The sequence below is a fragment of the Bacteroides sp. ET71 genome, from assembly GCF_023336905.1.
GTDB lineage: Bacteria > Bacteroidota > Bacteroidia > Bacteroidales > Bacteroidaceae > Bacteroides.
The window spans coordinates 57,672-115,342 of sequence record NZ_JAMBLS010000006.1; the positions used below are offsets into that span (position 1 = coordinate 57,672).

Below are 57,671 nucleotides of genomic sequence, written 5' to 3' on the forward strand. Positions count from 1 at the left end.
GACAAAGACTCAACACATTACTACCATGAACTAAGAAGGACACAAACTTATCGGCCATCAGAAATATCAATAAAAGAAACTCTGCATTTGTTGGAAGGAATCTCCGATGATATTGCTCTATTTCGACTGACAGCCAACGGCAAGCCATTGCCCAGTGAATTACTGCAAAAACATGACAATAATTGCCGAGACATTTTCCTGGAGACATGGACCAACAGTCGATGGTCGAAAGAAGAAGAAAACGAAGCAAACTTGTGGCTGGAATCCATATCGCTGCCAAGCATTGATTTATGCATAATGACCAGCGCAGTAACTTTAAGTTTACTAGAATGCTTCGATGAAGCAAAATTGCTATGGCTGCTTCAAGCCACGAGGCACAACGAAACAGCACCTGCACAACGAGCATTGGTAGGACTTGCTTTGGCATTGCTAACTTACGGGAAACGGCTGGAATTGTATCCCAAGATAACACAAGCTTTAACCCTGCATAATGAAGAATACGGATTGGGAATCCAACTAAACCGCATCATCATCCAGTTACTCCGAGCACAGGACACGGAAAAAATCAACCGCAAAATGCAGCAAGAGATTCTGCCGGAAATGATGAAAAATGCCGACTTGTTACGCCAAATGAGGCTCGGAACAGAAGAGACAGAAGAGGAGGACGCCAATCCGGACTGGGCAGAAACTTTCGACCGGATGGGGCTAACAGAAAAGATACAAGAGATGAACGAACTGCAAATGGAAGGTTCGGACATTTACATGAGCAGTTTTGCGATGTTGAAGAATTATCCTTTCTTCCATGACTTAGTAAACTGGTTTGTTCCTTTCTATCAGGAACATTCCAGCATAGCCCCTTTGCTGACAGGCACCAACCCGCTAAGCCGCCCTTTGTTGTTTTTGTTAGAATCTGGCTTCTTCTGTAACAGCGACAAATATTCGTTGGCGTTCATGCTGCAATACTTGCCGCAGGCGCAACGTGACCAGATGGTGACACAACTGACCAACGCGGACATTGACAGGTTGGAAGAAGAGAACCATGTAAGCCAACTACAAAAGCATGCAGCCCGACCGGAAGTCATCAGCAACCAATATGTGCATGACTTATATAGATTCTTCAAATTAAACCGAAGGCGCACAGAGTTCCGAGATCCCTTTGCAGAAACCATCCATCCGTATGAATGCGAAATACTACGTACATTGCTGGGAGAGGACAAACAAATGAGGCAAGTGGCAGACTTCCTGTTTCAAAAAGAGCGGAGAACTGAGGCGTTGCCCATTTACCAAGAACTAACCACACGGATACCGGACGATGCAGAATTGTTTCAGAAAGTAGGATTCTGCCTGCAGAAAGAAAAAAGATACGATGAGGCCATAAATGCCTACCGCATGGCTGATGTCCTGAAGCCGGACCATGTATGGACCATCCGGCACCTGGCCACTTGCTATCGGCTTTCACACCAATACGACAAAGCGCTAGAATATTACCTGCACATCGAACAGATTCAGCCCGGCAATGCCACCGTCCTCTACTATGCCGGAGCCTGCCTGGCTGCGTTAAGCCGATACGAGGAAGCTTTACAGTATTTCTTTCGCCTCGACCTGCAAGAAGAGAACTGCATACGGGCATGGAGATCGATTGCCTGGTGTTCTTTGCTCTCCGGCCGCTGGCCGCAAGCAGCCAAATACTACGGGCGCATCCCCGAAGAAGAACGCAATGCAGACGATGACCTCAATGCCGGACACACTTCATGGGTATCGGGTGACCTGCCTGCCGCTGTTAAACATTACCGCAAGGCAGCCGCACGATATGGTTCACACGTGCTGTTCCGCCAAGCATTCGACCGCGACCGCATTGTGCTCGTCGGGCTTGGAATAGATGCAGAAGACATTCCGCTGATGGAAGACCAGGTGTTTTGACAGGGTCACATCAGTTTCAGTTCTTGGTAAAGCCGCTGCATCGGCAGCCCCATGACATTGTAATAACTGCCTTCGATGTATTCGACGCCCACATAACCTATCCACTCCTGCACGCCATAGGCACCTGCCTTGTCCAAGGGGTGGAAATGCGAAACGTAATACTGTATTTCCTCATCGCTGAGTTGGGCGAAACGCACTCGCGTGCCTACGGTAAAACTGCGCTGACGGGCAGAGGTTGTCAGACAAACACCGGTATAGACTTCGTGCGTACGTCCGGACATGTCGCGCAGCATCTGCACAGCTTCCGCCTCATCGCGAGGCTTGCCCAGCACACGGCGGTCCAACCAAACGATAGTATCGGCCGTAATCATCAGTTCGTCCTTATGCAAGTAGGTGCGATAGGCTTCTGCCTTCTTACGGGCAATATACAAGGGGATATGGCTGCCTTCCAGCGAATCCGGGTACGACTCGTCGATGCCCGGCAGCGTTCGAACTTCGAAATCAAGCCCCAAACCGGCCAGGAGTTCCCGGCGACGGGGAGAATTAGAGGCCAAAATAATGTGGTATTCTTTCAGATTGTCAAGCATATTGTTCAAAATAACTCATCAGATTCGATTTATTGAAATGTAAGGTAAGCCACAGATAACACAGATTGTAAGGCAACCCCGACAATACTTTTCCAGCTTTCACGAGAGACAGCCATCGCAAGATTCCAGACATTTGGGCAAGGGGTGGCGTTTACCAGCCAAAAGCCTTATCGTCTGCCAGCCACAAACCTTTTGCCTTCATCACCTGCTCTATCAAATCGCGTCCGCAACCATGCCCGCCATCAGCATGAGATATGTACGTGCAGGCCGACCTAACTTCGGGGGCGGCATCACGAGGGCAGGCGGACAAGCCGCAGGCATGCAACACCTGCAAGTCGGGAACGTCGTCGCCCATATATGCAATCTCCTCGTCCGCCAACCCGTAACGAGCGCGGAAGTCATCGTAATCCTTCAATTTGACGGCAGACCCCAGGTAAATATCTTTTGGCGCGACGCCCAACGAAAGGAAACGACGGCGGACAGCCTCTGCACGCCCCCCGGTGATGATGGCGACATGCAATCCTTGCCGGACAGCCAACTGCAAGGCATAGCCGTCTTTAATGTTGACCGTACGCAAAGGTTCTCCCTCACTGTTCATGGGAACAACCGTGGCGCTCAGCACACCGTCCACATCAAAGGCCAACGCGCGAATCTTCGACAAGTCGTAATTAATAGTACTCATACATATTAAAATTAAACATACAAAAATCAAGGCTGCTCAATCCTCCGGTTACCCCGCTTTCAGGCTTTCCGTTTTCGCGGCCTGGCGGCGGGAAATCCCCTCACTCATACGCCGGTACAAATCCTGCAAATTCGGGATGTCGGCCAACAGGCGTAAATGCTCCTCCATGACCATCGCATCGCCCCGTGCAGCAGGCCCAGTCTGAGCATCCTCCGGAGTCATCGCATGCACCTTACGCGCAGTTTCGTCAATAAGAGGCAGCAATGCACTGAAAGGCAAGCCGTGATTGGACAACAAATCGGAAGCCAACGTATAGAGATAATTACTGAAATTGCAGGCCAGCACGGCAGCCAAATGCAGATAACGTCGCTGCTCGGAAGAAGCTAGATAGACATCGTGGCTCAAAGCCGAGGCTACAGCCCGTAGAAAGTCGGCACATTCCGCATCGCATCCCTCTATGAAAACAGGCAAATGAGTAAAATCCACCTCACACTCCTTGCTAAAGGTCTGCATCGGATAAAACACGCCGTACTTGGACACATGACCTTCCCACACATCCATACCGACACTTCCCGCCGTATGCACCCACAAGCTGGATTCACGATTCTCTGTCAACAACGGAATCAAACGTGGAAACACATCGTCCGGCAAAGACACGACATACATCCCCGCCCGCGACTGCAAGGCAGCGAACGAAGTCACAGCCTCCGCCTCGACCTGCTGTGCCAATTCCAAAGCAGCTGCCTCCGTGCGGCTATATACTTGCATGATGCGGAAACCTTTACGATAAAAAGCCTTGGCCAGATTGGTGGCCAGCCGTCCTGCTCCCACCATGACGATGGAAGTATCCTCTATGCTGCGTTTCATACTCATCAACGTGTCGAAATAAAATAAATGATAATGCCAATCAACAGCAAAGCGACAGGAAGCAGATAAGCAGACATGGTCCCCAGCAAAGCCGTAATCAACCCGAAGTTCAGAACCACCCACAAGCCTATCAACACTAGTCCAACCGATTTGTCATGCTTCAGCAACAGGAAAATAAGCGCCGTGTAGAGCAAAAAATTATCCTTGTTCATCACCCAGGAAAGTCCCAAGCGGCCGAAACCCACCAAACGGTCTACCAAATAGAGTATGCCGAATACGATAAGCGTCACAGCCACAGCCTTATACGTATCACTATTATTATGAGCCTTAGCCATGCCGACCTCCTCTCTCTGCAAAAGCCACACAGACTTGCATCCGTGTACAACACAAACAAACCATATAAATCAATTCTGATAATACGGGCACAAAGATACAGAAAAATAACATATCCCGCGACAAGATTCCCGCTTCGGATACGAGAAGTTACAGGATTATTCATAAATTTGCAACCGATGCCTTTAGAATTAACCACATACCGCCATTCCAACGACCTGCCCCCACTACCGGGCACAGACACGTTCCATTCGGCCGAGCTCTTCCGTACCTACGAAGCCACGCCCGGCTACCGTCCCCTGCTCGTTGTAGCGTGGGAAGATGGGCATCCCCTGGGCAAAATGCTGGGAGTTATCCGGCGAAGTGTCCGCCTCACTCCTCCGGCTTTCATCCACCGATGCGAAATCTACGGCACAGGCGAATACTTCGTCCCCCCTTCCCGGCAACCGGCCCTATTCGCCGTCCTTCTCCAACAACTCACTCGCGAAGCACTCAAGCACAGCTTTCTCATCGAATTCCGCAACCTCGAAGACCCCAAGTTCGGATACCTTCCTTTCAAACAAAACGGCTACTTCCCTGTCAATTGGCTGCGCGTCCGCAACTCCCTTCACGAAGAACGCTCCATCGAATCACGCTTCAGCCCGTCACGCTTGAGACAGATACGCAAAGGCCTGCAAAACGGAGCCGAAGTACGCGAAGCCTGCTCTCCAGAAGAAACAGAATCTTTTGCCCGGATGCTCCACCATGTCTATTCTTTCAAAATCAGACGACATTTCCCCAGTCTACGTTTCTTCCGTGAATTAGAACGGCAATTCATGGAACGGCAACAAAGCCGTATCTTTGTCGTCACCTACCGGGGACGCATCATCGGCGGCAGCGCCTGCATATACTCGGGCACCACAGCCTATCTGTGGTTTTCAGGCGGGATGCGTAAGACCTATGCCCTCCAGTATCCCGGCATACTGGCCGTCTGGGCTGCCCTGCGCGATGCCAGGCAACGCGGTTATCGCCACCTGGAATACATGGATGTCGGACTTCCTTTCCGACGTCACGGATATCGGGATTTTGTACTTCGATTCGGAGGCAAGCAAATCAGTACACGACGCTGGTTCCGCTTCCGTTGGGAATGGCTCAACCGACTGCTCTCGAAGTTCTACGAATAAACAAGACCTGTTTTCCCCTCCTTTTTCCTCCTTTTCCCCGCGAAGGAAGGTACAGAATGTTGCACAGGAAAGCATAATTTGTCTTTTTTAATGAAAAAAATTTGCCTTCCGTTTGCAGTATGAGATTCTTCCACTACCTTTGCAGCCCAGCAAACAACACCTTCAACGGTTTAAGAAAATACATTCTCTATATGGTCACATACAAAGAAAAAACATCTATTGGTGCCTTCTTATCCCTACTGCTATTGGCACTTATACCGGCCTCTTCGCCGAAAGCACAAGAGATAGCCGTGAAGACCAACGCAGTGTATGACGCCACCGCCACCATCAATGCCGGTGTCGAAGTCGCCGTAGCACCCCGTTGGACGCTCGATGTCTCCGGCAACTTCAACGGTTGGAACCAGTCGCACCAACGCCGCTGGAAGCACTGGCTGGTGCAGCCGGAAGCGCGCTATTGGTTCTGCGACCCCTTCGCCGGGCATTTCGTCGGGATGCACCTCCACGGCGGACAGTACAACGTGGGCGGGCTGGACAACAACATTTCCTTCCTGGGGACGGACTTCTCCGGATTGAGCGACTACCGCTACCAAGGCTGGTTCATCGGCGCGGGCGTGGCCTATGGTTACAGCGTCATCCTGGGCCGGCACTGGAACCTGGAGTTCGAAATAGGCATCGGCTATGCCTACACCCGCTACGACCAATTCAACTGCGTGGGCTGCGGCCGCAAAATCAAGGAAAACCAGAACCACCACTACTTCGGCCCGACCAAAGCTGCGGTCAACCTGATTTACGTATTCTAAATCCAACAACCAAAGAGAGTCCCCATGAAACGAATATCCCTACCTATTATTATATTAACAACCGTCCTGACGACGGCAACCGGCACGTTGGCCGCACAGCAGGCCCCGTCGGCCGACATCCGCATAGACAGCCTGAACATGGAGCGCAACGGAGACTACGTGGCCATCCGCATGACCTTCGGCCTGCAAGACGTGAAGATAGATGCCAACCGCGCCCTGCTCATTACCCCTTGCATCTCCGGCGACGGCGACGAACGCCAACTGCCCGCCGTTGGCATTTACAGTCGCACACGCTACTACCACTACCTGCGCACCAACGGCAACGATATGTTGTCGGGGCCGGAAGAGACAACCCTACGGACCGGCGAACTTCCCGAAACACTGCCCTACGAGACATTGGTTTCCTACAAGCCCTGGATGGAGGGATCCCAACTGACATTGCTGCTACAAGAATATGGCTGTTGCAATGAAGTGTTAAACGAAGAGAGGCAAATCCTTCTGACCGATTTCCAAAGTCCCCGCAAAGAGATTGACTACCTGCCGCTCCTGGCTTACGTCAAACCCGAGGCAGACAGCATCAAGCTCCGCTCGTTGACAGGCAAGGCATACGTGGATTTCCCCGTCAACCAGACAGATATACGTCCGACGTATCGCAACAACGCCGCCGAATTGCGCCGCATCATCGCCACCATAGACTCGGTAAAAAACGATCCCGACATACGCATCACTGCTCTTAGCATCAAGGGCTATGCATCGCCCGAAGGAAGTCTAGAGAACAACGAACGCCTGGCACGCCTGCGCACCGAAGCCCTGAAGAAATACGTGAGCGGTTTGTATGATTTCCCCAATGACTTTATCAGCACCGACTACGAGGCCGAGGATTGGAAGGGCTTACGCCGCTACGTCGAGCAATCCGGCCTGTCACATCGGCAGGAGATACTGGACATTATCGACAGCGACCTGCGGCCCGACCCCAAGGAATGGCGGCTGAAATCACGCTATCCCGACGAATACGCCCGGCTGCTGCGCGACTGTTATCCGGCCCTGCGACATTCGGACTACCGGGTGGACTACGTGGTGCGCCACTATACCGACATAGACGAAATACGCCGCGTGTTGCGCAGCCGTCCCCAAAAGCTCAGTCTGGAAGAGTTCTATTTGGTCGCACAGGCAGAAGAGCCGGGCAGCGAGACGTTCAACGAAGTGTTCGAGACAGCCGTACGCATGTATCCCGATGACGAGACCGCCAACCTGAACGCTGCCAATTCGGCCTTGAGTCGCAAAGACGTGAAGCGTGCTGAACGCTATCTGACCAAAGCAGGCAACAGCACGGAGGCCATCCACGCCCGCGCCCTACTGGCTCTGATGCAAGGAGACACAGCCAAGGCACAGACGCTCTTGCAGGAAGCGGCAGCACAAGGACTGCCTCAAGCGCAAAAGGCACTGGAGCTATTGAAGAACAGCAAGTTTAATCAAAATTTGAAATAATCTATTTTACACAAAAAAAATCAAGAGAGTTATGAGACTAAGTAATTTTTTAGTAGGAATGTTGGCTTGCGCGGCGATTACGGCGTGCAGCAACGACACAGATTCTATCATTGACAACAACGAAAACGACGGTCAGCTTTCGTATGTAGCTATCAACATCGTAAATGCCAATGCTGACACACGCATCACGAATGAACAAGCCGAAGACGGAACCGCAGCAGAAAACGGCATCACCTCCGCTCGTTTCTACCTCTTCAATGCTGACGGCACTGCTTACACCGTGACCAACAGCGCAACAACTTCGGGAGGAAGCGGCACCAACTACGTAGATGTGACCATAGACGACGACAATAACCCATCTACGGACGCTCCCAACGTCGAAAAGATTAAAGAAGCCGTCCTCGTGTTCAGAGGAACCACCAACACACAGCCCGCTTCCATCGTAGCCGTATTGAATGTAAGCACTGAATCTTTAGGCAGCAATGCCAAGTCTTTAAATGATTTGACAGGTTCGTCCAGCATTGCCAACTACGGCATAACCACTGACAACAACTTTGTCATGTCGAACTCCGTCTATGCCAGTGGAAACACAAAAGTTGTTGCCACCAACATCAACGGAAAAATTGCCGCCTCAGAAACAGAAGCCAAAGAAAACCCGGTAGACATCTACGTGGAGCGCGCCGTGGCCAAAGTCAACGTAACGTTTGGCGGAACGAAAAAGAGCGGCACGGAAGATACATACAGAGTCAATGGAGACAACACTCCGGCTGTTTACGCCCAAGTAAAAGGTTGGGCTGTCACGACAGACAATCGCACTTCCAACCTGCTGAAAGACATTGACCCCACCAAATGGACGGACGACAATCTCGGCTTCACATGGAACGATGCACCGTTCTACCGCTCTTATTGGGCCAAGACTCCCGAATCTATTAATCCGGTCAATGACAAGAGCTATAATGATATTGATATTACCGCCAACGGTTCTACGCTTTCCGCTGCCCAATATTGCCAGGAGAATACCGGAGCTACCAAGACGAACCTCATCGTCGTGGCACAACTGCAAGGGGAAGATGGTACAAAACATCCCATCTACAAATATTTCGGAGTAAACTATGCCTCTGCAAACGATATATTCAACATAATATGCTCCAAGTATAACGGACAGTATTGGACGAAAACGGGCGATGAATATAACGAAATGGATGCCGAGGATCTGGAGTTCAAAGCAACAAGCAATGGCAACGGTGAAGATTACGAAGCAGTACCGCAAGTAAAGAGTGGCGTAACTATCTATACGCCCAATGCAGAAGGAACAGGATATGAAGAGGCCACAATTACCGAAGTCAACACCGAACTTGCCAAGAATCCCGCCCAAGTAGCCCCGGACGGTTATGTATATTATTTCACCCCCATTCGCCACTTGGCAATTACGACGGACAAAACAGGGGCTTACGGCGTAGTCCGCAACCATGTCTATAAGATAACCGTAGACGGCATCAACGGCTTCGGCACCCCCATCTTCGACCCGGATAAGGTCATCGTCCCCACCAAACCCGAAGACACGGAAACTTTCATCGCCGCCCGCATCAACGTGCTGTCGTGGAGAATCGTTTCTAACAATGTAACATTAGAATAAACAACAACGGAAGCCCCCCACGCTTCCCGAGGGTGTGTCCGCCAACAACCGACTTTTCCAGGGGCACACCCTCTTTCCACCCCCTCAAAAAAAAAACAAACCGATATGGCAACAAAAGAACCTACCCAGAAACCGCCGTTCAAGCTGAAAGCCCAAGAACTCAAGCTGACGGAACAAACCAATGACTACTACCTGCAACCCGAACTGGTGAAATGCCTCGGTGTGGACGACATCGCCGCCGAAGTGGCCGCCCTCAGCACCCGCCAGGAAGACCCGGAAGACATCGCGCGCATCCTGCGCCAGAGCATGCAGCGGATGATGTGGTACCTCTCGTCGGGATACAGCGTCAGCACACCCCTCGGCTACTTCCGCCCCACGGCGCAAGGCGTCTTCCTGGAAAGCGAACTGAACGAGGCCCTGGACCGCAGCCGCCTGGAACTGGGCGTGAAATACTCCATGGGCGAAGAGATGCGCCAGGCGCTTGAAGAGGCCGACATCGCCGTCACCGTCACCAAGGCCGCCAGCGGCCCGCAACTGTACAGCGTGGTCAGCGGACAGGACGCCGAAAACCCCGAAGCGGCCACACGCGGCGAAGGCACCCCCGTCAGCGCCGGGCAGACCTGCGTCATCAAGGGACGCAACATCAAGGTGGGCGGCACAGGCGAAGAAATAGGCGTCACACTGACCCGCGTCGACGGAGACACGCACACCACCGTCTTCTTCCCCCTCAACCGCCTCTACCCCAACACCCGCACCCGCGTGGGTTTCGTCATGCCCGCCGACGCGCCGCAAGGCAGCGTGTGGAGCGTGACCCTCTGCACGCAGCTGGCCAACGACGGACACTACCTGCTCAAGAAAACGCGCACCGTCACGATGGATACGAATTTCGTAGTCGGGGAAGTCAGCGAATCCATTCCGGACGGGGAAGACGACGACGACAGCGGACAAGGCACCTTCGGGTAACCTCTTGGCAAGCCGCCAAGTACAGACTTGGCAGACCGACAAGTCCGGACTTGGCAAACCGACAAGTACAGACTTGGCAAGCCGCCAAGAAAAAACGGCCCGGAACGAGTTCCCCACCCACTGATTGCATAAACCTATATATATTGTATAAAGACCCCATCACATGAAACATCTGTCCATCCTCCTCAGCCTCGCCGCCCTGCTGTCCGCGTGCGACGCCATCTACGACTACGAGGGCGACTGCGACGTCCACTACCGCGTGCGCTTCAGCTTCGAGCACAACCTGAGCTACGCCGACGCCTTCGCCCACGAAGTGGACGACATCAGCCTCTTCGTCTTCGACCACGAAGGACGCTACGTCACCCGCGTCGACAGCCGGGCCGCGCAACTGGACGACCAGACCGTCGCCCTGCCCGCGCTGGCCGCCGGACGCTACACCCTCGTGGCCTGGGGAGGCACGCAAGGCCCGCTGCAGACCTACGAAACGCCCACGCTCGTGCCCGGCTCGTCGACCCTCGCAGACCTGACCTGCCGCATCGACGACCGCACCCGCGACGACGAGGGACAGGCACACGTGGGCGAGATGGACAAACTCTTCCACGGCATACAGGCCTACGACCTCGACGCCGACGAAGGCACCCACACGCTGCCGATGCCCCTGGTGAAAGACACGAAGCACGTCCGCATCGTCCTCCAGCACCTCTCGGGCGACGAAGTAGACCCCGACGACTTCATCTTCACCCTGACCGACGACAACGGACACCTGGCCCACGACAATACCCCCCTGCCCGACGAAGTGCTGGCCTACGACGCCTGGCACGTCACGCAAGGCACCGCCAGCCTGCCCGACGACGAAGCCGACGCCGACGCGCAAAGCCGCGCCACCACCAGCATCAGCGTGGCCGTGGCCGAACTGACCACCAGCCGCCTCATGGCCGGGCAGGACGACAACCCCACCACGCTGACCATCAGCCGCAAAGAACCCGACGAAGACGGCACCCGCCACACCGTCCTCTCCATCCCCCTCGCCGACTATGCCCTGCTGGTGAAAGGCCACTACAACAGGCAACTCAGCGATCAGGAATACCTCGACCGCCAGGACGAATACAACCTCACCTTCTTCCTCGACGAAGACAACAACTGGGCCAGCTCCAGCATCATCATCAACTCCTGGCGCGTGGTGCTGAGCGACGTGGAACTCTAAGGATAATGAAGAATTAAGAATGAAGAACTGAGAATGAAAGACGAAACAATGAGACAGAATACATCATACATAGCATGGACGGTAGAAAAGCTTCGCACCCTCTGCAAAGCCCGGAAGGTGCTTTCCGCCTCCACCAGATTCTTCATTCTCAATTCTTCATTCTTCATTTTATTGTCCTGCTCCATCATGGACGACGGCCCCGATGCCCTCTCCCTGCAAGACGGCAGCACGGCGCAAGTGGCCTTCACCCTGAAACTGGACAAGGCACAGCCCGCCACGCGCACCACGCGGGGCGACAACTACCCAAACAAACCCGGCACCGACTATGAGAACCGCATAGACCAACTGCAAGTAGTGCTCTACAGCACCGACGGCAACAACGCCGCCTACCCCCTGTACAACCTGTGGCAGGAAACCTCGTCCACCCAAGAGGGCGGGCAAGACACCTATACCTTTGTGGGCAGCATTGACACCAACGATGCCGACAGCCCCCAGGCAGGCACGTACAAGATTATGGTATTTGCCAACTGTGGAGAAATGAGCGACTACGCATTCGATGGCATCGACGAATTGCTTTTCAACTATCGTTATGACGACGCAACCCATACACCTACTACCGCCATCCCCATGTGGGGCGTGACCACCGCCGAGTTGACCCTAAAGCCCGGCGAACGCCAGACGCTGGACAACGGCATCGACCTGCTGCGCGCCGTGGCGAAGATAGAAGTCGTGCTGGGCGACACCCCCGCGACGGAATACACCATCACCGACATCACCCTCAACCACCGCAACACCACGGGCTACTGCCTGCCCTACGGATGGAGCACTGTCGGCAAGACTACGGACCTGGAGCGCGAAGGCAACACGCCCGCCTCCTTCCACCCCTATGCCTCTTTGGCATCAAGCGCAGGAAATTTCGCCGTAGCAGATAACAAACTATCCGCCGCCTACTACCTCCCCGAATACGCAAAGTCCGACGCCAATCCCGCCCAACTGACCATCACCCTGGCCAAGGACGGCAACAAGACCAAAGACTACACCCTCGACCTGAAAGGCTACACCACCGACAACGGCGGCTACTACGACCTGGTGCGCAACCACATCTACCGCTACACCATCACCGGCGTGCAGGACGGGACACTGACGGTGCAATACCTCGTACTGCCTTGGGAACTGGTGAGCACCGAGACCGGCTGGCCGGGAGAAAACAATGTCGTTTTCTACCAACTGCTGCCCTCCGGCGGAGAAAGCGGTAACTATCAGAAAGGCGATGCCGATGCCGTGTACGGTGTCCTGTCATACCCCCGCTATGCTGATGGCGAAGAAAACACCGTGTTGCGTAGCGGCAAGCCCGGCGCACGCTTCCAGTTCACCTTGTCGAAGCCGGACGGCGTGGTTTGGACAGCGCATTTGTCGAACACGGAAGACTTCGAGTTCTCTTATTCCGAGGATAACGGACAGCACATGGTGAGCACCGGCATCTCGCGTGACGAGCCATACTACATCCAAATCAATCCCAAACACCCTTGGACTGTCTGGCCGGAAGATGCAGAAACATCAACCGACTTCGACGCCCGTCTGACTGAGTACGGACAAAGGTGGGAAACGGAACAGACCGTACCCTCCACCTACTTCTACATCACCGCCTCCCTGGACGGCGAGCATGAAGTAGAGCTGAATATCAACCCCACCTCAGATAACTCGACCTCGCTCTACAAAGAAGGCCGCCGCTTCCCCGGAACCGACACACGCATCTGGATTCGCCAGCTCCGGGCTGTCCAGGGATGGGGTTTCGTACAACTGGCACAGAACGTCGACCCCACCTCGCCCGACTTCAAGTGGTGGCGAGTAAATCCTTATTGGGGGAATTAAACAATGAAGAAGACAATCGCACATATCATCCTGTTCTTGTCGGCCCTGCCATGGCTTGCCGCCTGCACCGACCAAAGCCTGCCCGCCTCTCCCGCGCCGGAGTCGGGACGGGTCGTCATAGCCTACACCATCGCCGGAGCACAAACCCGTGCCACAGAAGAAGACGGTTGGAACGAAGGCTGGAACGAAAACCTGGTCAAGAGCCTCTACCTGCTCGTCATGCGGGGAACAGAAGTCAAAGTGCACGGCCCTTACAACGAGGATTACACCGACCCGCAAAACGGAATGTATGAGACATTGGAGACCGACCTCAGCGTGGCCGACATCGCCGGGTGCGATTCCGTCTACCTGGTGGCCAACTGCCCGTCTGTGGCCAATATCACCACCGTGCAGGAGTTGCAGCGGGCCATCATCCATCCCACGGCAGACAGCGGCGACCCCACCCTCACCTACAACGACAAGCAAAGGCTCTTCGCCATGGACGCTAAAGGCAGCATCGCCACCGACGCCGACAACAACATGACCCTGACCTTCGACCTGGTGCGCGCCGCAGCCAAGATACGCCTGACCATCTCGTCGCAGGAAGGTACAATTAACATCCCAGAGGACATCACCTACCGGGCCTGCAACTTCGCCACCTCCACACACCTACTGGCTGCCATGGAAACCTACGACAACCTCTCCTCATGGACGAACGACGAAACTTTCATACCGGTTAATAACGAGCAAATAAGCCTGAAAGATAACATCTACCAAGGCATCGTCTTCTACTCTTATCCCAACGACTGGTTCGACACAAGCAGAATAACGAAAGACGGCGACAACTATGTCATAGAAGACATGCACACCTCCCCGCCCATCTTATACGAGCGACAGACTTACATCCTGATATGTGCTCCCTACAAAGGCGTGGAAGGTTATTACAAAATCCCCGTCAACCACCAGTTGCCGGATGACAGTGACCAGACTTCCTTCACGGAAAACGAGTACAAGAACGAGATACGCCCGCTCTACCGCCTGGAACGCAACCATTTCTACGACATCAGCGTAACCATAGACCTGCCCGGCGGCCCGATAGAAGACCCCGTTATACCGTACTTCAGCATCTGCATTAAAGACTGGATAGAAGGCGGTGATTACACACTGTCTCCCGACGACTTCGTATAACTTAAACTGACACAATAATGAAAGCAACAACATACAACATAATCACCCTTTTCAGCCTGTTGACCCTCTTCTTGGTGTCGACAAGCTGCACAGACGAATTGGCCACCGCCACCGGGCGCACGACCGACAATCAGACACCCCGCTTCGTCATCCGCGCCAACAGTCCTCAGACCCGCGTCAGCTACGGCAGCATCACCCAATCCACTTTTGAAAAAGGTGACGTACTGGGTGCCTTCGTACTCGACCAAGACGACAACATAGTCATTAACTCCAGCGCCAACATCACCTACTCGAACATCCAATACCGAGTGACAGGCAGCGAAGACGGCGCCCAAACCTTGCAACCCGTCCTTGCCCAAGATACCCTGCCCTATGGGGTTGGCACCTATCGCTACATCTTCTACTACCCTTTCCGCGAAGGCACCACATATAACAACGTCACCCACACCGTGCAGACCGACCAGACCACCCCGCACCTCTATGAGCTGTCCGACTTACTGTGGGACGTAGCACATCCGTCATCCACCGCCGGCACCGACGCACAACCCGTGGTAAATGTGAAGATGGACCACGCCATGAGCAACATCGTGCTGGAAGTGCCCCAAGAGATGATGTCAGCCGAAGCCTCCCTTGCCTGGATGCTGAACATCAAAATCATGGTATCCGGCATCAGCCTCGCGGCTCAAAGTCTTTCTGATCTGGAAGGTACGTATGGAATTGCCGAAACCGTCAATGCCGAGACCATTGACATGTGGCGGTTCGGAACAAGGACGTTGGACAATCAAGAGATGGCTCAATTCCGCATTGCCATCCCGGCACAAGAGTTCCGCAATGGAACCGCGATGTTCCGCATACAAACAAAAGAGGGGGAGATGGCAACATACACCGCCAATTTTACAGGCAACGGTGTGTCCTTCGAGCCCGGTAAATACTACCTTTTCACCGTGACCGAAACCGGCTTGCGCTTCCGCGGGCTGATAAAAGACTTAAAAGATGGAGGAGACTACTATTATGAATACTAAATATCTGGCCACACGCATCGCCTCGTGCCTGCTCGGACTGCTCTGCCTGGCGGGCTGCACCGAGCAAGAACTGCCCGTCACACCGCCCGCCGGACAAGGACAAGGGTTGTGCTTCGCCGTGAAGCAGGCCGATACGAAAATGAACTACGACAATGTACGCTCCGACTTCGAAGCCGGCGACACCATCGGTTGCGTCATCACGGTAGGCGGCACGTATCAGGCCAACTCAGCCTGGCATTACAATGCCGACAATGGAATGTTGATACTCGACTATATCTGGGGAACTAAGCAGGATCAATGGGGTAATCCGGGAAACACACTGACACGCGTATCGCACAACGACAACACTAACAACACGCTCATTTCACGCGATAATGACGCAGAAGGAACCACTGGCTTCATCAGCCTGCTGCGGGGAGGAACATACAATTTCTATTTCTATTATCCGTACATAGCCAACGACTTGATAAGAGAAGACATCTACCAAGCCATTGACAAATACACAGAAGACAAAAGCACTGTTTTCTACAGAGAGTTGCAATACCCCAACGCCGCAACGAACAGTAACCTGCAATACACCACGAATCAATGGGGAGGAGAAGCCACATTAACCAAAAATAATTGGAACAGCTTCGCTACCGTAAACTATACAAGCGGGGAAGCCTATACCGAGAATAAGGCACCAAGATATAACTGGCAGGCTTTCCCCTGCTTCGCCAACCACACCCAAGCAAACAAGGCCCAAATCAACAACAGCGACTTCCTCTGGGTAAAGCGCACCGACATCACGTCTGCCTCCAACCAGACCGTCAACCTCGTTTTCCAAAAGATGATGGCCACGATAGAAGTGGTCAGCGACACGCCATTGGCCGATGTCTATTTTCAAGCCCAAGAGGACGAGAGCTTGCGAAGAGGGAAAAAAATCGACCTCAGCACGGGAGATATGACAGATCATGAAACCTCGGACGCATGGGATGCTACACCAGGGGAAAGGAAACCTTATTTCGCCGCCAGCGAACAAATCCAGCCTTACAACAACTCCGCCGATGGCACCGACTACCGCCTAGTGCTCCCTGCGCAGGACGCCTTCCTTTGCAACCTGCACTTCACACTGAACGGCAGGGTCCACACCATAGACCTCTCCGACAACATCAGCAACTTGTCGGAAGGCACGCTCTACATCATCCACATCAACCGCAGAGGTGAAACGACCCTCGAAATCGTGGACTGGGAAAACGAGCACTACGAGATTCTAGACCCCGACACCAATGCCGAAACCGTAAACCACTGAACCTAGAAAACAACGCTTATGAAACGAAACATCCTCATATCCCTCCTCACACTGGCCGCCCTGCTGACCGCTTGCACGGACGACCCGTTTGAAACGCCCAGCTCCGCCAACGGCGACCCCGTCGTCCCCGAAGGCTACTACTTCGTGCTGGACGGTGTCCTCCCCCAAGGCAGCGCGCAAACCCGCGTGGCCTACACGGACATTAACCACTCCTACTTCGAAGAGGGCGACCGCGTGGGCATTTACGCCATTGACGACGAAGGAAAACGCATCACCGACGCACCAGCCAACGCCCCATACCGCGTGACGAACGTCACCGACATAAGCACGGGCGTCACACGCCAAGTGCTGGAAAATGTAAACCCCGGCCAGGAAATGCCACGTGGACACCGCTACGTCATCTATTACCCCTACGACCGCAACATGACGTTCGAACGTTTACGAAACCTGACCCACCGTGTGCAGCAGAACCAACATACCGCTCCTACAGCAGCCGAAAATCTGACGGCCTACGAGCAATCCGACCTGCTTTGGGACGTAGCACAAGACCAGACAGCCACCGACGAAACCACCCACTACGTCAAGATCCGCATGGACCACGCCATGGCCAACATCATCCTGAACGTCAGCGAAGAATACCTGGCCGCAGGTTCGTATGAAAAAGGATACGAAGTATATGTAGTCAATACCCCCAACCGCGCCGATGGCATCAACCTGACCCTCAGCCTGGACTACCAAGATGCGGAAGGAAACCCTTGGAGGTATAACACCAGCAGGACATCTTCCACGTTCTCCGGCATCAAAATGTGGTACACAGGCCTCTCCACCTCGGGCGACCTGCAGTTCCGCGCAGCCATTCCTGCCTGCCAGACCATTCCCGCAGGAACCGCCTTCCTCCAAATACAAGACCCGGACGGAACCGACAAGCAATTCCAACTAAAGTCCAACTTGTCCCTGCGTCCCGGCAAGAACTACATCTTCACTATCCGCCAGACTACCCCCGAGGGTCCCGTCATCCCCGACATGACCGACGATGACTCCTGGGTGCTCGACGTCCTCGACCCCGAAACGGGCGAGCCGGTAGGGCTGCTGTGCAGGGAGTATTTGCGGTATCAACCGGGAAATAATACCTCTATTGATGAAAGGACAGGCAAAGTAGCAACAAACGGGAAACTATACATACATTCCCAAGCATGGGTATTCTATAATCTTAAACCTGGAACAACCATTCCGGACTTGAATCAAGGAACAGTATTGAGGTTTATTTATGATATACATTTATCTCATAATACCAGCTACCAGGCTGCACGTTCTATGTGGCCACTTCCACACCGTCAAAAAGACATAAGCTCTACACACCAAGGGTTATTTACTCCAGAACATGGATTTGAGTGGACAATGCTAAAAAATGAAGAAGGATATTATTATGGAATCAGCGCAAGTAAAATAACAGATAAAAGTACTTCGCCCGTATGGGACTTAACAGATGGAACAACTAAGGAAGAAATGGAAAAAGAACTGGCAGAAACCAATTACTACATGCACGGTGGACGCATCACGTGGGACGGTTCTAACAACCAAATATCTGATTTTACCCAACTACCTGAAAATGTTTATCGCCCAACCAATTCTGATGCCAAAACTTACGGACACATCGCCATTGACGGCCAAGGAAACGCATTTGTCAGCTATGCCCCTCTGCAAGGTACAGAAACACATAAAGATAAAGAAGGGAATAAAATAGGTTTTTTAAATCCTCATTATCTAATAGATAGAAGAATGAAATCGGATGGTACCATCGAAACTAACCAGTATCCCTTGGTTAAAATCGGATACAACCAATTCTGGATATCCAAATCCTTGCGCACAACCACATTAACAGATGGGACAGAACTCATTTGCTATAACAAAAAAGGTGATGAGAATAATCCTAAACCAGCCGAAGTGAACTTCACATACAATAGCGATGGTGAACTTCTTGATATGGGATATATCTATATGGTTGAAAAAGATGTAGATGCAGGTAACAATACTACAAGAAATTATGATCCATACAATGATCCAATTGAAATGCAAGGAGTAGGAAGAGCTTTTCGTCCAAGTCCATTATATAATACGGTAGCTATTTCTAATGAAAAGTTTATTCCACGCTCTGAAGATGCTAATACGTACTACATTATGCCTGATAAAGATGACATTGAAACGTTAGAAAAATACTATGGTCCATTCTTTACAGCCAAGTTATGGACCAGGCAGGTCGCAGAGATGTCAGACTTCAATGAATTTGCTTATGATAAATATACAGCACTGACCAAAGGAGAAATATACCACGACGGCATTGCTTTTTCAGCCAATGTCAGTGGTTTAAATTTACACGCGATAGGATATTCTTCCGTCGGAAATGGTCCTAACGATGCAGGAGGCTCATCATGTATAATTTTAAAATCCAATAATGACAACAATATATGCTATATGAAGATTGCCAGTTATCAACCTTGGGATTCTAGTAACCAAACAGCATTTCTTTTTACAGAAGAGTATAGCTGGGCTCCAGCACGCACGACCCAGTTTTTCGCCCAGGTTCGTCTATTCATGAAATACCGTAACCAGACAGACAATAGTTTTTCCATCACCACGTCCACCCGCTCCGTTTCGGGCAGTGCCCCGGCCGAGAGCCGCAATGTATATATCCCCATACAAGCCATAGACTGATAGCTTGTATATACCTTTCGTGAGAAAGGACGTTTGTTTGTTTTGTTTGCATCCCCTCCCCTTTGTCCAGTGGAACGAAGAGGGAGGGGACTTTTTTATGCGCGGCCACCGGAGTTCCACTGAGTCCGCTGCAGGAATAACAAAAAAGTATTAGCATCCAGACACTTGCCTTTTTCTGGAAAATCCATAACTTTGCAAAAGAAAAGCCGGGCATCGTGCACGACAACATTTTATTCCACCTATAAAAAGACTACTGATATGAAAGACAACCTGATAAGCTTCGATTGGGCCATGAAACGGCTGCTGCGGGACAAAAGCAACTACGTGGTACTGGAAGGCTTCCTCTCTACCTTGCTGGGAGAAGACCTGCGCATCAAACGCTTCCTGGAAAGCGAAGCCAACCAAACGGACGCCTCCGACAAATTCAACCGGGCCGATATGCTGGTGGAGGACAGCCGTGGCCGCCTGCTCATCGTCGAGGTGCAGAACAACCGCGAACTGGATTACTTCCACCGCATGCTCTACGGCGTATCCAAAACCATCTCCGAATACATCAACTTGGGCGATGATTACGACAAGGTGCGCAAGGTCTACTCCATCAACATCGTCTACTTCGACCTGGGGCAAGGAGAAGACTACGTTTATCACGGGAAAACAGAGTTCCGGGGACTACATAACCCACAAGACATCCTGAAACTGTCCGTCCGGCAGCGCGAGATGTTCGTGGGCAAGGAAGCAGGAGACATCTTCCCCGAATACTACGTGCTTCGCGTGAACGACTTCGACAAAGTAGCCAAGACCCCCCTGGACGAATGGGTGCAATTCCTCAAGACAGGAAAGATTGACAGTAGCGCCACTGCCAAAGGCCTGCCCGAAGCCCGGGAACGCCTGCGTGTAGACTCCCTGCCCGACACGGAAAAGCAAGCTTACTATCGCGACATGGAGGCTTTACGCTACCAGCGCAGCGTCATCAAAACCGGATGGTACGAAGGACGGGCTGACGGCTTGGCAGAAGGAAGAGCAGAAGGACGGAAAGAAGGCATTGAAAAAGGACGGAAAGAAGGCATTGAAAAAGGACGGAAAGAAGGTATTGAAGAAGGCAAGCAAGCCAATGCCCGGGAAACTGCCCAAAGGATGAAAGCCTTAGGACTGCCCGTCGAAACCATTGCCCAAGTGACCCAATTATCCCCCCAAGAAATAGAGAAAATGTAAAGTATGTTAAGCAAGTTCAAACTCAACCAGCTATATTTTAAAGACACTCAGTTTGCCGACCTGATGAAGCGCCGGATTTTCAATGTCCTGCTCATTGCCAATCCGTATGATGCTTTCATGCTGGAAGACGATGGCCGCATCGATGAAAAGATTTTCAATGAGTATGCCTCTCTTTCGTTGCGATATCCTCCCCGCTTTAGCCAGGCTACCACATGCGACGAGGCTTTGGCTCAATTGCAGTCCATGACGTATGACCTGGTCATCTGCATGCCCGGCACGGGGGAAACGGAAATATTCGACACTGCACGATGGATTAAACAAGACTATCCGCATATCCCTATTGTGATACTGACGCCCTTCAGCCACGGCGTAAGCGAACGCATGGCCAACGAAGACCTGAGCGCTTTTGAATACGTTTTCTGCTGGCTGGGAAACACCGATTTGCTGGTGTCCATCATCAAACTGATTGAGGACAAAATGAACTTGGAGCACGATGTCAACGAAGTAGGCGTGCAGGTCATCCTGCTGGTGGAGGACAGCATCCGTTTCTATTCGTCCGTACTGCCCAACCTATACAAGTTTGTCCTGCAGCAAAGCCAGGAATTCAGCACAGAAGCACTGAATGCCCACCAACGCACTTTGCGTATGAGAGGCCGTCCAAAGATTGTGCTGGCCCGAACTTACGACGAGGCTTATGGCATATACGAGAAATACAAGAACAACATACTGGGCGTCATCACCGATGTCCGTTTTCCCCGTATCGAGGGCGGACAGAAAGATGCCCTGAGCGGTATCAAGTTGTGTGCTGCCATACGGAAAGAAGATCCTTTCGTGCCACTTATCATTCAATCCAGCGAATCTGACAACGCTGCCTATGCCGCCAAATATGGCGCTGCTTTCATTGACAAGAACTCGAAGAAAATGGACGTGGACTTGCGGCGTATTGTATCGGACAATTTCGGCTTTGGTGATTTCATCTTCCGCAACCCGGAGACGGGCGAAGAAATAGCCCGTGTCAAAAACCTGAAAGAACTGCAAAATATTTTATTCGCCGTACCGGCTGAATCTTTCCTCTACCATATCAGCCACAACCATGTCAGCCGTTGGCTCTACTCGCGGGCAATGTTCCCCATCGCCGAATTTCTGAAGCCCATCACTTGGAACAGCTTGCAGGATGTCGATGCCCACCGCCGTCTTATCTTCGAAGCCATTGTGAAATACCGCAAGATGAAGAACCAGGGCGTGGTGGCCGTATTCAAACGTGACCGTTTTGACCTCTACTCCAACTTTGCGCGTATTGGTGACGGGTCATTGGGCGGTAAAGGGCGTGGCCTGGCTTTCATTGATAATCTGGTGAAACATCATCCGGAATTTGAAGAGTTTGAGAATGCCAAAGTAGCCATCCCGAAGACTGTTGTACTCTGCACAGACGTGTTCGACGAGTTTATGGAAACCAACAACTTATATCAGGTGGCCTTATCGGATACGGACGACGATGTGATTCTGCGCTATTTCCTTAAAGCCAAACTGCCCGACCGGCTGGTGGAAGACTTTTTCACTTTCTTCGATGTGGTGAAGTCCCCCATCGCCGTACGTTCGTCGTCGTTACTGGAAGATTCTCACTACCAACCCTTTGCCGGGATTTACAGCACATACATGATTCCTTACCTGGACGATAAGTATGAGATGCTGCGCATGCTATCCGACGCCATCAAGGGAGTATATGCCTCGGTATTCTTCCGTGATTCGAAAGCATACATGCAGGCCACCAGCAACGTCATTGACCAGGAAAAGATGGCAGTCATCCTGCAACAAGTGGTAGGTAATCAGTATGGCGACCGCTACTATCCGTCCATGTCCGGTGTAGCCCGCTCGCTCAATTACTACCCCATCGGCGACGAACGAGCCGAAGAAGGCATTGTCAACCTGGCTTTGGGCTTGGGCAAATACATTGTAGACGGAGGCATGACTTTGCGCTTCTCGCCTTACCATCCCAACCAAGTGCTGCAAACCAGCGAACTGGAGATGGCGCTGCGCGAGACACAAACCCGTTTCTATGCCCTCGACCTGAGCAACGCAGGCCATGATTTCTCCAACGACGATGGATTCAACCTGCTGAAACTACCGGTCAAGGAAGCAGAGAAAGACGGTTCATTAAACTATATCGCTTCCACTTACGACCCCTATGACCAGATTATACGCGACGGATTGTACCCCGGCGGACGTAAAGTCATTACCTTTGCCAATATCCTGCAACACGACGTCTTCCCCCTGGCACGCATCCTGCAATTGGCTCTGAAATACGGACAATCGGAAATGCGCCGTCCGGTGGAAATAGAGTTTGCGGCTACCTTGAGTCGTGAAAAAGACAAAACAGGCACCTTCTATTTGCTTCAGATACGTCCCATCGTAGACAGCAAGGAGATGCTGGATGAAGACCTGGCCCTCATCCCCGACGAAAAGTTACTGCTACGTTCCAACAACTCGCTGGGACACGGAATCATGGACGACATCTGCGACGTGGTCTACGTCAAGACAAACGATTACAGTGCCTCACGCAACCCCGAGATTGCCCGCGAGATAGAGAAACTCAACCGCCAGTTCCTCGACATGGGACGCCATTATATCCTCATCGGCCCGGGACGTTGGGGCAGCAGTGACCCCTGGCTGGGCATCCCCGTGAAATGGCCCCACATCTCGGCTGCCCGGGTCATCGTAGAAGCCGGGCTGACCAACTATCGCGTTGACCCCAGTCAGGGCACCCATTTCTTCCAAAACCTGACCTCATTCGGAGTAGGCTATTTCACCATCAATGCCTATATGAACGACGGACTATACAACCAAGATTTCCTCAACGCCCAGCCAGCCGTACAGGAAACACGGTACTTGCGTCACGTCCAGTTCGGGCAGCCAGTCGTTATCAAAATGGACGGAAAGAAAAAAGAAGGCGTAGTCCTGCTGCCCGGAGCCGAAAACTGACCTTTTGTCAATGTGACATTTTGCATTTCATAACTGCTGAGAATCGCGTATTTCCATCCCACAGACGAAGATACGCGATTTTTTCATACCATAACATTCACTGCACTGAAAGCCAATCAAATAAAGAAAATTCAACAAGTCAACGAGCAAGGAAAAAGCAGAATCAACCACTCCTTCTTACCTACATAGCATCACAAACAAGGCTTTCACGAACCTAAAGAGGGCTTTTAGCGTACTCAAAGCCCTCTTTAGACATAGCAGAAGCCTAATTTATCTTCGCCCGAAAGTGCATTTACATGCAAGAAAACGAATAGCCATGCAGAAAATCAAGCATAAATATTAAAAAACGAGTGCTAATCCACTCTACTTTCCAACTTTTCAAAAAACGAGGAGTCAGTCAAATGAAGAAAAATACATCCTTCTGAAACCTAACCAACGAACAAGAATAGCAAAAGGACAAAACAGGTTAAAGTTCCCCCTACGCCAGAGGTCTGTTCATCATCGCCCTCCCGTAATCACTGACGTGAGACAAAGCAAGCACCTTTTTAGAAAATAATAAACCACTACTCCAACCGCTATCGTTAAGGCCGGACAAAGAAGATATAAAAAAAGAAGCGACAACTCCGACTGCAGATATAGCAAACGACCAGACAACTTTCATCTCTTACAAAGTAAAGAAAAGACGTCTTTCCTCCGAAAATTCCATAAATAAAGAAATACTTTCAAGCCACATTTTGACAACAAATCAAAAGAATCAATGTTTATCCTTGCACAAAGAATATTTCACTTTATTCACTATAACTCATCGCATCTCTCAGCAATGCAATATTTATAAATCTACACAAGTAAGAGGCAAATCATGTGCAAATAGTCTGATTTTAACACACTAAAAAGAAAAATAATCCGAATATAACCTTGTTTTATAACAAAATGATTTCTACATTTGCCACGCAATCAACATAAATACTACAAACTTATGAAAAGAAAACTAAATCTATGCATCGCGTTCCTATTCCTCTTTACAGGGATAGTGTCCGCACAAATTACCACCATCAATGGGCGCGTAATTGCTGAAGAAGACGAAGAACCAATAGTAGGTGCGACAGTGCGTTTAGATGGAACAAAGCAAGGTACCATCACCGACGTAAATGGAAATTTCCGATTCGACAACGTACCGAAAAATGCCCACAAAATGATTATTTCCTTCATCGGAATGAAAACCGAAGAAGTAGACCTTGCCTCGAATGTCACTGTACGTTTGAAAAGTGACATCCAAGCTTTGGACGAAGTAGTTATTCAAGTTGCCTATGGAACGGCCAAAAAGACATCACTAACGGGTGCGATTTCGAATATTGACGCCACAGAAATAGCCAAACGTCCGACAACCAGTGTTGTATCCGCCCTGGAAGGAACGACTTCAGGCATTCAAGTGAACAATACTTATGGGCAACCTGGTGAAAGTCCCAGCATACGCATACGAGGTTTCAATACAGTAAACGGTGACAACAGTCCTTTATACGTATTGGATGGAGTTCCGTTTGGGGGTAACATCTCTGATTTAAACTCTGCCGATATTGAAAGCATATCTGTATTAAAAGACGCTGCATCAGCAGCCCTTTATGGAAACAGAGCCGCTAACGGTGTTATTCTGATTACCACCAAACGTGGTAAAAATGACCGGGCCAGAGTAAACATATCCACCACCCAAGGTATTTATACACGCGGCATTGCCGAATACGACAGGCTGGGGGCTAACGAATGGATGGAAGCTATGTGGCAAGGATACAGAAATCAATTGGTGAGCACAGGCACTCCCTTAGACGAAGCCAACGCACTGACATCGCAAAATCTCATTTCGGAAGTCATCGGTTACAATATATATAATAAGGCGAATAATGAATTGTTTGATGCCAACGGCAAGTTAGTGGCAGATGCACGTATCAAAGATGGCTTTAAAAACGATTTGGACTGGTACAAGCCTATTGAACGTACTGGATATCGCCAAGAATACGTCATTAGCGGCGACGGCGCTTATGAAAAAGGAGATTTCTATTTCTCTGCCAGTTATTTGAATGAAGAGGGATACATCAAAAACTCAGGTTTCGAACGCTTGACAGGAAGAGCTAATGTCAACCTAAAACCGACCAAATGGTTCAAGACGGGTTTCTCTATTTCAGGAACACATCAAGTAACTGATTTAACCAATGGCGATGATACCGGAGCTTACACCAATCCATTTGTATATGCACGAAATATGGCTCCCGTCTATCCCGTGCATCTGCATGATATGAGCACTGGTGATTATATCTTGGACGATACAGGCAACTTAGTGTATGACGACGGTGTTGAAAACGGACGTCCTCAAAACAATGGACGCCATATGATCTGGGAAAATGAGCTGAACATGGATCGTACTTACCGCAACACACTCAATGCCCAATTATATGCAGAAATCAATTTCTTAAAAGACTTTACTTTTACGTTGAAAGGAGACCTGAATGTACGAAACACTGAAAACCGTTCGTATGACAATGCCATTATAGGAGACGGACAAGGCAACAACGGGCGTTCGTCACGTACCATCTACCGGTATAAGAATTATACAGTACAGCAACAATTGAACTGGCGACGCACTTTCGGAGCGCATTATGTAGATGCACTCGTGGCACACGAAGCTTACGCTTATAAGTATAATTATTTATATGGATATAAAGTAAACGAGACATTCAGCGGAAAAGAAGACCTGGTCAACTTTAATGAGATTACTAATCTGACTGACTACGAAAACAACTACCGCACGGAAAGTTATTTGGGTCGTGTACGCTACAATTTTGCCGAACGTTACCACGTAGAAGCAGCCTTCCGCCGCGACGGTTCTTCGCGTTTTCACCCAGATAACCGATGGGGAAATTTTTGGAGCCTGGGAGCCAGTTGGATAATAAGCGAAGAAAATTTCCTCAAAAAATATGATTGGATTGACATGCTGAAGTTGCGCGCCTCGTATGGCGAAGTGGGCAATGACGCGGGCGTAAGTTATTATGGTTACATGTCATTATACACCATTGCTCAAAACGCCAATCAAGCAGCTCTGTATAAAAGCCAAAATGAAGCGTCAGACATCAAATGGGAAACGACCAGTTCGTTCGGCATAGCATTAGAAGGAACTTTATTCGACAGATTGAACTTTACTTTTGAATATTTCGATAAACGTTCACGTGATCTGTTGTTCGATGTAAACTTGCCTCTCTCTGTAGGTGGAACTACCTCTGACTCAGCCGAAGCAACCATCACACAGAATCTGGGAAGTGTTTCGAACCGAGGTGTTGAAATTGATATAGATGGGGACATCATACGAAACCGGAATTGGGTATGGAACTTGGGATTAAACGCCACCTTCATCAAAAACAAAATCGTACGCCTGCCCGAACAACACCGAGAAAACGGGTTGATAAACGGCACGAAAAAATATATGGAAGGGCACGGCGTGTATGACTTCTGGATGTATCAATATGTCGGTGTAGACCAAATGACAGGAAATTCTCTTTACTTGCCCGACTTAGAGGCTTATTCTATTGAAGAAATACCCGAAGAATATCTGGTACAAATAGGTGATAACTACTACACCACATACACCACCTATGCCAAGCGTGATTGGAGCGGAAGTGCCATTCCTAAAGTTTACGGCAGTATTTCCACTTCTCTCCAATGGAAAAATCTCGCTTTCTCCGCCCTATTCACTTACTCGTTGGGAGGAAAGATTTATGACTATTCGTATGCCAGCCTGATGGGCATGACCAGCAACCCGAGTGCCGCACACAAAGACATTCTAAACTCTTGGAAAGGTATCCCCGAGGGAATGACCGAAGATTCTCCAAACCGTATCGACCCCAACGGAACGCCCATCATTAACTATGAACTTAGCTCAAGAAACAATGCCCAATCTACACGTTTTCTGACTAATGCTTCATACCTGGTTATCAAGAACCTCACTTTAAGCTATGATTTTCCCAAGAGCCTTATCCAAAAGATAGACCTCAAATCACTGCGGCTTAACGCATCCGTTGAGAACCTCGCTACCTTTACCCACCGTAAGGGCATGAACCCGCAACAAAATTTCAGCGGAACCAGCTCTGACGTATTGGTAACCCCCAGAGTATTTACCATAGGACTTAATGTTACTTTCTAAACACAAAAAACAATCGAAAATTATGAATATGAAAAAATACAGAAACATAGCAGCCTTTGGGATGAGCGCCCTTCTATTGTGTTCATGCGGAGGCGATTGGCTGGACACAGCCCCCACATCGACCACCGGCTCGTCCACAGTATTCGAAAGCACCGAAAATGCAGCCATGGCCATCAACGGCCTTTGCAAGATGATGACCCGCCAATACCTTGGTTCACAAGGATTTAATGGCGAAGGAACTATCAAGATGTATTACGGAAACTATCCCAGCGAGAATTTTTCTGTCAACCTGCCCGGATGGAGCAATACCATCAACGGACGATACCTGGACAATGTCACCAGCACTTACGACTACTATCCATGGTATTACTACTACAAGCTGATAGGCAATGCCAATACCCTACTGGCCAATATAGACAACGCATCGGGCTCTCAAGAAGACAGAGACTTTATTAAGGCACAAGCTTACACGTTCCGTGCTTATAGTTATCTGATGCTGGCACAACTGTATGGAAACCGTTGGACTGATTCCAACGAAGGGACTACCGATGCTCTTGTATTGCGTACTGAACCGACCAATGACGACATGCCACTGTCTACTTTAGGACAAGCTTACGCACTGATATACTCCGACTTGGACAATGCCATCAGACTCTATGAATCATCAGGCAAAGACAGAGATGAGAACGACAATTACAGTCCCAACCTCAATGTAGCCTATGCCGTCTATGCCCGTGCCGCTTTGACCAAGCAAGATTATCGATTAGCGCGCGATTACGCCATTCTGGCTCGAGAAGGCTATCCGCTTATGAGCGTCAGTGACTATCAGGCTGGTTTTTGCACTCCCAACAGCGAATGGATATGGAGCAGTTATGGCGCATTAGACGAAACGCTATACTATTATTCTTATTTCGCCTACATTGCCTATAACTCCAATGCCAGTGCCGTACGTAGCTATCCCAAATGCATCAGCAAAGAATTATATGACCAAATACCTGCCACCGATATTCGCAAAGAGCTTTTCCTCGACCCGCAAGATGATGCCTATGACAGCAGCACGGGACGTGCAGATGGCGATTCCGATTTGGATCAACGCGCCCGGCAAGCATGGCCCGACCTAAAAAGCAATGCAGTGGTCTATGCCTATATGCAATTCAAGATTGCAGCCGAAGACATGCCCGGCGTGGGTCATCTCAACCACTTCCGTTCTTCAGAGATGTACCTCATAGAAGCCGAAGCCGACTACTTCCTCAATGACGGAGACGGAGCACGCGAAGCCCTTTTAGCCCTGACGCGCGACAGTGGACGCGACCCGGAATATACGTGTACAGCCACAGGCACTGACCTTTTAAACGAAATCAAGAAATACCGTGCCATAGAACTCTGGGGCGAAGGCTTTGAATGGTTCGACCTAAAACGCTGGGGAAATACCATCGAACGAAAATCGTTTGCTGACGGAGGAAATTTCATCACTGTACTGGCTGTTACCATTGAACCCAACGATAACAATCGCTGGACTTGGCGTGTTCCCAGAAGGGAAACCGATTACAATCATGCCATCACCGGCAACGGCGTAGACTCTGAATAAACACCTCTTTCCTTATACCTGAAGAAAGCGGTGCATCGGAACGTTCACAAGCGATGCACCGCTTCTTTCATCATCAGAAAGCGAACAAGTATCACCCGATACCCAGCTAACTAATCAATCTGAATAACCATACAAATTAACCGAACATAAAAAGATGAAGATATGAAACGATTTATCTTTGCCTCCGCCCTCATCCTAACGCACATAGTTGTGCAAGCCTCCACTCCGATGTGGGTACGTGACGTACGTATTTCACCTGACGGAGAATATATAGCGTTTTGCTACAAAGGAGACATTTATAAAGTAAATGTTCAAGGAGGAAACGCCATCCGTCTTACTACACAAGATTCTTACGAATGTAATCCTGTCTGGTCTCCAGACGGAACGCAGATAGCTTTTGCCAGCGATCGAAATGGAAATTTTGATATCTACGTAATGCCGGCTCAAGGAGGAGTTGCCCAAAGGCTAACATTCAACTCTAATGCCGAGATACCTTCAACTTTCACACCCGACGGAAAATATGTGCTCTTTTCGGGCACCCTACAAGATCCAGCCGGCAGTGCCCTCTTCCCCAAATCCAGCATGACTGAACTCTATATGGTGCCTGTCTCCGGTGGACGTACCCAGCAAATTTTAGGAACTCCGGCAGAAGAAGTCTGCTATGACCCGTCTGGAAAATATTTCTATTACCAAGATCGAAAAGGGTCGGAAAATGAATGGCGAAAACATCATACTTCGTCGGTCACCCGCGATATCTGGAAATATGACACCGCAACAGGCAGACACACTAACCTGACCCATCGCGAAGGAGAAGACCGTAACCCAGTACTGGCACCCGACGGACAAAGCCTCTACTTTCTCAGCGAACGAAACGGCGGTTCTTTTAATGTCTATTCGTTTCCTTTGGAACAGCCCCAAGAGGTAAAGGCTGTGAGCCACTTCCAGACACATCCCGTCCGCTTTCTCTCAATAAGCCGGAACGGGATGCTGTGCTATACATTCGACGGCGAAATCTACACGCAAATGCCCGACAGAACACCACAAAAGGTGAAGATTGAACTGATACGGGACGATGCCCCTCAACTGCTCACACTGAAATACACCAGTGGAGCCATATCGGCAACACCGTCGCCCGACGGCAAACAAGTGGCGTTTATTGTGCGGGGAGAAGTGTTCGTCACCTCCACAGAATATGGTACCACCCGACAAATCACTCATACGCCGGCTGCAGAAAAGGGCTTAAGTTTCAGCGCAGACAACCGTACGTTAGCTTATGCCAGCGAACGGACAGGAAACTGGCAACTTTACCTGGCCAAACTGTCACGAAAAGAAGATCCGAACTTTCCCAACGCAACTGTTATCACCGAAGAAGTATTACTGCCATCTAAGAACGTAGAACGCACTCACCCCCAGTTCTCACCTGACGGCAAAGAACTGGCTTTCATCGAAGACCGCAAACGGCTGATGGTAGTCAATCTGGAAAACAAACAGGTGCGTCAAATCACAGACGGAACTACTTGGTACAATACTGGAGGAGGATTTGAGTACCGCTGGTCGCCCGATGGGAAATGGTTCACGTTAGAGTTCATAGGAAACCGCCATTACTCGTACAGTGACATCGGATTGGTAAATGCCGCCGGGGGCTCCCCCATCATCAACCTGACCCAAAGCGGATATACCAGCGAGTCTCCCCGATTCGTGATGGAGGGCAATGCCATCCTCTTTCTGACCGAACGATACGGAATGCGTGCCCATGCTTCATGGGGGTCGGAAAATGATGCGATGCTGGTCTTTCTCAATCAAGAAAGCTATGACAAATATAATCTAAGCAAAGAGGACTATGAACTGCGCAAAGAGATGGGAAAAACTTCCAAGGATACCGAGAAAAAGAAAAAAAGTACGGCAAACCTTGTCATGGTGGAAGAAAAAGGACTGGAAGACCGCATCGTACGCCTCACCCCACATTCTTCAGACTTAAAAAGCGCCATTCTCTCGCCAGACGGGGAGAGTCTGTACTACATAGCTTCTTACGAAGCCGGGATAGCTTTGTGGAAGATGGATTTGCGCAAGAAAGAGACCAAACTGCTGCACAGGCTGAGCCGCGGATGGGCTTCGCTGGAAACGGACAAGGAGGGAAAGAATCTCTTTCTGTTGAACGGACGCAACATGCAGAAGCTGAACCTGGCAAACAACGAATTGGAGCCTGTCACTTACAGTGCCACGGTAAAGATGGATGCTGCCGAGGAACGTGCATACATGTTCGAGCACATCTACAAACAAGAACTGAAACGGTTCTACGACATCGACATGCACAAAGTGGACTGGAAGGCTCTGACGGAAGCCTACCGAAAATTCTTGCCCCACATCAGCAACAACTATGACTTTGCCGAACTGCTGAGCGAATGGTTGGGAGAACTGAACGTTTCGCACACGGGCGGCCGCTACTCCCCCTCCCTGCCTGGCGAGCGGACGGCCCAAACGGGATTGCTGTTCGATTGGGACTATCAGGGAGCGGGACTACGCATTGCCGAGGTGGTAGAGAAAGGCCCCTGCGACAAGGCACAGACTCTGATACGAGCCGGAGTAATTGTCGAACAGATAGACGGGACAGCCATTGGTCCCGAAACCGATGCCAGCCTGTTGCTCAACGGCAAGGCGGGACGCAAGATGCTGCTCTCGCTGTTCGACCCCACATCGGGCAAACGTTGGGACGAAGTCATCATCCCCATCAGCCAAGGAGATTTCAACGATTTGCTCTATCGGCGATGGGTCAAGCAACGGGCAGCAGATGTAGACAGGTGGTCGGATGGAAGGCTGGGATATGTACATATCCAGTCGATGAACGACGACAGTTTCCGAAACATCTATTCCGACATTTTGGGCAAATATAACCAACGCGAGGGCATTGTCATCGACACCCGTTTCAACGGTGGAGGACGCTTGCACGAAGACATCGAAGTGTTGTTCAGCGGACAAAAATACTTCACCCAGGTGATTCGCGGCGAGGAAGCTTGCGACATGCCCAGCCGACGCTGGAACAAACCCTCCATCATGCTGACGGGCGAAGCCAACTATTCCAACGCTCACGGCACGCCCTGGGTGTACAGCCACCAAGGACTTGGCAAACTGGTGGGTATGCCTGTACCGGGCACCATGACCAGTGTGTCGTGGGAAAGGCTGCAAGACTCTACCTTGGTCTTTGGTATTCCCATCGTGGGCTACCGCTTGCCAGACGGGAGCTATCTGGAAAACACGCAACTGGAACCGGACATCCGTGTGGCCAACGACCCCGCAAGCATTGTACAAGGAGAAGACTCGCAATTGAAGGCTGCCGTGGAGGAATTGCTGAAAGAAATTGATGGGAAAATCTGATACAGTCGTAGATGGTAACCTACAAACGTCGTAGATGGTAATCTACAATAAAACAAGATAAGGCCTTGCACCTGCCCTTTGTCCGGGCAATGGCGCAAGGCCTTTTAGTTAACACATATGTCAAGGTCAGGTTTCCTGTTCGCTGTCGTCCTTAATGGAGGTTCAGACTGTTTCTGACAGCAGTTACTTCTGGCAGCGACGGCAACGTGGCACTACGGGTGCAGTAATCAAACTGGTATGATTTTTCTCCGCTGAAAGAATGCCACTTCAGGGTCAGCTTCACAGTCTCCCCTTTCGTATCGGGCAAAGAAGTCAGGCTGAATGCCACCAACCCATCGCCGGGTTGCCCATAGGTATCGCCATAGGCATTATGACGAAACTCTACTTCATAAGGGTCATCCGGATTGTTGGTAGAAATGAGGTTGACGAAATGTTTCTTGCCCGGGTCATTCCACACGGTGCGGAAGCGCAAAGTCAGATAACCGTCTTCGGCAATGGTCACCCAGTCGGCTACCATCTCCACAGGGTCGTTTCCATAGACCTCATCATTCTCCGTATCGCCCAAATTGGGAGCCATCTGTTTGGTCAGCAGGCTGTCAATCCAATTGACATGGACTGCCTGATTATACTCGCCGCTCGGTTCGTCCACGTTCGTATAGTTCACCAAGGCACGCACCTCTTTTTCCCCGAAAGGAGAAGTCGTCAGGTTGACCGGTAGCAAGGTAGTCTGCTCGTCCAGTTGCAGATAGACCGTGTTGTCCGCATCGTGTTTCACCGTCACCAGCGCATTGGGCATCAGCAGGGCATAAGAATCATCGTCGTCATCATCCAAACAAGACTGGAAACTCAACGAGCCCACAACCAATGCCAACATCAGATACCATTTCTCTTTTCTAATCATTGTTTTCATATCAAGTCCACATTTTATAAGTTATACATTCGCTTTTCGTAGAGAAAAATGGAAAAACAGCAGAAAGGCTGCGTGAACTTGTGTTAAAGTTTGATGATTAGATGCCCATGACTTCACGGTAGAAATCAAAAGCCTCGAAAATGCCGTCCCGGTCGGCTGTCTGGTTAATGGCTATTTCGCCGATATCTTTCAGCAAAGTAAAGTTTATGACGCCCGCCGTGTTTTTCTTGTCGTGCTGCATCAGCTCGTACAGACGGTCATAAGACTTGCAATCGAACGGGAAGACACCATAGTTTTGCCGGATGAAATGAACGGTCTGTTGCATACGCTCTTTCGGGAACCCCGTCTTCCGGAAAGACAGGTACAGTTCGCACACCAATCCCCAGGCCACAGCATATCCATGCAACACAGGACGTTCTTCGGCCAATGCCAAACTCTCAAAAGCATGTCCCACCGTATGTCCCAAGTTCAGAGCCTTGCGTATGCCACGCTCCAAGGGGTCTTCGCGCACGATATTCTCCTTCACCTGCACCGAACGGCCCACCATCTGCTTCAACCGGCCATAATCTATACATTCCGTATCGAAAGTCAACAGTTCGGCCCAGTGTTCGGGTGTGCTGATGAGGCCGTGCTTCAGCATCTCGGCATAGCCGGAGAAGAAATTGTGTGCATCCAGCGAGCGCAGGAACTCAGTCTCGATAAGCACGCTGGCAGCCGGCGAAAAGGCCCCGATTTCGTTCTTCAGCCCGTTGAAGTTGATGCCCGTCTTGCCGCCCACGGCCGCATCAACCATGGCCAGGAGCGTGGTAGGCAGGTTGATGTAGGCAATGCCACGCTTGAAAGTCGATGCGGCAAAACCGCCCAGGTCGGTCACCATGCCGCCGCCCAGGTTGAGCAGCAACGAATGGCGCGTGGCCCCCCCATCACTTAACACCTGCCAGACAGAAGCCAGCGTGGCCAGGTTCTTGTGCGCGTCACCGGGAGCGATAACAATCTCGGCCGCCCCCCGCACGGCCTCCACGTCCTTCAGCAAGGGGAGACAAAGGCGGTGCGTACATTCATCGGTCAGGATAAACAACTTGTCATGCGGACACTGTCCGACGGCCCGTTCCAGGCTATTTGCCAGGCCTTCGCAAAGGATTACTTCTTGCTTGTTCATAATCTATCTGTATTTAATAATTACGGTTCACAGCCCGGTTGCTTATCAGCCAAACCTGGACCGAACGTTAGCCTGCCCCGGACCGAACACTAATCTAACAGCAAACAAACATTAACGCCAGAGCTAGTTTGTATCAATCTGTTAAAATATCAGGTCCCCGGGCTTCGCGTGCAAAGATAAGGTTTCTTCGCCGTTACTCTCCCACCCGTTCGTCGACATTTTAAAGGAATTAGTCGATTAATAAGACATTTTATCACTTCAAGCATTAAACCTTCTAACAACATGCTCGTCAAAAGGGCATTGGTAACTCATTTTTTAAGGTAAGTAAGAATAGACAAACACATGAACAGATTCGTTGCAGGGATGGTGCTGCTATGGGCCGTGGCACTGTCCGCATTTTCACAAAGTAAAGCTGTCGACATCATGGGACGCATCATGGAAGGCGATACCAACCAACCGGCCATTGCAGCCAGCGTGCAACTGCTCAACCTGCCCGACAGTACCCAATCCACCGGCATGGCCTGCTCGCCCGATGGCTACTACCGCCTGCAGGCAAAACCGGGCAAATACGTACTGAAGGTCTCCTACTTAGGATACATCACCCAGCTCATCCCCTTGCAGGTAACCTCGCAAAACAAACGGATGCCCGACGTGGTCCTGCAACCGGACGCTATCCTGCTGGCCGAAGCCGTGGTCACCGCCCAAGCCCCCCAGGTGCAGGTGGTGGAAGACACCATACAATTCAACTCGTCGGCCTACCGCACCCAACAAGGGGCCGTGCTGGAAGACTTGGTGGAGAAACTGCCCGGCGCGGAGATTGACGACAGCGGAAACGTAAAAATCAACGGAAAAGACATCTCGAAGGTCATGGTCAACGGACAGGAATTCTTCGGCGGCGACGTGGCCACAGCTTTGAAGAACCTCCCCGTCGAGATGATAGACAAACTGAAAACCTACGATAAGAAATCTGACCTGGCACGTATCACCGGCATCGACGACGGAGAAGAGGAAACCGTGCTGGACCTGACAGTGAAAAAGGAAATGAACACCGGATGGTTCGGCAACGTGGACGGAGCCATCGGCACAGAAGACCGATACTCGGCACGCGGCATGGTGAACTACTTCCGCGGTCCGACGCAAGTGTCGCTCATAGGCTCGGTAAACAACGTCAACGACCAAGGATTCCGCGGAGGAGGCGGAGGACCGCGCTGGAACCGCAACAACGGATTGACGGCCAAGAAGTGGATTGGCCTGGATTTCTTCACCAAAACTGACAAGATAGAGTTGGGAGGCAGCGCCCGATACAATTATACAGGCAACGACGTGGGAAGCATCGGTTCTACCGAGGACTTCCTGACCAGCGGAAATTCATTCTCCAACTCAAACACCAATGCCCGAAACCGCAGCAAGAACTTCAATGCCGACTTCCGCATGGAATGGAGACCGGACACGCTGACGAACATCATCTTCCGCCCCAACATATCGTACGCAAAGACGGACAACCTGTCACTGTCGGAATCGGGAACGTTCAATGCTGACCCCTATGACCTGGTAGACAATCCGAATGACTACCTCAACCTGGAAAAGCTGGCTATGGAAGATGACCCTCTGGAGGAGGTACGCGTAAATGCCATCAACAGCGGCACGCTGACCGACGGCAAGGATTTGAGTGCCAACGGTACCCTGCAGATAAACCGTAAACTCAGCCCCGACGGGCGCAACATCACCTTCCGCGGACGGTTCAGCTATGGGGACAACGTGAACAGGCAGTACACGGAATCGCAAACCAACTACTTCTTGCTGCAAAGCTACCTGGGGGGAGACTCTATCCTGATACGCAACCAATACATAAACACGCCGACGAAGGACTTCAACTACCGCGCACAACTGACATACAGCGAACCGATTGCCAAAGCCACGTATCTGCAGTTCAGCTACCAATTCCAATACATGTACAGCGAAAGCGACCGCAAGACGTATGACCTGCAATCGTATGGCAACGATTGGAACATCGGCGCGGCTTTACCCGCAGATTATGCGGCTCACGAGGTGGACAGCCTGGGGAAATATGCCGAGTACCGCTACTACAACCACGACGCATCGCTGGCCCTGCGCTTTATCCGCGAGAAATGGCAACTCAGTTCGGGCATCTCCCTGCAGCCGCAACACACCGTGCTGTCCTACAAGCGGGGTGACTATATGGTGGACACCACGCGCAACGTGTTCAACTTCGCACCCAACATCGACTTCCGCTACCGCTTCTCGAAGGTCAGCCAACTGCGCTTCACCTACCGGGGACGCAGCAGCCAGCCGTCGATGGAGAACTTGTTGCCTATCGTGGACAACTCGAACCCGCAGAACATACGTGTGGGCAACCCGGGACTGAAGCCTTCGTTCAGCCACACGCTGCGCTTCTTCTACAACGACTACAAGGTGGAGCAACAACGGGGCATCTTTTCGCATGCCAGCTTCCAGGCCACGCAGAACAGTGTGAGCAACAGCCGTGTCTACAACGAATCGACCGGTGGATGGACCACAACGCCGAAGAACATCAACGGCAACTGGAATGCCTTCGCCATGTTCGGCTTCAACACGGCCCTGAAGAACAAGAAATTCAACATCGGTACCTTCACCAGCTTCAACTACCAGAACAACGTGGGCTACCTGACGGACACGCAGACACGCGTAGAGCAGAAGAATACGACGACCAACCTGAACATCAACGAGCGGTTGCGCGGCTCTTACCGCAACGACTGGCTGGAGGTGGGGCTGAACGGCAGTTTCTCGTACACGGTGGAACGGGACAAGCTGACACCGTCGAACAACCAGGAGCCCTACAACTTCTCCTACGGCGGATTCACCAACATCACTGCCCCCTGGAACATGTCGCTGTCCACCAACATCACCAACCAGGCACGGCGCGGCTACCGCGACAGCAGCATGAACCGCAACGAGCTGATTTGGAATGCCCAGTTGTCGCAGACTTTCCTGAATGGCGACGCCACCATCAGCTTCGAGATGTATGACATCCTGCGCCGGCAGAGCAACATCACCCGCTCGCTCACCTCGAGCGGACGCTCGGTGTACGAGTACAACGGCGTGAACAGCTATTGCATGCTGCGCTTCATCTACCGCCTGAACATCTTCGGAGGCAAACGGGTGAAGCGCGAGGAGATGCCCGGCATGGGTGGCCCCGGCGGCCACGGACAGGGCAGAGGGCCACGCCGCTTCTGACGCCCCCATACCCCCTCCGGGCGGTTGCGGGTGTGTCCTGACTATCTCACGGGTATGTGACCTAAGTACCTCACAGGTATGTGAGGTAAGTACCTCACATACCCGTGACATTTTGCCTCCATCTATCCCCGCCACGTAATTCCCCCTCTCCGGGCTTGGCCGCTTCAACCATTTTATATACTTTTGCCGTTGAGCAACAAGTATCACAACCATGGAATGGAATCTGCTGATAGAGCAACTGGCCCGCGTGGCCTTCGACATCGTCTTGTGGGCCATCATCATCGGCACCATCATCGTCATCGTGATGGACAACCGCAACCCCGTCAAGACGATGGCCTGGATATTGGTGCTCATCTTCCTGCCCGTCGTGGGACTGGTATTTTACTTCTTCTTCGGACGCAGCCAACGCCACGAACGCATCATCGGCAAAAAAGTCTACGGCCATCTGCTGAAGAAACCCATGGCAGAATACCTGGCCCAACCCACCTCACCACTTCCCATAGCCTATCAACGCCTCGGCCTCCTGTTCTACAACGTCAACCAGTCACTCCCTTTTGACGGAAACCTGGTGGAAACCTATACCTCCGGCTACACACTGCTCCCCGCCCTGCTGCGCGAAATGCAAGGCGCCCGACAGCACATCCACATCGAATCCTACATCTTCGAAGACGACGCCATCGGCCGCCTGGTGCGCGACGTCCTGATAGAACGCTCCCGCGCCGGCATCGAGGTGCGCGTCATCTACGACGACGTAGGCTGCTGGCACGTCCCCACCCGGTTCTTCGAGCAAATGCGCGAAGCCGGCATCGAAGTGCGCAGTTTCCTGAAAGTACGCTTCCCCCACTTCACCAACAAAGTGAACTACCGCAACCACCGGAAAATCATCGTCATAGACGGCTGCACCGGATTCGTAGGCGGCATGAACCTGGCCGAACGATATGTGAAAGGATTCCCGTGGGGCATCTGGCGCGACACCCACCTGATGCTGAAAGGAAAAGCCGTGCACGGGCTGCAAACAGCCTTCCTGCTGGACTGGTACTTCGTAGACCGCACCCTCATCACTTCCGCCCGCTATTTCCCACGCCTGGAAAACGTCGGGACTTCACAAGTACAAATCGTCACCAGCGAACCCGTAGGACCTTGGCGGGAAATCATGCAAGGACTCATCATGGCCATGTCCGGTGCGAAAAAATACTTCTACATCCAAACCCCCTATTTCCTGCCCACCGAGTCAATGCTCATCGCCATGCAGACCGCCGCCTTGTCCGGCGTAGATGTGCGCCTGATGCTTCCCCAACGGGCAGACAACAGGCTGACCCACCTGGGTTCATGCTCCTATTTGGCCGACGTGCTGCAGGCAGGCGTCAAAGTCTATTTCTACCAGAAAGGATTCCTGCACTCCAAATTAATGGTAACAGACGATACCTTGTCCACCGTAGGCTCTACCAACATCGATTTCCGCAGTTTCGAGCACAACTTCGAAGTCAATGCCTTCATCTACGACACAGAGACAGCCTTGCAGATGCGCGAAATATTCCTGCAAGACCAACGCGACTGCAAACAAGTGTTCCTGAAAAACTGGATAAAGCGCCCGTGGTATCGCAAAGCAAGCGAAAGCATCATCCGCTTATTCTCCCCCCTGCTCTGAATCCGCAGAGACACCAAAGAAACTGAAGTTCACACTGCCATAACTCCGGTGTTCGATAAAGCAAGGATGTGCCTCAAAGTGATTCTTTTTCCCATGCTCCAAAACAAAAAGGCCTCCCGGTTTCAGCAAACCATTGCCCAAAACCAAGTCAGGCAAAGTCTCCAGGTCCTTCAACTCATAAGGCGGGTCGGCAAAGACCAAATCAAAACACCGGTGTGTGCTCTTCACAAACTTAAAGACATCGGCACGCACAGGCAACCAGTTCACAGCCTTCAATTCTTGCATGACCTTGCAGATAAAAGCATAATGTTCACGGTCTTTCTCCACCGAAACCACTTGAGTGCAACCACGCGACAACAATTCCACGCTGATACTGCCCGTTCCCGCAAACAGGTCAAGAGCTTCCACTCCCCCCTCCTCAAAGTCTAAATGATTGGACAAGACATTAAACAGATTCTCTTTAGCGAAATCTGTCGTAGGCCTCGCCTTAAAAGAGCGCGGCACATCAAATCGCCTCCGCTTATATATACCACTGATTACTCGCATAATACAACAGTTTGCAAATCCATATTTCCAGCCGGCTCCATCACCGAGACCCAGCGGATGAAATCCTTCAGTCCGGTAAGCAAATCAGGCTTTTCGTCCACTCCGCCCAACAAGTAAAGCTCATCGTTCTCCTGGTCAAAGCCCAACATCTGCCAAATACAAAGTATGTAATAGATACAGTCTGTCACTTGTCCGTATTTATACGAATTGGCCAACAAAAGCCGACCACATTCATAGCTCAAAACATCGATGTACTCACGCCGCACATGTACATACATCTTCCGGGCATTGTTCAAACGGCTCTTTATTGCGAATTGGTCTATCAGCGGAGAGACCTGTGCATAAAATCTTGCTTCCGGCTGCCATTCTTGTACTGCCTCGACCACACTCCGGTCTATCCCAAACAACACTACTGCATGGCTATTGCCCAAGATGTTATAGAGTACCGATTCATTCTCTTCTTTTGAATGATTCTGGTAAAAGAACGCTTCTACACAGTCATCCTCGAAATATTCCACAGGCATAAGGGTAAAACGTTTGGTGGCCAACAGCACATTTACCTTCCGGAAAGGACGTTCCAGCCACTTCAACTGACTGAAAGCTTGCCTGAGATTGAGCGCCAACGGCAAAGTCACATCTACCGGATAGTTTTCCAACGCCCCGCCTTCGTCATTATTGCCTAAAGGATTGGAGACAGCGAAAACGAACCCTTCCGTGCTTATCCGCATGGACAGGATGCTTTGTTCTGTGTTACTGCAATTTATCATTCCCATTATATTACATTTTTCATTCCCAGTTGCCGGCATTGTTATTAGGTGTTTCCAAGTCACCAATCTTTAGCCCGGCATACTTCTCCTGCCGCTCTTGCTCTGCCCGCCAATTAGCCACTTCCTGCGAATCCATTCCCTCCAGATAAGCATCCAGAGGCGCTTTGATCTCTAACAAATCATAAAACTTTCCCGAAGAATCTTCGTGATTGCACACCTGAATCTCAAACTGTGCTCCCTTGCCATAAGGAATGTATCGCAACGAATCAGCCTGGAAACCTTTCGGGTAAAGTGTATCCGCCAAAGCTACCCAGCATGTATCGCGACAGAAAGATTCACCAGGCACTCCCGCTTTCTCCAGCACAAACGGCAATCGGGCTGTCTTGACAAACTGAATCAGCGTGTCAAAGCTGGCAGCATACTGGCCATCGTGTAGCAGATGATAGGCAGACTGAGCCTTGCGAATATCCAGCAAACGAGCCTTTACTGCCGCCTCGCGCTGTTGCCTGAGGGCGTCAAAACGGATAGGCTTCATGATGCTGGCATAACAGACATAGACCAGCAACACGACACATATCCATAAAACAATATTTAATAAGCTCTTCATGACAAAGGATTTCCTTGAGTTTGCTATATTCGCACTACAAAAGTAGAACAAAATACAGAATTAGACAGCAAATCTCTCATTTTTTTGTACGACAGCTATGATAGACAAATACTTAGCAGAGCAAATAAGGCAGCACTTCCCCTACCAGCCGACCGCTGAACAAGAAACGGCCATCAAGCGGCTTGCCGGGTTCTTGACATCTCCCAACCCTGACGGCATTTTCATCTTGCGCGGCTATGCAGGTACCGGAAAGACCTCGCTGGTCGGAGCCTTGGTACGCACCTTGGACCTACTGAAACAGAAGTCTGTCTTGCTGGCTCCCACAGGACGGGCAGCCAAAGTCTTCGCTTCCTATGCAGGGCACCCGGCTTTTACCATCCATAAAAAAATCTACCGGCAACGCTCTTTTTCCAACGAACTGACCAACTTTACGCTAAACGACAACCTGACCACCCATACGCTCTACATCGTAGACGAAGCCTCGATGATTTCCAACGAAGGATTGTCCGGTTCTACTTTTGGAACAGGCCGTTTGCTGGACGACCTGATTCAGTTCGTCTATTCCGGACAAGGCTGTCGCCTGTTGTTCTTGGGAGACTTGGCCCAGCTTCCTCCGGTGGGCGAAGAACAAAGTCCGGCTCTCGTGGGTGAAGCGCTGAAGGGATATGGACTGGAAGTGACAGAAATGGACCTCACGCAAGTGGTCAGGCAAGCTAAAGAATCGGGCATATTGTGGAATGCCACACGTCTGAGGCAGGCCATTGCTTCTGAAGATTGCTTTTCACTGCCGAAGATACGCCTGGCCGGTTTTGCCGACATCCGCCTGTTGCCAGGCAATGAACTGATAGATGCTTTGGAGGAGTGCTATGCCCGCGACGGGATGGATGAGACCATCGTGATTTGCCGCAGCAACAAGCGAGCCAACATCTACAACAACGGTATCCGCTCACGTATTCTTTGGCGCGAGGACGAACTGGAGTCAGGAGATTGGCTGATGGTGGCCAAGAACAATTATTACTGGACAGGGCAGGAAAAAGAAAAGAACGAAGAATTCATTGCAAACGGCGAAACCGCCATTGTCAGACGAGTGCGGCGCACGCATGAACTTTATGGTTTCCGCTTTGCCGATGCCATCCTTGCCTTTCCGGACTGCAACGGCCTGGAAATGGAAGTCAGTCTCCTGCTGGATACCTTGCAGAGCGATGCCCCTGCTTTGACACGGGCAGACAGTGAGCGCCTGTTTCAGAATGTACTGGAAGATTATGCAGACATCGCGACCAAAGCCGAACGCATGAAGAAAATAAAAAACGACCCGCACTACAATGCCCTGCAAGTAAAATACGCCTATGCCATCACTTGCCACAAGGCCCAGGGCGGGCAGTGGAAAAATGTTTTTCTGGACCAAGGGTACATGGCGGACGAATACCTGAGCCCTGATTATTTCAGATGGCTCTACACGGCTTTTACCCGCGCCACAGGGACGCTGTATCTGGTAAACTATCCTGCGACGCAAGTGGAAAAAGAGAAAGAGGAGGATTAAGCCTCAAAGCTCATTCAATAAAGTATGCTAACCAGGAAACCGACAATTATTCCTGCGGACTATACCCCCAAATATAACCGTTATTGCCGTCCGGCCACTCCGCCGTTGCTCCGTAGTTTCACCGTCAATACCGTTCATTTTCAGCCTTGTCACGGAGAAAATACGGAGCAGCCACGGCCTGACAAGGGCATCCTACGGCAAGAAAACCGGATTTCCGGCAGGAACAGCAAAAAAGCGTTCTCCAAAATTTCCTACTCATACACAACAGGTTAGAATCACTTTACGCCGGATAAAGCCTCATTTTCCCGAAAGTCCCCCAATAAAATGCTTATCTTCGCAGCGAGAACAGGTAACGGGGGAAGGCAGCAACAGCACGGTCTCCCTCTATGATAAACACGGATAAACATTCATCGTTATGGGAACAATCAAACAAGGAATTTTCGGGGAGTTCACCGGGAAAGTAGGCAACGTTGTTGGTTACAAGAACAACGGGCGGAACTACGTCCGCAGCGTGCCGGGAAAAGTGCGGAACCCACGCAGCAAGGCCCAACAGGGGCAACGGAAGAAATTTGCCGCAGTTTTTGCCTTTCTGCAACCCATCTCCGATTTTGTTCGCGCAGGCTATGCGCTGTACGGGAAGGAGAAAGCGCCCTTTCACGCCGCCATGTCGTACTTGCTGAAAAAGGCCGTGCACATCGAGGGCGACGAGGCATACATCGACTACCACCGGGCATTGGTGAGCACGGGCACGCTGATGACAGTGCCAGAGGCAAAGGCAACAGTAGAGGCCGGAAAAATCCGGTTCGGGTGGAAGAACAACAGTGGTGAAGGGAATGCCGAAGCCACGGACGCAGTATGGTTGCTGGCCTACAACGCCGATAACGGAGAGGCCACCTACCGCACGCAGGCGGCGCAACGGGACGACGGACAGGCCGAGCTGTCCATACCCGAACGGTGGGCAGAGCAACACGTAGTGGCTTACCTGTGCCTGTGCAACGAAGCGGAAGGGCTGATGTCCAACAGTCTGTGCGTGGCCGGGTAGGTCTACTCTTTGAAGTCAAAACTCAGTTGTTCCCAGACACCATGCCCGCCGGTCTCTTCGCGCGGGTTGGAAACGGAGAGGCCGATGAGACGGATGGGATGCTCGGCGTAGTCCACCTCTTGCAGCAACTGCTTGGCCAGGGGAAGAATGACATCGAGCGTGGTCAACTCACGGGATTGGGTCAGGCTGCGGGTGATTTGGCGGAAATCATGGAACTTGATTTTCAGGGTCAGCGTATTTCCCCGGAAATCTTTCTTTTCGAGACGGCTGACCAACTCAACGGCAACATGATACAGCTCGATGATGACCGACGAACGGAGCGAAACGTCTTTCTCCAACGTACGTTCGCAGCCGATGGACTTGCGGATGCGCACTGCCTCGACGGGGCGCAGGTCTATGCCCCGGGCAAAATCGTAGTAGACGGAGCCTACCTTGCCAAACTCGCGGAGAAGACGGTCGGGTGAGCAGGCACGGAGTTGCAAGCCGTTGTGGATACCCAAAGCGTGCATACGCTTGGCCGTGACGGGGCCTACTCCCCAGAAACTTTCGATAGGCAGGCCGGCAATGAAATCCAAAGCCTGGGCCGGATGAATCGTACAAAGCCCGTCAGGCTTGCGGTAATCCGAAGCAATCTTGGCCAGAAACTTATTGTAAGACACCCCGGCCGAAGCCACCAGGTGCAGACGTTCGCGTATCTTCTGCTTGATTTCCTTGGCAATGTCCACAGCCAACTCGATGCCGGGTTTGTTCTCCGTCACATCCAGGAAAGCCTCATCCAAAGAAATCGGCTCGATGATATCCGTATATTCATGGAAGATTTCATGAATCTGGCGCGATACTTCTTTGTAAACCTCCATACGCCCACGGACAAAGATGAGAGAAGGGCAAAGCCTTTTCGCCTTCGCCGACGACATGGCCGAACGCACACCATAACGACGGGCCTCATAACTGGCAGCCGCCACGACTCCCCTCTCTTCAGCATGTCCCACAGCTATGGGTTTGCCGCGCAACGAAGGGTTATCCCGTTGCTCGACAGAAGCATAGAAAGCATCCATGTCGATATGGATTATCTTCCGCTCGGTATGAAAATCGGCATCCATCAATCAGAGCGTTTTACCAGTTGAATCTTCTTGTACACATAAAAGAATGCAGGTATCAGGAAAGCATCGGCAAAAATCCACGCCGTAGAATCGCCAAAACAAACAGCCAAATAGCCAAAAGCCGGAACGGCCAACAGGCTGACCAATATACGAGCTATCATCTCCGACACGCCGGACAGCATGGCCAGGTTCGTAAAACCAGCCCCCTGAATGGTATAACGTAAAATGCAAAGCAGGCCAAGCACTGGAAAGAACGTGACAGACACATGCAGGAAAAGAGCCGTATCGGCCAATATCTCAGCCTCCGAAGCATCCACAAAAAGCAAGGCAAGTCTTTGGGAACCAAACATCAGTACACAAAAAGTGAATATCCAATAAGCCAATGCCATCAGCGAAGCAGCCTTCACCCCTTGCATGATACGTCTGGGTCGGCCCGCTCCATAATTCTGTCCGGCAAAAGTGGCCATGGCAATTCCCAGGCTTTCGAAAGGACACATGAAGAACATCTTGATACGCATGGCAGCGGTAAAGGCTGCTACGCAAGCTGTACCCAAAGCATTATTGGCACTTTGCAGCATGATACTGCCTATGGCCGTGATGGAAAACTGCAATCCCATAGGGACACCAATGTTAAGCAATATGCGTGCAATAGACTTGCTGAAACGACGCTCGGCAGGCGTGGTGCGCAAGATAGCGAAACGGCGAATCATGTAGAAGTAGCACAAGGCGGCAGAAAAACCTTGCGAAAAAACGGTAGCAATAGCTGCCCCCGCTACTCCCCAATGAAGCACCAGGATGCAAAAAAGATCCAGCACGATGTTGAGCACCGCTGCCAGCAGAAGAAACCAGAAAGGCGTCTTGCTATCGCCCAAAGCACGGATAATGCTGGATAAGAGATTGTAGAAAAAAGTACAGGGAATGCCTATGAAAGTAATGAGAAGATAGACATAGGCTTCATCGAAGATGTTGGCCGGAGTACGCATCAGATGCAAGATATCGTCACATAGAATACCCGTGACGACAGCCAAAACGACAGACATCAGGGCGGCCAATTGCAGACTGACCGACACACAACGACGCATGGTCGAATAATCGTGTGCACCGAACTTCTGAGCCACAGGAATACCGAAACCACCACAGCAGCCGTTGCAGAAACCCAATATCAGAAATACAACTGATGAACTGGCACCAACGGCAGCCAGCGAATCTATGCCCAGAAACTTGCCGACAATAGCGGCATCTACCAGCGAATAAGTCTGTTGCAACAAGTTGCCCATCAGCAGGGGCAAAGTGAAATAAAATAGTTGTGGGAATATCTTCCCTTCGGTCATTTCTTTTACAGCAGCCATAATCTGTTATCCTCCTTCTGAAAACCGCTGCAAAAGTAGAGAAAAAACGGGAAAAACGAATACACGTTTGCAACCAAGTTGCAAACACAATGCCGTACCTTTGCCGTCAGAAAAACAATAAACAATAAAAAGATATGGCACATTGCACTTGCAGACACTGTGAAAACGCCCCAGAGCACGACCATTGTGAAGAGACAGGCTCCAAGACCTGTCTGCTCATCATAACTTCGGCTATACTGCTGTTTGCCGGTATCGGACTGGGAGCGGCCGATGCGAGCTTCTTCAGCCCGGCCATGCGTCTTCTTTGGTTCATGGCAGCCTACTTGCCCGTAGGGCTGCCGGTCATGAAAGAAGCCTGGGAAAATATCGTCCATGGAGATATCTTCAACGAGTTTACACTGATGACCCTTGCCACCATCGGAGCATTCTACATCGGCGAATACCCCGAAGGCGTAGCAGTCATGCTATTCTACTCGCTGGGCGAATGGTTCCAGGATAAAGCCGTCAACCGGGCCAAACACAACATCAGCGCCTTGCTGGATGTACGCCCCGAAACGGCTACTGTCATCCGCGAAGGCCATGAGGAAAGAGTCAACCCCAGAGACGTGAAAACGGGTGAAGTCATAGAGGTAAAAACCGGCGAGCGTGTGCCTCTGGACGGTACTATGCTTAACGAAACAGCGGCATTTAATACGTCGGCACTGACAGGCGAAAGCTTGCCACGCAACATCTGCCGGGGCGAAGAAGTACTGGCCGGAATGATTGCCACTGACCGTGTAGTGCGCCTCACTGTAACCAAACCTTTCGAACAAAGTGCCTTATCGCGCATCCTGGAGATGGTACATGATGCCAGTGAACGCAAAGCACCTGCTGAACTTTTCATCCGCAAGTTTGCCCGCATTTATACACCCGCCGTCACGGGATTAGCCGCCCTCATCGTATTGCTGCCTTACGTGTGGTCGCTCATCCAGCCTTCTTTTGCCTATACACCGGATGATTGGCTCTACCGGGGACTGGTATTTTTAGTCATCTCCTGCCCATGCGCACTGGTGGTCAGTATTCCCCTGAGCTACTTCGGGGGTATTGGAGCTGCATCCAAACTGGGCATCCTGTTCAAAGGTGGCAATTACCTGGACGCCATCACACGCATTAATACAGTAGTGTTCGACAAAACAGGCACGCTGACACAAGGCACTTTTGAAGTGCAAACCTGTCGGCCGGCTAAGAATGTCGACGAAAAGCAATTACTACAACTGGTGAGCAGCGTGGAACAGAACAGCACGCACCCCATCGCCAAAGCCATTACCACCTATGCTTTCCAAAAAGGCATTGCCCAGCTGCCATTTTCCGGTGAACTGAAAGAAGAGGCCGGCTATGGGCTGGAAACTGACATTGATGGGCAGCATGTCTTGGTTGGCAACCAACGGCTGTTGGAGAAACATGGCATCCATTGCCCAGATGCTGTACAGCAGGCGGAAGGAACTTTGGTGGCCTGCGCATCCGACGGACGTTACATGGGTTCCCTTCTGCTGGCCGACACACTGAAAGAAGATGCCCCACAAGCCATAAAAGCCTTGAAAAAGCTCGGCATTGAAAATATTCAAATGCTTTCGGGAGATAAGCAAGAGATTGTCACTAACTTTGCAAGCCGCATAGGCATTGCCCACGCTTATGGTGACTTATTGCCCGAAGGGAAAGTGAAACACATAGAGGCATTGAAACAAAATGCAGCCAACCGCATAGCCTTCGTAGGTGATGGCATCAACGACACTCCTTCGCTGGCTTTAAGCCATGTAGGCATTGCCATGGGAGGCTTGGGCAGCGATGCAGCCATTGAGACGGCAGACGTAGTGATACAGACCGACCAACCGTCGAAGATTGCTACTGCCATCCAGGCCGGACGGCAAACGCGCCGCATCATTTGGCAGAACATCGTCATGGCTTTGGGCATCAAACTGGCCGTGCTCGTATTAGGCGCCTGCGGTGTGGCGACCTTGTGGGAAGCTGTCTTTGCCGATGTAGGCGTGGCCATGCTGGCTGTATTAAACGCCATACGGCTGCAGAAAATAATTAAATAATGGAAAACGTATCGCGACAGGCTGCCGGGCATTTTTCTTCACAAACCACTCGCCCGTCTATCGAGATACATGATATGATACGGATATGAAAGACGAGAAAAGATACCTCGAAATGCTGGCGCGAAGGGATATACAACCGACGGCCATCCGCCTGCTGGTGCTGGATGTCCTGATGCGGGCCAAACAATCTTTGTCGCTGACAGACCTGGACAATGCGCTGGACACGGTGGACAAATCGACCATCTACCGCACGCTGACCCTCTTTCTGGGGCACCACCTCATACACAGTATAGATGACGGGACAGGGTCTTTCAAATATGCTGTATGCCAGGATGACTGTTCGTGTGCCGTAGGTGACCTGCACACACACTTCCATTGCGAACGCTGTAACCGCACTTTCTGCTTCAGCAACCTGCCGGCTCCGATGGTGAAGCTGCCGGAAGGCTTTACGATAGACAGTATCAACTATGTGCTGAAAGGCCTGTGCCCTGAATGTGCAGCCCACAAGAATCTGAAATAGAAGTACCGGGCTCCGCTGCCGGAAGGAGGTTCCTTCCGGTTGGCAAGAAAGAGGCACGGGCTTCGCAAGAAGCAAGCTTTCTGATAAGCGCCCTTGTGAAGCCCGTGCAATCAGGCGGTCATCCGGCCCGGTCCTACAAGCCTATGACTGTCTTTTCCAACCAGTAGACCACGATGCCGGCCACGTAGCCGACAAAGGCAATCCACGTGATACGCTTCATGTACCAGCCGAAAGTGATTTTCTCCAATCCCATCACTACCACGCCGGCAGCCGAACCGATGATGAGCATCGAGCCGCCCACGCCGGCACAATAGGCCAGCAACTGCCAGAAGATGCCGTCTTGCGCCATGTCGCCCACCGCGGCCATGGGGTACATGCCCATGCAACCAGCCACCAGGGGAACATTGTCGATGATGCTGGACAGCACGCCGATGATGCCGGTGATGAGATAGTGATTGCCGTTGAAGACATCGTCCAGTCCTTTGCCCACCATGGTCAGCACGCCTATTTCCTGCAAGCAGGATACGGCCATGAGGATGCCGAGGAAGAAGAGGATGGTGCTCATGTCGATGCGCGAGATGATGTTGGAGATGCGCTTCTGGGTGCCGTCTGCACCGCCATGCTCTTGCTTGCGGTAGAACAGCTCCGTGACCAGCCAAAGCACGCCAAGCACCAGAAGTATGCCGACAAACGGGGGGACATGGGTGAGGGTCTTGAAGATGGGGACGAACACCAGGCCGCCCACACCGACCCAGAAGACTGTCTTGCGCTGGCTTTCGGTCAGGCTGCCTGCGGCCACTGTTGTGCCCGAATCGGTCGCGGCAGCCAGCGTGCCCTTGAGCGAGAAGGACAGCAAGTAGGCCGGGACGGCAATGGAGACGAGCGAGGGGATGAAGAGTTCTTTGATGACGCCGGCCGCCGTGACGAGGCCTTTGTTCCAGAGCATGATGGTGGTGACGTCGCCGATGGGTGAGAACGCGCCTCCCGAGTTGGCGGCGATGATGACCAGCGAGGCGTAGATGAGGCGGTCCTTGTGGTCGGCCACGAGCTTGCGCAGAATCATGACCATGACAATGGCCGTGGTCATGTTGTCCAGGATGGCCGACAGGAAGAAGGTCAGGATGGTGATGCGCCACAGCAGGGCCCGCTTGCTGCGGGTCGACAGCATGTTGCGCACGAAGTTGAAGCCGCCGTATTGGTCGACGGTTTCGACGATGGTCATGGCGCCCATCAGGAAGAAGAGGGTGGTGGCCGTGCTGCCCAGGTGGCCTTCGATGACGGGGGCCGCGGCGGCGGCCAGACCGTCGGGCGTGATGCCTGCGGGGAAGTTGCCGGGGTCGAACATGTAAAGTGTCCACGTGGCAACCAGCATGATGAGGGCGATGGCCGCTTTGTTGATCTTCGTCACCGTCTCGAGTGCGATGCAGAGGTAGCCGATGACGAAGAGGATAACGATTGCGATGGTTATGGTTGACATAGGTGTTTGTTATTAAAGATGAATCGTACTTGCCGGGGGTATCCGGGCTGTGTTCAGAGGCTTTGCAGGAGTCGTTTCAGGACGACGGTGGCCGAAATTTCGCGGTTGGCCGCCTCGGGTATGACGATGGACCGGGGGCTTTCGATGACGTCGTCCGTGACAATCATGTTGCGGCGCACGGGCAGGCAGTGCATGAAGTAGGCCTGGTTGGTGACGGCCATCTGGCGGTCGCTGACGGTCCACGAGCGGTCTGTGCTGAGCACCTGTCCGTAGTTGTCGCCTGCGTATGCCGCCCAGCTCTTGGCGTAGATGAAGTCTGCGCCTTCGAAGGCCTTCATCTGGTCGTATTCCACACGGGCGTGTCCGACGAACTCGGGGGCCAGTTCGTAGCCGTGGGGATGGGTGATGACGAAGTCGTAGTCGGTGGCGTTCATCCATTCGGCAAACGAGTTGGGCACGGCCTGGGGCAGCGGACGGGGGTGCGGGGCCCAGGTCATGACGACTTTCGGGCGGGCGGTTTTCTTGTATTCTTCTATCGTGATGAGGTCGGCAAAGCTCTGGAGCGGGTGGCGCGTGGCGGCTTCCATGGAGAAGACGGGACGGCCGGAGTATTGGATGAACTGGTTGAGTATGACCTCGTTGTAGTCGTAGTCGCGGTCTTCGAAGCGGGCGAATGAGCGGACGCCTATGAGGTCGCAATAGCAGCCCATCACGGGGATGGCTTCGAGCAGGTGTTCGGGTTTGTCGCCGTCCATGATGACTCCGCGCTCGGTCTCCAGCTTCCAGGCGCCCTGGTTGATGTCGAGTACGATGACGTTCATGCCCAGGTTCAGCCCGGCTTTCTGCGTGCTGAGGCGCGTGCGCAGGCTGGAGTTGAAGAATATCATCAGGAGGGTTTTGTTCCGCCCCAGTTCCACGTATTTGAAACGGTCTTTCTTGATTTCGAAAGCTTCATCGAGCGCCCGCTTCAGGTCGCCGATGTCTTGCACACATGTAAATTTCTTCATAACGATATGTTTTCTGTTTGATTAAGCAGGCCAAAGATACATGATTCGCGGGAATATTCCGCACATCGGGGGAAGAAAATGCGGGGCGGGGCGAAATTTCTTCCCGGCCGCCGCGCGTCGGCATCACGGGGACTTTCCACCTGTATCACGGGGAGTTTCCGGCTGCATCACGGGGAGTTTCCGGCTGCATCACGCGTGTTACCCGGCTGTATCACGGGGACTTTTCGTCTGCATCACGCGTGCTGTCCGGCTGCATCACGGGAGATGTTTGTCTGCATCACGCGTGTTACCGATTTGCATCACGGGAGATGTCCGTCTGACATCACGCGTGAAAGCCTCCTGACATCACACCTATTAACAAACCAAAACACGCGTGATGTCGGAACCCTTTCACGCGTGATGTCAGACGGTCTCTGGACGTGCTGTCAGAAGCCCCTCTGGCGGGGGTGGCGGAAACATGAAGCCGGAAAACAGATTTTTTCACCCGTCATACGCAAACATACCACGATTTTCCTATCTTTACACCGCGATTAAATAAAATAACAGTTTAACCCTAAAAAACACGACAAAATCACATGAAACGCATTGCTTTCTTGGACTATGTGCGCGTATTCGCCTGCCTGTTGGTCATGGTGGTACACGCCAGTGAGAATTTTTACGGAGCGGCAGGGACAGGCGAAATGGCCGGACCCCAGTCTTTCCTGCAGAACGAAGCAGACCGCTTCTGGGTATCCTTGTACGACGGCTTTTCGCGCATGTCCGTACCCTTGTTCATGATTATCTCCGCCTACCTGCTGGTGCCCCTGAAGGAAGGACAGAGCATGTGGCAATTCTACCGCAGGCGCTTCCTACGCGTAGGTCCCCCCACCATCTTGTTCATGCTGCTGTACAGCACACTGCCCCTGCTGTGGGGACAGATTGACGGCGCAACGGCCACCCGCGACCTGTCGCGCCTCCTGCTGAACTTCCCCAGCCTGGCCGGCCACCTGTGGTTCATGTACCCGCTCATCAGCCTCTACCTCTTCATCCCCATCATATCCCCCTGGCTGCGCAAAGCAACAGCCAAAGAAGAAGGCTTCTTCATCGCCCTGTTCGCCCTGTCCACCTGCATGCCCTACCTGCACCGCTGGTTCGGCGAGCTGTGGGGAGAATGTTTCTGGAACGAATACCACATGCTGTGGTACTTCTCCGGATTCCTCGGATACCTGGTCATGGCGCACTACATCCGCACCCACCTGAATTGGTCACGGCGGAAGCGCTTGGCGGTGGGAACCGTGCTGGCAGTGGTCGGCTGGGCATGGACGATATTGTCATTCTACATCCAGGCAGTTCCGGGAGTCGTCCACTCCACCCCGGTCATCGAACTGGGCTGGGCCATGTGCACCATCAACTGCGTATTGGCAACCGGCGGCACCTTCCTGCTCTTCACCTGCATAAAAAGGCCGGAAGCTCCCCGCATCATAACCGAACTCTCCAAACTCAGCTTCGGCATGTACCTGATGCACATCTTCTGGCTCGGACTGTGGGTAAGCCTCTTCAAAGTAAACTTGGACTTGCCGACAAGCGTGGCCATACCAGCCATAGCCTTGGGCACTTTCATCAGCAGTGCCTTGGCCACAAAAATCATCTCCTATCTTCCGGGCAGCAAATGGCTCATCGGATAGGAGCAAGACACATTTCCCTTTTCCAGAGACGGGCAGGTCAACTTCTGACCTGTCCGTCTCCTTCTATAATCCACTTATAAGTCGTTATCTCCTCCAATGCCATCGGGCCACGGGCATGCAACTTCTGGGTACTGATGCCTATTTCGGCTCCCAAGCCAAACTGCCCGCCGTCGGTAAAAGAAGTCGGCGCATTGTGATAGACGCAAGCCGCATCTACATCACGCAAGAAACGGGCGGCATTGTCGCTATTTTCCGTAACAATGGATTCGCTGTGCTTAGAACCGTAACGACGGATATGTGCCAAAGCCTCATCCAACGAAGTCACAGTCTTGACAGCCATCTTATAGTCTAAAAACTCAGTACCATAGCTTTCGCTCGTGGCGGGTTGCAGCAAATGAAAAGGATAATGCCCGGACAATGCCGCGAAAGCCGGTTCGTCAGCATAAATCAAGACGCTGCTCTGCTGCAAGGGGGCACACAAGGCCGGCAAGTCGGGTAAACGATTGGCATGGACAATCAGGCAATCCAATGCATTGCACACACTGACACGACGTGTCTTGGCATTGTTGACAATAGCAGCACCTTTCATCACATCGCCCTCACTATCAAAATAAGTGTGGCAAATGCCTGCTCCGGTCTCTATTATAGGAATGGTAGCATTCTGCTTCACGAAACTGATAAGACGGCTGCTTCCTCTCGGAATAATCAAGTCTACGTAACGGTCTGCTTTCAGAAGACGGGCTGTGGTTTCATGGTCAGACGGCAGCAGTTCTACCAGATGGGTATCCAGGCCAAAACGTTCCAAGGCTCCGTGAATGACCTTGACAATGGCCCGGTTGGAACAGTCTGCATCACTCCCACCTTTCAGCACACAGGCACTTCCTGCTTTCAGACAAAGAGAAAACACATCGAAGCTGACGTTAGGCCGCGCTTCGTAAATAATGCCTATCACACCAAAAGGGACACTGATGCGCCACAGTTGCAGGCCATTGGGCAATACGCGCTCTTTCAACACCCGTCCCAAAGGCGAGGGCAAGGCTGCCACTTGGCGCAAACCCTTGGCAATCTCCTGCAAGCGTTCTTTCGTCAACTTCAGGCGGTCGTACTTGGGATTAGCAGGATTCATCCGCTCCAAATCTTTGCGGTTTTCCTCCAGAATATAGTCTGAATGGCTGATAGCCGCATCGGCCACGGCATATAGCAGGTTATTGATAGTATCTTCCTCCACTGCCAGCAACGAACGGCTAGCCTCTTGAACGGAGGCAAGAGTCTGTTCTAAGTTCATCTCTAATATTTTCTTTTTTACTCGATATACAAATAGTCGTAATGTACCACAGGTTTCTGGTCATGCTTACCCATCAATTCGCTGATTTGATTCGAAGAATAGCTGCTTTTGCCTACACCTATGACCTGATTGCCAGGAGCAACGATATGCACAATGTCGTCCTTATTGAATTGCCCTTTCACAGCTATGACACCTACCGGCAAAAGGCTGACGACTTGGTCTGACAACAAAAGTTCGGCTGCTGCTTGATTCACATAGAGAGCTCCCTTGGCAAAACCACTGCTATGGGCTATCCATTTTTTTACACCGGATACGGGTTGCACAGCCGGAATAAAACGAGTGTAACTTAATGAAGAGTGGCCTGGAACAGTGGTGCAAGCAGCCGTTTCTCCTCCATTCATCCTTAATGCTTCCTTCTGAATAATATCTGTCAATATATTATCCCGTTTCCCATTGGCTATGATAACCGTGATGCCTTCATCAGCTACTTTTCGGGCAATGCTTGTCTTAGTCAGCATGCCCCCCCGGCCAAAACTGGACTTAGATGCCTGGATGCAAGAAGCAATGTCTTCCACACGCTGGATTTCAGGAATGACATGAGACGAAGGAGCTGACGGCGGCCCATCGTAAATGCCGTCGACATTGCTCAGTATAATGAGGGCTTGGGCATCCATCATAGAGGCAATCAGGCCGGAAAGCTCATCGTTATCGGTAAACATCAATTCGCTGACTGAAACGGTATCGTTTTCGTTGACAATAGGAATGATGCCGTTTTCCAGCATGACCGTCATGCAGTTTTTCTGATTGAGGTAATGCCCACGGGTTGCGAAACTTTCTTTCGTAGTAAGCACTTGTCCTACCGTCATGCCGTGTTCCTTAAACAGCTCATAATAACGATTGATAAGTTTAGCTTGTCCCACGGCAGAAAAGAGCTGACGTTGGTCCACACTGTCCAACTTGCGGGTAGGACGCACTTCACTCCGTCCGGAAGCTACGGCTCCTGACGAAACAAGTATAACCTCTATCCCCATTTTACGCACGTCGGCTATCTGGTCTACCAAGGCCGACATGCGGGTCACATCCAACGTACCATCCTTACGGGTCAAGACATTGCTTCCCACTTTGACAGTGATACGCGTAAAAGGCTTATCCATTTTATTCTCCCAGAGTTTGACTGCTACGTTCGCGGATGACATCCATGGCTGCTTCAAAATCAACTTCGTTGACAAGCACTTGAACGTCTATGGCTGTCTCTGGCAAGGCTACGTTTACGACTAAACCGTCTTTAATGGTCGACAAGATACCACGGTCTTTCAGCAACCCTTTCACCAATTCGGCCTCCCAAAGCGAGCCTTTGAACACTTCTACCAGTTTGCTTTTGTCTTCTGCTTCTTTCATATCCGTAAGATTTTGGAGTTAATACCCTACAAATATAGAACTTTGTTTTGGGAAAGCAGAGATTTTCGCAGAGAAAATAGCCGAATAAAAAGAAATAAGGAACAAAAGAACGCCCCATCCCAACAAAAGCAACGTTATCTCCCTTGAGAAGCAAGGCCGCCTCCCTTAAGAAACACGGCCTCATGCCGTGGGGTCAAAAACGGCACTTCAACTCAATCCCAGCCTGCATGGGACGTCCCCGTTGCATGAACTTGTTGCCCATGCTTTCGAAATAAAACGAAGCATAATCTTTGTCCAAAGCATTGCGTACCCAGAAGGCAATAGTCCCCGCACCTTTCTCCAAACTGAGACGTGCATTAAGAGTACCATAAAAAGGCTGGCTGGCACGATTGTCTTCTGTCCAATAGATACGGCCAGCGGCATTGTAATCAGCATTGAGACGAATACGTTCGAAAAGCTTATGAGGCTTTAATACGAAAACATATTCTCCACCCACGTTCAGCGTATGCCGGGGAATAAAAGGCACTACTCGACCGCGCAGATTTACAGACTCGTTGTCAGCATCTACCGTCAGATAATCCCGAAAAGTGGCACGGGTATATCCATAACCCACATTCATGGTCAAAGCATCTGTCAAACGAGCAACAACTGCAGCTTCAGCCCCCAAACTCCGGCTACGGCCTGCATTGCGGGTGACGCGTCCCATGCCATTTTCAGAAAACTGGGAAACCTGCTGGTCTCGCGTATTCATCAAGAAAATAGCCATGTCGGCCTGCAAACGATTCTCCCACCCCGTAAGATGGGCACCGGCCTCGTAACTCCAGGTATATTCAGGCCGATACAAAGCCGTGGCCTTCACATCGATATCCACCGTCGGCATCATGGCTGTTATCATGGAAGAAATCGAAGCCAACTTCTCGCTTTGTTCCATCGCACTTTTCATGCCGTTGATAAATTGAGATTGCACCAGGTCGCTAAACATCTGTATGTTGTACCCTCCCGAACGGTATCCTTTAGCCACCGTAACGTAGACATTGTTGTTCCGTTTCCACTCATACTGCACGGAAAACTTAGGAAGAAGCTGCAAATAATCGTGCGACATTTCGCCTATGAGAGAAGACAAAGCTTGCATATCCTGGTCCTCCCAACGCATAGTCCCCATAGCAAAAGAAAAGCCGAAATCTATGGGATCGGCCACCGAACGATAATCCAGCCACATCTTCTCATAATCCAGTCGCAAACCTGCGCTGAAAGAAAGTCCTTCTACCAACACATCGTTCCACGTACTCTGGTGAT

41 protein-coding genes (2 of these 41 cut by a window edge) are annotated in these 57,671 nt (G+C 51.4%); 24 read left to right on the forward strand and 17 right to left on the reverse strand.

What is annotated here, in order from left to right; translation table 11 throughout:
• Positions 1–1,920 carry the 3' portion of a tetratricopeptide repeat protein gene (locus M3090_RS05350; RefSeq protein WP_249054459.1) on the forward strand. 276 nt of this gene lie to the left of the window's left edge, so the window shows 1,920 of its 2,196 coding nt (coding positions 277–2,196); the start codon falls outside the window, past its left edge; it ends in the stop codon at positions 1,918–1,920.
• A gap of 5 nt (positions 1,921–1,925) precedes the next feature.
• Here the strand turns inward: M3090_RS05350 and M3090_RS05355 are convergent, their stop codons facing one another.
• The 4 genes from M3090_RS05355 to M3090_RS05370 all read right to left on the reverse strand — a co-directional run bounded on the left by M3090_RS05355 (position 1,926) and on the right by M3090_RS05370 (position 4,391).
• Positions 1,926–2,507: a Maf-like protein gene (locus M3090_RS05355; protein ID WP_249054388.1), complete on the reverse strand. Its 582-nt coding sequence runs from the start codon at positions 2,505–2,507 to the stop codon at positions 1,926–1,928.
• Positions 2,508–2,658: 151 nt separating this feature from the next.
• A complete protein-coding gene (locus M3090_RS05360) occupies positions 2,659–3,189 on the reverse strand; it encodes a KdsC family phosphatase (protein WP_249054389.1) in 531 nt (176 codons plus the stop codon).
• Positions 3,190–3,237: 48 nt separating this feature from the next.
• Positions 3,238–4,056, reverse strand: a complete 819-nt coding sequence (locus M3090_RS05365) for a Rossmann-like and DUF2520 domain-containing protein (RefSeq protein ID WP_249054392.1) — start codon at positions 4,054–4,056, stop codon at positions 3,238–3,240.
• 5 nt (positions 4,057–4,061) lie between these two features.
• Positions 4,062–4,391, reverse strand: coding sequence for a hypothetical protein (locus M3090_RS05370; RefSeq protein ID WP_249054393.1), 330 nt, complete (start codon positions 4,389–4,391; stop codon positions 4,062–4,064).
• Positions 4,392–4,568: 177 nt separating this feature from the next.
• On the opposite strand from M3090_RS05370, the gene M3090_RS05375 reads away from it, so the two are divergent.
• The 16 genes from M3090_RS05375 to M3090_RS05450 all read left to right on the forward strand — a co-directional run bounded on the left by M3090_RS05375 (position 4,569) and on the right by M3090_RS05450 (position 33,044).
• On the forward strand, positions 4,569–5,552 hold the full coding sequence (locus tag M3090_RS05375; protein ID WP_249054394.1) for a GNAT family N-acetyltransferase: 984 nt from the start codon (positions 4,569–4,571) through the stop codon (positions 5,550–5,552).
• A 191-nt stretch (positions 5,553–5,743) separates the two neighbouring features.
• Entirely contained in the window at positions 5,744–6,352 is a 609-nt protein-coding gene (locus tag M3090_RS05380) for a DUF3575 domain-containing protein (protein WP_249054395.1), read from the forward strand.
• Between the two features lie 24 nt (positions 6,353–6,376).
• Positions 6,377–7,840, forward strand: coding sequence for a DUF3868 domain-containing protein (locus tag M3090_RS05385; RefSeq protein WP_249054396.1), 1,464 nt, complete (start codon positions 6,377–6,379; stop codon positions 7,838–7,840).
• 31 nt (positions 7,841–7,871) lie between these two features.
• A complete protein-coding gene (locus M3090_RS05390; protein ID WP_249054397.1) occupies positions 7,872–9,476 on the forward strand; it encodes an Mfa1 family fimbria major subunit in 1,605 nt (534 codons plus the stop codon).
• Between the two features lie 105 nt (positions 9,477–9,581).
• The gene (locus M3090_RS05395) at positions 9,582–10,439 is read left to right on the forward strand and encodes a DNA-binding domain-containing protein (RefSeq protein ID WP_249054398.1); all 858 of its coding nucleotides are present in this window, start codon (positions 9,582–9,584) and stop codon (positions 10,437–10,439) included.
• Between the two features lie 163 nt (positions 10,440–10,602).
• Complete coding sequence (locus M3090_RS05400) at positions 10,603–11,643, forward strand: FimB/Mfa2 family fimbrial subunit (RefSeq protein ID WP_249054399.1); 1,041 nt, start codon at positions 10,603–10,605, stop codon at positions 11,641–11,643.
• Between the two features lie 48 nt (positions 11,644–11,691).
• Positions 11,692–13,515: a FimB/Mfa2 family fimbrial subunit gene (locus M3090_RS05405; protein ID WP_249054401.1), complete on the forward strand. Its 1,824-nt coding sequence runs from the start codon at positions 11,692–11,694 to the stop codon at positions 13,513–13,515.
• Between the two features lie 3 nt (positions 13,516–13,518).
• On the forward strand, positions 13,519–14,682 hold the full coding sequence (locus tag M3090_RS05410) for a FimB/Mfa2 family fimbrial subunit (protein WP_249054402.1): 1,164 nt from the start codon (positions 13,519–13,521) through the stop codon (positions 14,680–14,682).
• Positions 14,683–14,699: 17 nt separating this feature from the next.
• Entirely contained in the window at positions 14,700–15,704 is a 1,005-nt protein-coding gene (locus tag M3090_RS05415; RefSeq protein WP_249054403.1) for a fimbrillin family protein, read from the forward strand.
• Positions 15,694–16,995 (forward strand): fimbrillin family protein, encoded by a 1,302-nt coding sequence (locus M3090_RS05420; RefSeq protein ID WP_249054404.1) that lies wholly within the window; start codon positions 15,694–15,696, stop codon positions 16,993–16,995. Before M3090_RS05415 ends, M3090_RS05420 begins: the two co-directional genes overlap by 11 nt.
• Before the next feature lie 18 nt (positions 16,996–17,013).
• Positions 17,014–19,707 (forward strand): fimbrillin family protein, encoded by a 2,694-nt coding sequence (locus M3090_RS05425; RefSeq protein ID WP_249054405.1) that lies wholly within the window; start codon positions 17,014–17,016, stop codon positions 19,705–19,707.
• Between the two features lie 258 nt (positions 19,708–19,965).
• Positions 19,966–20,919 carry an Rpn family recombination-promoting nuclease/putative transposase gene (locus M3090_RS05430; RefSeq protein ID WP_249054406.1) on the forward strand — a complete coding sequence of 318 codons (954 nt, stop codon included), beginning with the start codon at positions 19,966–19,968 and terminating at the stop codon, positions 20,917–20,919.
• A 3-nt stretch (positions 20,920–20,922) separates the two neighbouring features.
• Positions 20,923–23,898, forward strand: coding sequence for a PEP/pyruvate-binding domain-containing protein (locus M3090_RS05435; protein ID WP_249054408.1), 2,976 nt, complete (start codon positions 20,923–20,925; stop codon positions 23,896–23,898).
• A gap of 976 nt (positions 23,899–24,874) precedes the next feature.
• Positions 24,875–28,084: a SusC/RagA family TonB-linked outer membrane protein gene (locus tag M3090_RS05440; RefSeq protein ID WP_249054410.1), complete on the forward strand. Its 3,210-nt coding sequence runs from the start codon at positions 24,875–24,877 to the stop codon at positions 28,082–28,084.
• A gap of 28 nt (positions 28,085–28,112) precedes the next feature.
• The gene (locus M3090_RS05445) at positions 28,113–29,672 is read left to right on the forward strand and encodes a RagB/SusD family nutrient uptake outer membrane protein (protein ID WP_249054411.1); all 1,560 of its coding nucleotides are present in this window, start codon (positions 28,113–28,115) and stop codon (positions 29,670–29,672) included.
• Between the two features lie 162 nt (positions 29,673–29,834).
• Positions 29,835–33,044, forward strand: a complete 3,210-nt coding sequence (locus M3090_RS05450) for a S41 family peptidase (protein WP_249054412.1) — start codon at positions 29,835–29,837, stop codon at positions 33,042–33,044.
• Positions 33,045–33,195: 151 nt separating this feature from the next.
• On the opposite strand, the gene M3090_RS05455 is transcribed toward M3090_RS05450, so the two are convergent.
• Positions 33,196–33,945, reverse strand: a complete 750-nt coding sequence (locus M3090_RS05455; RefSeq protein ID WP_410553174.1) for a NigD-like protein — start codon at positions 33,943–33,945, stop codon at positions 33,196–33,198.
• Between the two features lie 106 nt (positions 33,946–34,051).
• Positions 34,052–35,113 carry a 3-dehydroquinate synthase gene (gene aroB / locus M3090_RS05460; RefSeq protein WP_249054414.1) on the reverse strand — a complete coding sequence of 354 codons (1,062 nt, stop codon included), beginning with the start codon at positions 35,111–35,113 and terminating at the stop codon, positions 34,052–34,054.
• Positions 35,114–35,455: 342 nt separating this feature from the next.
• Between aroB and M3090_RS05465 the strand changes: the two genes are divergently transcribed.
• Both M3090_RS05465 and cls read left to right on the forward strand, forming a co-directional pair.
• Complete coding sequence (locus M3090_RS05465) at positions 35,456–38,347, forward strand: TonB-dependent receptor (RefSeq protein ID WP_249054415.1); 2,892 nt, start codon at positions 35,456–35,458, stop codon at positions 38,345–38,347.
• Between the two features lie 211 nt (positions 38,348–38,558).
• Positions 38,559–39,995: a cardiolipin synthase gene (gene cls, locus M3090_RS05470; RefSeq protein ID WP_249054416.1), complete on the forward strand. Its 1,437-nt coding sequence runs from the start codon at positions 38,559–38,561 to the stop codon at positions 39,993–39,995.
• Here the strand turns inward: cls and M3090_RS05475 are convergent.
• Genes M3090_RS05475 through M3090_RS05485 form a run of 3 tightly spaced genes read right to left on the reverse strand, consistent with a single transcriptional unit; the run spans position 39,975 to position 41,915 of the window.
• Positions 39,975–40,541, reverse strand: coding sequence for an RsmD family RNA methyltransferase (locus M3090_RS05475; protein WP_249054417.1), 567 nt, complete (start codon positions 40,539–40,541; stop codon positions 39,975–39,977). The genes cls and M3090_RS05475 overlap by 21 nt on opposite strands.
• Positions 40,532–41,308 carry a DUF3822 family protein gene (locus M3090_RS05480; protein ID WP_249054418.1) on the reverse strand — a complete coding sequence of 259 codons (777 nt, stop codon included), beginning with the start codon at positions 41,306–41,308 and terminating at the stop codon, positions 40,532–40,534. The genes M3090_RS05475 and M3090_RS05480 overlap by 10 nt, the downstream gene beginning before the upstream one ends.
• Before the next feature lie 19 nt (positions 41,309–41,327).
• The gene (locus M3090_RS05485) at positions 41,328–41,915 is read right to left on the reverse strand and encodes a hypothetical protein (protein WP_249054420.1); all 588 of its coding nucleotides are present in this window, start codon (positions 41,913–41,915) and stop codon (positions 41,328–41,330) included.
• Between the two features lie 97 nt (positions 41,916–42,012).
• Between M3090_RS05485 and M3090_RS05490 the strand changes: the two genes are divergently transcribed.
• Together M3090_RS05490 and M3090_RS05495 are read left to right on the forward strand one after the other, a co-directional pair.
• Complete coding sequence (locus M3090_RS05490; RefSeq protein WP_249054422.1) at positions 42,013–43,455, forward strand: ATP-dependent RecD-like DNA helicase; 1,443 nt, start codon at positions 42,013–42,015, stop codon at positions 43,453–43,455.
• A gap of 415 nt (positions 43,456–43,870) precedes the next feature.
• Positions 43,871–44,497: a DUF6266 family protein gene (locus tag M3090_RS05495; RefSeq protein ID WP_249054425.1), complete on the forward strand. Its 627-nt coding sequence runs from the start codon at positions 43,871–43,873 to the stop codon at positions 44,495–44,497.
• A gap of 2 nt (positions 44,498–44,499) precedes the next feature.
• Here M3090_RS05495 and dinB read toward each other — a convergent pair whose 3' ends face one another.
• Together dinB and M3090_RS05505 are read right to left on the reverse strand one after the other, a co-directional pair.
• The gene (dinB, locus tag M3090_RS05500; protein WP_249054426.1) at positions 44,500–45,597 is read right to left on the reverse strand and encodes a DNA polymerase IV; all 1,098 of its coding nucleotides are present in this window, start codon (positions 45,595–45,597) and stop codon (positions 44,500–44,502) included.
• On the reverse strand, positions 45,597–46,946 hold the full coding sequence (locus M3090_RS05505) for an MATE family efflux transporter (RefSeq protein WP_249054427.1): 1,350 nt from the start codon (positions 46,944–46,946) through the stop codon (positions 45,597–45,599). The genes dinB and M3090_RS05505 overlap by 1 nt, the downstream gene beginning before the upstream one ends.
• Before the next feature lie 134 nt (positions 46,947–47,080).
• On the opposite strand from M3090_RS05505, the gene M3090_RS05510 reads away from it, so the two are divergent.
• The gene (locus M3090_RS05510) at positions 47,081–49,024 is read left to right on the forward strand and encodes a heavy metal translocating P-type ATPase (protein WP_249054429.1); all 1,944 of its coding nucleotides are present in this window, start codon (positions 47,081–47,083) and stop codon (positions 49,022–49,024) included.
• 85 nt (positions 49,025–49,109) lie between these two features.
• Entirely contained in the window at positions 49,110–49,544 is a 435-nt protein-coding gene (locus tag M3090_RS05515; protein ID WP_249054430.1) for a Fur family transcriptional regulator, read from the forward strand.
• A gap of 133 nt (positions 49,545–49,677) precedes the next feature.
• Here the strand turns inward: M3090_RS05515 and nhaD are convergent, their stop codons facing one another.
• Together nhaD and M3090_RS05525 are read right to left on the reverse strand one after the other, a co-directional pair.
• A complete protein-coding gene (gene nhaD, locus M3090_RS05520; RefSeq protein ID WP_249054431.1) occupies positions 49,678–51,021 on the reverse strand; it encodes a sodium:proton antiporter NhaD in 1,344 nt (447 codons plus the stop codon).
• A 53-nt stretch (positions 51,022–51,074) separates the two neighbouring features.
• Positions 51,075–52,028, reverse strand: a complete 954-nt coding sequence (locus tag M3090_RS05525) for an acetylornithine carbamoyltransferase (protein WP_249054433.1) — start codon at positions 52,026–52,028, stop codon at positions 51,075–51,077.
• A gap of 575 nt (positions 52,029–52,603) precedes the next feature.
• On the opposite strand from M3090_RS05525, the gene M3090_RS05530 reads away from it, so the two are divergent.
• Positions 52,604–53,692, forward strand: a complete 1,089-nt coding sequence (locus M3090_RS05530; RefSeq protein WP_249054434.1) for an acyltransferase — start codon at positions 52,604–52,606, stop codon at positions 53,690–53,692.
• 37 nt (positions 53,693–53,729) lie between these two features.
• Here M3090_RS05530 and M3090_RS05535 read toward each other — a convergent pair whose 3' ends face one another.
• From M3090_RS05535 to M3090_RS05550, 4 genes are all read right to left on the reverse strand, one after another.
• The gene (locus M3090_RS05535) at positions 53,730–54,977 is read right to left on the reverse strand and encodes a glutamate-5-semialdehyde dehydrogenase (RefSeq protein ID WP_249054435.1); all 1,248 of its coding nucleotides are present in this window, start codon (positions 54,975–54,977) and stop codon (positions 53,730–53,732) included.
• 17 nt (positions 54,978–54,994) lie between these two features.
• Positions 54,995–56,131 (reverse strand): glutamate 5-kinase, encoded by a 1,137-nt coding sequence (proB, locus tag M3090_RS05540; RefSeq protein WP_249054436.1) that lies wholly within the window; start codon positions 56,129–56,131, stop codon positions 54,995–54,997.
• Position 56,132: 1 nt separating this feature from the next.
• Complete coding sequence (locus tag M3090_RS05545; RefSeq protein ID WP_249054437.1) at positions 56,133–56,375, reverse strand: DUF2007-related protein; 243 nt, start codon at positions 56,373–56,375, stop codon at positions 56,133–56,135.
• A gap of 193 nt (positions 56,376–56,568) precedes the next feature.
• A protein-coding gene (locus M3090_RS05550; RefSeq protein WP_249054438.1) for a TonB-dependent receptor crosses the window boundary here: on the reverse strand, positions 56,569–57,671 show its 3' end. Its footprint extends 1,264 nt past the window's final position; the window shows 1,103 of its 2,367 coding nt (coding positions 1,265–2,367); its start codon lies off the right edge, out of view; the stop codon is at positions 56,569–56,571.

Excerpts from the sequence above, each read along its gene's own strand:
- M3090_RS05480 (WP_249054418.1), bottom strand. The coding sequence starts at position 41,308 with ATGATAAATTGCAGTAACACAGAACAAAGCATCCTGTCCATGCGGATA.
- M3090_RS05420 (WP_249054404.1), top strand. The coding sequence starts at position 15,694 with ATGAATACTAAATATCTGGCCACACGCATCGCCTCGTGCCTGCTCGGA.
- M3090_RS05400 (WP_249054399.1), top strand. The coding sequence starts at position 10,603 with ATGAAACATCTGTCCATCCTCCTCAGCCTCGCCGCCCTGCTGTCCGCG.
- aroB (WP_249054414.1), bottom strand. The coding sequence starts at position 35,113 with ATGAACAAGCAAGAAGTAATCCTTTGCGAAGGCCTGGCAAATAGCCTG.
- M3090_RS05510 (WP_249054429.1), top strand. The coding sequence starts at position 47,081 with ATGGCACATTGCACTTGCAGACACTGTGAAAACGCCCCAGAGCACGAC.
- M3090_RS05410 (WP_249054402.1), top strand. The coding sequence starts at position 13,519 with ATGAAGAAGACAATCGCACATATCATCCTGTTCTTGTCGGCCCTGCCA.
- dinB (WP_249054426.1), bottom strand. The coding sequence starts at position 45,597 with ATGGATGCCGATTTTCATACCGAGCGGAAGATAATCCATATCGACATG.
- M3090_RS05360 (WP_249054389.1), bottom strand. The coding sequence starts at position 3,189 with ATGAGTACTATTAATTACGACTTGTCGAAGATTCGCGCGTTGGCCTTT.
- M3090_RS05415 (WP_249054403.1), top strand. The coding sequence starts at position 14,700 with ATGAAAGCAACAACATACAACATAATCACCCTTTTCAGCCTGTTGACC.
- M3090_RS05445 (WP_249054411.1), top strand. The coding sequence starts at position 28,113 with ATGAAAAAATACAGAAACATAGCAGCCTTTGGGATGAGCGCCCTTCTA.
- M3090_RS05505 (WP_249054427.1), bottom strand. The coding sequence starts at position 46,946 with ATGGCTGCTGTAAAAGAAATGACCGAAGGGAAGATATTCCCACAACTA.
- M3090_RS05535 (WP_249054435.1), bottom strand. The coding sequence starts at position 54,977 with ATGAACTTAGAACAGACTCTTGCCTCCGTTCAAGAGGCTAGCCGTTCG.
- M3090_RS05370 (WP_249054393.1), bottom strand. The coding sequence starts at position 4,391 with ATGGCTAAGGCTCATAATAATAGTGATACGTATAAGGCTGTGGCTGTG.
- M3090_RS05425 (WP_249054405.1), top strand. The coding sequence starts at position 17,014 with ATGAAACGAAACATCCTCATATCCCTCCTCACACTGGCCGCCCTGCTG.
- M3090_RS05390 (WP_249054397.1), top strand. The coding sequence starts at position 7,872 with ATGAGACTAAGTAATTTTTTAGTAGGAATGTTGGCTTGCGCGGCGATT.
- M3090_RS05380 (WP_249054395.1), top strand. The coding sequence starts at position 5,744 with ATGGTCACATACAAAGAAAAAACATCTATTGGTGCCTTCTTATCCCTA.
- M3090_RS05405 (WP_249054401.1), top strand. The coding sequence starts at position 11,692 with ATGAGACAGAATACATCATACATAGCATGGACGGTAGAAAAGCTTCGC.
- M3090_RS05430 (WP_249054406.1), top strand. The coding sequence starts at position 19,966 with ATGAAAGACAACCTGATAAGCTTCGATTGGGCCATGAAACGGCTGCTG.
- M3090_RS05385 (WP_249054396.1), top strand. The coding sequence starts at position 6,377 with ATGAAACGAATATCCCTACCTATTATTATATTAACAACCGTCCTGACG.
- M3090_RS05455 (WP_410553174.1), bottom strand. The coding sequence starts at position 33,945 with ATGATTAGAAAAGAGAAATGGTATCTGATGTTGGCATTGGTTGTGGGC.
- nhaD (WP_249054431.1), bottom strand. The coding sequence starts at position 51,021 with ATGTCAACCATAACCATCGCAATCGTTATCCTCTTCGTCATCGGCTAC.
- M3090_RS05435 (WP_249054408.1), top strand. The coding sequence starts at position 20,923 with ATGTTAAGCAAGTTCAAACTCAACCAGCTATATTTTAAAGACACTCAG.
- M3090_RS05440 (WP_249054410.1), top strand. The coding sequence starts at position 24,875 with ATGAAAAGAAAACTAAATCTATGCATCGCGTTCCTATTCCTCTTTACA.
- M3090_RS05375 (WP_249054394.1), top strand. The coding sequence starts at position 4,569 with ATGCCTTTAGAATTAACCACATACCGCCATTCCAACGACCTGCCCCCA.
- M3090_RS05395 (WP_249054398.1), top strand. The coding sequence starts at position 9,582 with ATGGCAACAAAAGAACCTACCCAGAAACCGCCGTTCAAGCTGAAAGCC.
- M3090_RS05365 (WP_249054392.1), bottom strand. The coding sequence starts at position 4,056 with ATGAAACGCAGCATAGAGGATACTTCCATCGTCATGGTGGGAGCAGGA.
- M3090_RS05515 (WP_249054430.1), top strand. The coding sequence starts at position 49,110 with ATGAAAGACGAGAAAAGATACCTCGAAATGCTGGCGCGAAGGGATATA.
- M3090_RS05355 (WP_249054388.1), bottom strand. The coding sequence starts at position 2,507 with ATGCTTGACAATCTGAAAGAATACCACATTATTTTGGCCTCTAATTCT.
- proB (WP_249054436.1), bottom strand. The coding sequence starts at position 56,131 with ATGGATAAGCCTTTTACGCGTATCACTGTCAAAGTGGGAAGCAATGTC.
- M3090_RS05485 (WP_249054420.1), bottom strand. The coding sequence starts at position 41,915 with ATGAAGAGCTTATTAAATATTGTTTTATGGATATGTGTCGTGTTGCTG.
- cls (WP_249054416.1), top strand. The coding sequence starts at position 38,559 with ATGGAATGGAATCTGCTGATAGAGCAACTGGCCCGCGTGGCCTTCGAC.
- M3090_RS05490 (WP_249054422.1), top strand. The coding sequence starts at position 42,013 with ATGATAGACAAATACTTAGCAGAGCAAATAAGGCAGCACTTCCCCTAC.
- M3090_RS05495 (WP_249054425.1), top strand. The coding sequence starts at position 43,871 with ATGGGAACAATCAAACAAGGAATTTTCGGGGAGTTCACCGGGAAAGTA.
- M3090_RS05545 (WP_249054437.1), bottom strand. The coding sequence starts at position 56,375 with ATGAAAGAAGCAGAAGACAAAAGCAAACTGGTAGAAGTGTTCAAAGGC.
- M3090_RS05475 (WP_249054417.1), bottom strand. The coding sequence starts at position 40,541 with ATGCGAGTAATCAGTGGTATATATAAGCGGAGGCGATTTGATGTGCCG.
- M3090_RS05530 (WP_249054434.1), top strand. The coding sequence starts at position 52,604 with ATGAAACGCATTGCTTTCTTGGACTATGTGCGCGTATTCGCCTGCCTG.
- M3090_RS05525 (WP_249054433.1), bottom strand. The coding sequence starts at position 52,028 with ATGAAGAAATTTACATGTGTGCAAGACATCGGCGACCTGAAGCGGGCG.
- M3090_RS05450 (WP_249054412.1), top strand. The coding sequence starts at position 29,835 with ATGAAACGATTTATCTTTGCCTCCGCCCTCATCCTAACGCACATAGTT.
- M3090_RS05465 (WP_249054415.1), top strand. The coding sequence starts at position 35,456 with ATGAACAGATTCGTTGCAGGGATGGTGCTGCTATGGGCCGTGGCACTG.